This is a genomic window from Ralstonia edaphi (assembly GCF_958350185.1).
In the GTDB taxonomy this organism is placed as follows: Bacteria; Pseudomonadota; Gammaproteobacteria; order Burkholderiales; family Burkholderiaceae; genus Ralstonia; species Ralstonia edaphi.
The window spans coordinates 112,588-162,750 of record NZ_CATWHI010000009.1 but is presented as its reverse complement, the minus strand read 5'-3'; the positions used below and the strand labels follow the sequence as shown (position 1 = coordinate 162,750).

Sequence of the window (50,163 nt, the reverse complement as noted above, 5' to 3'; positions counted from 1 at the left end):
TTTTTTTTTTTTTATTTTTTTTTTTGTTTTTTTGCCCCCCCCCCCCCCCCCCCCCCCCCCCCATGATCGCCCCTAAATCACCCTCGCCGGGTACGTTGCCGGGCGCTTGCAGCTGCCCTCGACCCGATTTCTATTTTTGCGCCCTGAAAAGAGAGCATCCATGTTTTCCCTCTACCAGCTTGTGCTCGTGAATACGGAGCGGCAACGGAAAAAGGTAATTTCCGTAATCCCGCCCCAAAAAGCAACGTATCTATTTGATCTAACACCACTTTTCGGATTACCCCTACAAGGTAATGTTGAGTAATCGAAAAGGTAATCCCCTCGTAAGTCCTTGATTCTTATAGGCCTACGCAACGCGAGAGGTGACTCTCTACAAAGGTAATGAGATTACCTATAGGTTACCAAGAAATTACCTTTGTTCGATGACCTGGGAAGTCTTGTCCCACAAAGGTTTGCGGCCGAAACGGTGTGAGGGATTACCGAGATTACCTTTTCCCGATGGCGTCCTGAAAATCTGTGCGGCGCCTACCTTGCCGCTGGACGGGCCGCTTCGAGCTCATCCAAGTAGTCCGCCCAGCGCTGCATCATTTCCTTGCGTTGAGGGAGAAACGTCGTCCGGTTGTATGCCCGCCCCAGTGGATCTCGAACCTTGTGCGCGAGCTGCGCCTCGATGACGGCCACGGGGATTCCCAGCTCTTCGTCGAGCAGGGTTCTGGCCATCGCACGGAAGCCGTGCACGGTCATGGTTTGCCCGTCGTAGCCGAGACGGCGCAGGGCTCCAGTGAGGGAGTTGATGCTCATCGGACGCGTCGACGTGCGGATCGAGGGGAAAAGATATCGGCCGTGGCCCGTGAGGCGGTGCAGCTCCTGGAGCAGTTCGACGGCCTGACGTGACAGCGGGACAATATGGTCGGCCCGCGCTGCCTTCTGCGCCTTGCGGCCCTTCATCCGCTCTGCGGGGATCTCCCACGTGGCACCGTCGAGGTCGAACTCCTCCCATTCGGCCTCGCGGACTTCCCCAGGCCGCTGAAACACCAGGGGCGAAAAGCGCAGTGCGCAAAGCACCGCGAAGCTGCCGGTGTAGCCGCGTATCGCGCGGAGCAGTTGGCCGATCTCGTCTTTGTTGGTAACGGCCGCGAAGTGGCTGATCGGCGCCGGCGCCAATGCACCCCGGAGGTCTGCGGTGGGATCGCGTTTGGCTCGCGCCGTTAGCACTGCATACCGCATGACCTGGCCAACGGCGCCTTTGACGCGGTGAGCCGTCTCTACCGTGCCGCGCGCTTCGATGCGTTGGAGCACATGTAGGATTTCCGGCGGCTCGATCTGGGCAATCGGGCGTTTGCCAATAATGGGGAATACGAAGCGTTCAAGCCTGCTCAGAACGTTCTCCGCATGCTTCGCGTTCCAGCTCGGCAGAAACTTGAGATGCCACTCGCGTGCCACTGCCTCAAACGTATTTTGGGCAGCACTGCGAGCCATGATCTTGATGGTCTTGCGTGTGAGAGCGGGATCGATGCCGGCAGAAATTTGCTTGCGCAGCGTCCAGCTCTTTTCGCGTGCATCGCGGAGGCCGACGTCTGGGTAGACGCCGATCGACAAGCGCTTTTCTTTCCCGTCGATCCGATATTTGAGGCGCCACCATTTGCCGCCGGACGGCGACACTTCTAGGTAGAGTCCGTTGCCGTCGAACAGGCGTTGCAGTTTGTCGGCCGGCCTGGCGTTTCGGATCGCGATATCAGTTAGTGACATTTGGGGGCAACTCATTTTCGGGGACCAAAGTTGCCCCCAATGTTGCCCCCAGAGTTGTCGCGCTGCCAACGAATGGCAATGCACGACAGCAGACGACAATCGCCCGCAAAGCCTTGTAATACTGCGATTATTGAGTTTTGTTGTTCCTCAATAAATCATGAGATGGTGGGACGTACAGGATTTGAACCTGCCTGCCTGCGTCGGTAAACCGTCGCCGCTCGACCCATGAGCTACCGTCCCGCCTTCACTATATCGACCCATCCTGAGGAAACCCGAGTCGGGACATCCCCCTAGCCGGATCGGCCAGGGCGTCCTCATCGTGGGGGCATCCGGATGCTCTACCCCGGAATGATCCTGCGCTTGCGCAAGTCGTCGAAGATGCGCATGAACATCGCTTCCGTCTCCACGTATTCGTGAAAGCCGAAGCGGCGTGCCTTGGAGCCGTCGCCGAACATGTCGTAATCCCACGAGAAGACGAAGTCGGCAAAGCGCCACGAAGACACATCGCGGTAGGGCGTGTCTGCCAGACCGTGCCTGGCGATCATGCTCTGCCAGAGCGGCGCCTTGTCGGCCATGACGGTGTCGAGCGACAACGGCAGCGGCGGGGCGACTTCCAGGTCAAAGTACCGCGCGATCCGGGGCCACATTTCGCTCCAGCGGAACAGGTCGCCGTTGTTGATGTTGAAGGCCTGGTTGGCGCAGCGCGGGTCGGTGGCGGCCCACACGGTGGCGCGGGCAAGCAGGTCGGCGTCGGTCATTTCCAGCAGGTGGTCGTACGCGCCGGGTTTGCCGGGAAACCGCAGCGGCAAGCCCAGCTCTTTCGAGATCGACGCATACACGGCGATGGCCACGGCAAGGTTCATCGGGTTGCCCAGCGCGAAGCCGCCCACCACCGACGGGCGGATGGCCGACCACGTCCACGCTTTGCCCTGCTGGCGCGCTTCCAGGAAGGTCTGCTGATCGAACATGAATTCAGGCGGCATGAAGTGCGCATCGGTTTCGCGCGCCGGCGTTTTGAATGGCCCAAGGTGACCGCCGTAGACCTTGTAGCCCTGCATCAGGCTGATGTGCGCGAGGTTGGGCGATGCGGCTTCGATGGCGTCGACCACGTTGGTCAGCATGGCGAGGTTGGGCGGCACCAGCTCGGCCCAGCTCGGACGGTCTTGGTATGCGGCGTAGAAGATATGGGTGACGTTGCCCAGCGCGCCGAGCTTGATGCGCGTGGCGGCCGCGTCGAGCAGGTCGACGGCGATGTGCCGGACGCGCTGTGTCGATTCACCGCCGCGACGCGACAGGCCCACGATGCGCCAGTCGTCCAATGTGGCGAGGTGTTCGATCAGGTTGCGGCCGATCACGCCCTGCGCGCCCACGACGAGCGCGACTTTGTCCTGTGTAGTCATGTTGGTGTTGGATGGAGCCTCGAATCAGCAATGGCTACCAGTATGAAAGGGGTCCGATCTGTGCGATAGACTGCCGATAAGCACAACATCTATGAATTGAAATCACAATGGCGCGGCTCGATGTCAATCGTTTTGGCGAGATGGAAGTCTTCGTGCGGGTGGTGGAAGAAGGCGGTTTCTCGGCGGCGGCGCGGGCGTGCCGGATGACGCCGTCGGCGGTGAGCAAGCTGGTGGCACGGTTGGAAGGCCGGCTGGGCGCGCGGCTAGTGAACCGCTCCACGCGGCGCTTCCAGCTCACGCCGGAGGGCACGGCCTTCTATGAGCGCAGCGTGACGGTGCTGGCCGATCTGGACGAGGCCGAGCGTGAGGCTTCTGCCGGGGCGCAGCCTTCAGGGCGATTGCGCATCAATTCGAATGTGCCGGTCGGCACGCATTTGCTGCTGCCGATCGTGCCGGCGTTTCTGGCGTGTCACCCGGAAGTGTCGCTCGACATTGCGCTCACGGATCGTGTGGTCGATCTGCTGGAAGACCGCACCGATGTTGCACTGCGCAGCGGACCGCTGAAGAGTTCCCGGCTGGTGGCGCGCAAGCTGGGACAGACGCGGTTGATGGTGGTGGCCTCGCCGGCCTATCTGGCGCGCGCCGGCACGCCGCGCACGCCGGCTGATTTGGAGGGCCACAACTGCCTGACGTTCAGCTACGTGCGCGCCGCAAACGCCTGGCCTTTTATCAAGCGCGGTCGCCGCACCGAATTCACCCCGCACGGCAACGCCCAGATCAGCGATGGCGAAGCGTTGCGCGCCGTGGCGGTCGCGGGCCTGGGTTTGGCGCGCTTGGCGGAGTTTCAGGTGCGTGCCGATCTGGAGGCCGGCCGCCTCGTCCCCGTGCTGGAGGATTACAACCCCGGCGAGACCGAAGACATCCATGCCGTCTACGTTGGGCAGGGCGCGCATCTGCCCGCGCGTGTTCGGGCGTTTCTGGATTTCCTCGTCGCGCACGTAAAGGTTGCCTAGGCTTTTGTTTCCCCACGCTGGAAGGGCGCGGCGTTCACATTCGCAAAACGCCTTCAAGTTGCCAAAGGCCGTGCCGTTTACCGCCACATAACGTGTGCTTGAACGGGGGAAGACAATGTCGCAGCACGAAGTCGATGAACGGACCAATCTGACGAACAACAACCGCTTTGAGCTGTTGCTGTTCCGCCTGGGCGAATCTGCGCGTTCCAATCAGCGCGAAATGTTCGGCATTAACGTCTTCAAGGTGCGCGAGATCATGGTCATGCCGCCTGTGACGCATGTGGCGGATGCCGGCGCCCATATCCTGGGTGCGGTCAATGTGCGCGGCCAGATCATTCCCGTGATCGACCTTGCCAGCGTGATCGGCACCAAGAACGGCAATGCCAACATCCTCCTGATTACCGAATACGCGCGCTCGACCCAAGGCTTTGCGGTGGAGGAAGTGGACGAGATCGTGCGCCTGGAGTGGAGCCAGATCTTCCCGGCCGAGGCGAGCGTGGGCAGCAGCAATATCACGAGCCTGGCGCGCCTGGATGGCAATGCAGACAACTCGCGCCTGGCGCAGGTGATCGACGTCGAGCAGATCCTGGTGGATGTGTTCCCGACCCGCCGCACCGATCTGGCGCCGGACAATGACGAGCGGCCGATCAAGCTGCCGCCGGGCGCAAAGCTGCTTGTGGCGGATGACTCGGGCCTCGCGCGATCGCTGATCGCAAACGGTCTGGAGGCGATGGGCACCCCATACGTGATGACCAAGAGCGGCCAGGAAGCGTGGGATACGCTGCAGAACATCGCGCGCGATGCCGCCCGCGAAGGCAAGACGGTGCGTGACAAGATCGCGCTGGTGCTGACCGATCTGGAAATGCCCGAGATGGACGGCTTCACGCTCACGCGCAAGATCAAGACCGAGCCGGCGTTCCAGTCGATTCCGGTGGTGATCCACTCGTCGCTGTCGGGCTCGGCCAATGAAGACCACGTGCGCCGCGTTGGCGCCAATGGCTACGTCGCCAAGTTCGAAGCCAACGAACTCGCGCAGGCCATCGCTTCTGCGCTGGGTTAAGCGCGGCGCCAGCATCGAAACCCGCGCGGCGTGCAATGCGCCGCCGGGCGCTGTCTCTGGATTACTTGCGGCTCTGGTGGTCCCCGCCGAGCGGGTCGACGACGATCATGGTGCGATCGAGCACGCCATTGTCGTCGAAGAGGGCGTTGAAGTGCGCCTGCTGATACCCGAGCACGTACATCCGATATGACCACGCCTCCCGCTTCATCAGCGGGTAGTACTGCGTCGGCTCCTTTGGTGTGCCGAAGCGCTCGAGCACATCGCGTTTGGTCCACACACCAGGGCGCGCCTCGTAGATTTCCTTTTCCGTCAGCATCTGCCGATAGTTGGTGAGCTTGCCGCTTGCATCAAAGTCGGCGGCATAGACTTCGTGGCCCATCGGCTGCTTGGAGTAGATCCAGCGGTGCGTGCCGTTTGCCAGTTGATACGTCTCGGTGGGCGCGCCGAAGGTCTCGCGCACGGCGCTTTCGGGCTGGCCGATCATCTTCTGCCCCGTCTGGATCGGCGTGAGCGACGCGCACGCGCTCAACACCAGCGCGGCGGCGCTGATCCATGTGCCAAGTCGCATCTGCATGGTGGTTCTCCGGTGGGTGGCTTTTGCCTTGATGGTAAACACTTCGAGCGCAAGCCATATTCCATTGACGCACCGGTTCAGTCGTCTCTACAGGCCGTTCTCCACCATTTCCACCACGCGCAAGGCAATGGCGCCGGTTTGCTCCGGCGGGCGCCCGCGCAGCGGCCCATCGATGATGAGCAGCGCCAGCCCGTGCACCGCCGACCATGCGAGGTATTCGGCACCCGGGCGACGTTCGGGCGGCAACACGCCGGCAGCGGTCATGCGGTCCAGCGCCAGGCCCAATAACTGGAACGGGTTCAGGCCGCTATTGCCGGCTTTGGCCGGGTCCGCATCGTTTTCCACTTCGTCGGGCACAGCAAAGGCCGTACGGAAGAGGCCGGTCTCCATCTGCGCAAACCGCAGATAACCCACGCCGATGGCGCGCAGCGACGCACGTGCGCGCACATCCTCGGGCCACGTCGGGTCGATGGCGTCCAACTCGGCCTCCATGGCGCGCGCCAACGCGGCCAACGCCTCTGCCCGCACAGCTTGCAGCAAGTCCTGTCGCCCCGCGAAGTGCCGGTAGGCGGCGTTCGGCACCACGCCAGCGCGGCGCGTAGCTTCGCGCAGCACGATGGCGTCGGGCCCGCCGGCGCGCGCCAGTTCAATGCCGGCGTCGAGCAGCGCACGTCGCAAGTCGCCATGGCGATACGTGCTCCGCACGGGCGGTCGGGGTGGTTCCTGGGTCATGCAATGCGTCTCCGCAAGTTCTATGTGGACACCGTCCATTATGTCTGCTATCGTTTGTGGACAGTGTTCACAATTGAACCCTAGGCGCTGCTTCGCAAATTTCCAAGCGTTTATTGCGACAGACCTTTCGGAGACCGACATGACCCTAGCCACAGCCGCAGCGGACGATGCAGCGGAACTCCGCACGTTGACCAACGCATGGGCCGCCGCCGTCCGCGCCAAGGATGTCGACGCCGTCATGCGGCATTACGCGCCCGATGTTGTCGTGTTCGACGTGATGCCGCCGCTGTTCGTCAAAGGTGTCGATGCATACCGCCGCAACTGGCAAAGCTGGTTCGACGCGCTGGAAGGTCAGGCCGATTTCCAGTTCACCGAATTGCACCTTGAGGTGAGTGGCGATCTGGCCTATTGCTTCAGCGTGAATCGGTTGCGCGCGCGCTACCGCGACGGCGCAAAGCACGATGCACAGACGCGCGCCACCGTGTGTTTTCGCAAGCGCGATGGCCGTTGGCAAGTCGTACACGAGCATGCCTCGGTGCCGATGCCGGTGCCCGAACCTGCGTGCAGCTGATCGAGTTTTTTCCCCGACCGCGTGGCGCAACGCGCGGCTTTGCAGTCCCCCAAGTCCACCCCAAGGAGTTGTGATGCTAGTTCAACCGTATCTGTTCTTCGAAGGTCGTTGTGAAGAAGCGCTGGAGTTCTACAAGAAAACGCTCAGCGCCAAGGTCGATGTCGTGATGCGCTACAAGGATGCGCCCAAGGATGCGCAGCCCACGGCCGAGCAATGCGGCGGCGTGGCGCCTCCGCTCGATAAGGTCATGCATGCTGCATTCCGCGTCGGAGAAACGCAGATTCTGGCGTCCGACGGTATGGCCGCCGGCAAGACGGATTTCAAGGGTTTCGGGTTGTCCGTGAACGTGGCTGACAACGCCACTGCGGAGCGCACCTTCAAGGCACTCGGCGAAGGTGGCCAAGTCACGATGCCGATGTCCGAAACGTTTTTCGCCAACGCATTCGGCATGGTGACCGATCGCTTTGGCATCACCTGGATGGTCATCGCACCCAAGCCGATGTAACTGCACGGCGTGTGCGGACGGCCGCCGCCCGGTGGCCGTTCTACGCAAAATCGTAGGCGGTCTGTCTTGGCTCACGGCGGCGGTCCGGTGCTAGACTGCGCGATCACCGGGGCTTTACCAATATCAACGAAACCACCCCCTTGGTGACGACCGGCTGTTCTGGCCGCGACCCTTTGCATGGCCCGTGCAAATGTGTCCTTTTCACCTGCTGCCCTCATCCGTCGGAGCGCTCTTCATGCTGAAGATCATTGCGATTGCATCGTTGTCGCGATGACCGCTGTGCCGGGCACATTTTCAAGCTGACGGGCCTTTTTCTGTACGGATGCGATAACCGGCAAGGACGTTGAAGCCGGTCTCGCCAACCCCAAATCGGCTGCGCAATCCTGAGCGACATTCAGGCACGGCGGCCAAGCATAGGAGTGATTCCATGACGCATGGCATCGACGAACGCAAGCGCTGGCTTGCCCTCATCGTGCTCTGCCTGGGCGTGCTGATGATCGTGCTGGATACGACCATCGTGAACGTTGCGCTGCCGTCCATCCAGGCAGACCTGGGCTTTACCGAAACCTCGCTCGTATGGGTGGTCAACGCCTACATGCTCACGTTTGGCGGCTGTCTGTTGCTCGGCGGGCGATTGGGTGATCTGTTCGGGCATCGCAAGCTGTTCCTGCTGGGGCTGACGCTGTTCACGCTGGCATCGGCCGCATGCGGGCTGGCGAATTCGCAAGGGCTGCTGATTACGGCGCGCGCCGTGCAGGGGCTGGGCGGCGCGGTGGTGTCGGCGGTGTCGCTGTCGCTGATCATGAATCTGTTCACCTCGCCGGCGGACCGCGCCAAGGCAATGGGCATCTACGGCTTTGTCTGTGCGGGCGGCGGCAGCATCGGGGTGTTGCTCGGTGGCCTCCTGACGAGCACGTTGAGCTGGCACTGGATCTTCCTGGTCAATCTGCCGATTGGCGTGGCGGTGTACGCCGCCTGCGTGGCGTTGCTGCCGGTGGGCAAGCCGTTGGCCGATCGCACAAAACTGGACGTGGCAGGCGCGATTGCCGTCACCGCATCGCTGATGCTCGCGGTGTACGCCGTCGTGCACGGCAACGAAGCCGGTTGGACATCGACGCAGACGCTCACGCAGCTGGGCATTGCCATTGCGTTGATGATCGCGTTCCTGGTCATTGAATCGCGTGTGTCGCATCCGCTGATGCCGCTGCGTATGTTCGCGCTGCGCAACGTCGCCACGGCAAACGTGGTCGGCGTGCTGTGGGCGGCGGCGATGTTTGCGTGGTTCTTCATCTCGGCGCTGTACATGCAGCGCGTGCTCGACTACAGCGCGATGCAGGTGGGGCTGGCCTTCCTGCCCGCCAACATCATCATGGCGGTGTTCTCGCTGGGGTTGTCGGCCAAGCTGGTGATGCGCTTCGGCATTCGCGCGCCGCTGTCGGTGGGTTTGCTGGTGGCGGGCATTGGGCTGGTGTTGTTTGCACGCGCGCCCGCCGGCGGCAGCTTTGTGCTCGACGTGCTGCCCGGCATGCTTTTGTTGGGCTTGGGCGCCGGTGTGGCGTTCAACCCCGTGCTGCTGGCCGCCATGAGCGATGTGGCGCCCGATGAATCCGGCCTGGCGTCCGGCGTGGTCAACACGTCGTTCATGATGGGCGGTGCGTTGGGCCTAGCCATCCTGGCAAGTCTGGCTGCCGCGCGCACCGAAGGTCTCGCTGCGGCAGGAGCCGACGCCACGACGGCACTCAATGGTGGCTATCACCTCGCGTTTCTGCTGGGGGCAGTTGCCGCCGTGCTGGGTTCGGTGCTGGCGGGCGTGTTTGTGCGCACGCGCACGCAAGGGGCCGGGCAGGGCGAAGCCTCGTCGGCAGCGCCAATTTAAGTCACAGAGAAGGAACCCGCGGAAGGGAGCGCACCGCATGTCTCACACGAGACCTGCGGTGAAAACCGTTATTGACCGACCGGTCGGACGGTTTATAATCGATCCACCCAAAACACGATGCGCATGACGTGCCGTGCACATGCCGCGCCAGCGGCCGGAGGATCGCATGTACACCCAAAGCCTCGACCAACCCGGCGGTCTGCCCACGGAGCAGGAACTGGCCGCCGCCTCTCAAGGCGAAGCCGATTTGCAGGCGCGCTTCGATGCGCGCATCGGGGCCGACCACAAGATCGAGCCGCAGGACTGGATGCCGGCGCCGTACCGCAAGACGTTGCTGCGGCAGATTTCGCAGCACGCGCATTCCGAGGTGGTCGGCATGCTGCCCGAGGGCAACTGGATCAGCCGCGCGCCGTCGCTCAAGCGCAAGGCCATCCTCCTGGCCAAGGTGCAGGACGAAGCGGGCCACGGCCTCTATCTCTATTCCGCCGCAGAAACACTCGGCAGCTCACGCGACGAGATGATCGACGCCCTGCACGAAGGCCGCGCGAAGTATTCGTCGATCTTCAATTACCCGACGCTCTCCTGGGCAGACGTGGGCGTGATCGGCTGGCTGGTCGATGGCGCGGCCATCATGAACCAGGTGCCGCTGTGCCGTTGCTCATACGGCCCGTATGCGCGCGCCATGATCCGCATCTGCAAGGAAGAGTCGTTCCACCAGCGTCAGGGCTATGAATCGTTGCTGACGATGATGGGCGGCACGCAGGCGCAGCGCGACATGGTGCAGGAAGCCGTCAACCGCTGGTGGTTTCCGGTGCTGATGATGTTCGGGCCGCCCGACACCGCATCGCCCAACAGCGCGCAGACCATGGCCTGGGGCATCAAGCGCATTTCGAACGACGATCTGCGGCAGCGTTTTGTCGATGCCACGGTCGAGCAGGCGCGCGTGCTCGGCGTGACGCTGCCCGACCCCGGCCTTACGTGGAACGAAGCGCGCGGCCATTACGATTTCTCGCCGCTCGATTGGTCCGAATTCAAGCGCGTGCTCGATGGTCACGGCCCGTGCAACCGCGAGCGCCTTGCCACCCGCAAGCGCGCACACGAAGAAGGCGAGTGGGTGCGCGAAGCCGCGCTCGCCTACGCACGCAAGCAGGCCGAACGCGCCGCCGCCAATCAACAAGCTGCCTGAACCGGAAGGAGCCCGCCATGCATCAACACGAATGGCCGCTGTGGGAAGTGTTCATCCGCAGCAAGCAGGGCCTGGAGCACAAGCATTGCGGCAGCCTGCACGCCGTGGACGCCAAGCAGGCGCTGCAGATGGCGCGCGATGTCTACACGCGCCGGCAGGAAGGCGTCTCCATCTGGGTGGTGCCCTCGGCCGCCATCACCGCGAGCGAACCTGACGACAAGCCGATGCTCTTCGACCCGATGGCCGACAAGATCTATCGCCACCCGACGTTCTATCGGCTGCCCGATGAAGTCAACCACATGTGAGCCGCGGTGATGACTTCCGACGCGCATCTGCAATACATCCTTCGCCTGGCTGACAACGCGCTGATCCTTGGGCAGCGCAACGCGGAATGGACCGGCCACGGCCCCGTGCTGGAAGAAGACATCGCGCTGTCCAATCTCAGTCTTGATCTGATCGGCCAGGCGCGATTGCTCTACACGCACGCGGGGCAGATCGAAGGCGAGATCACCGGCACACCGCGCACGGAAGACGACTACGCCTACTGGCGCGCCGAGCCGGCTTTCCGCAACTACACGCTGCTCGAGCTGCCCCATGCCGGGCCGCTGGTCGCGACATCCGCGGCGACGCGCGACTACGCCGTCACCATCGTCCGCCACTTCCTGTACGCCGCGTTGATGGTGCCGCTGTGGGAAGCGTTGACGCGTTCGACCGACACCGAGCTGGCCGCCATTGCCGCCAAATCCGTGAAGGAGATGCGTTACCACCTCGCCCATACGCGCGACTGGCTGGTGCGCTTCGGTGATGGCACCGACGAATCGCATGCACGTGCGCAGGCCGCGCTCGACTGGCTGATGCCGTACACGAACGAATTTTTTGCCACAGACGACCTTGAAGCGGCAGCGGCCGAAGCCGGCATCGGCGTGCGTCCGGCAGACCTGCGCGACGCATGGGAGGCGACGGTGCGTGACGCGCTGGACGAGGCCACGCTGCGCTGGCCCGAGCCCGGTCCCTATGTCAGCACCGGCAAGCACGGCGTGCATTCCGAGCATATGGGCTACCTGCTGGCCGAGATGCAGGGATTGGCGCGCCAGTTCCCGGGGGCATCGTGGTAAGCGAGCGATTGCATCGCGCGCGCATCGCGCTGGAGGCCGTCACCGACCCGGAGATTCCCGTGGTGACGATTGCCGAACTGGGCATCCTGCGCAATCTCCAGCTCGACGAGGCCGGCACACTGGTCGCGACGATCACGCCCACGTATTCCGGCTGCCCCGCCATGGAGCAGATTTCCGATGACGTGAGCCGGGCGTTGCAGGCAGCGGACGTGGGTGCGTATCGCGTGCGTTCGGTGCTGTCGCCGGCATGGACGACGGATTGGATTACCGCTGAAGGGCGGCGCAAGCTGCGCGACTTTGGCATTGCCCCGCCGGCGCAGGTGGCGGACGAGGGCGGGGTGCGCCCGATTCGTCTCACGCGTCCCGCGCAGGCCGAGCAGATTGCCTGCCCGCAATGCGGGTCGCACGATACGGCGCTCATTTCCGCCTTCGGCTCCACTGCCTGCAAAGCGCTGTACCGCTGCCGCGCGTGCCGCGAGCCGTTCGACTACTTCAAGCCTTACTGAGCCCACCGGGCACGACCGCCATGACCCCGCAATTCCACCCCTTGCGTGTTGCCGAAGTGCGCGGCGAGACGGCCGATACGATTTCCGTGCGCTTTGACGTGCCGAATGACCTGCGCGATGCGTACCGCTTTACCCAGGGGCAGTTCCTGACGCTGCGCGTGCCGCCGGGCCAATTGCCTGGACATGAAGAACTGCGGCGTTCGTATTCGATCTGCTGCGCCGTGCAGGACTACGACGCGCACGGCGAGTTGCGTGTCGCGGTCAAGCGCGTCGATGCGGGAGTCTTCTCCAACCACTTGCACGATCGCATCCGCGTGGGCCAGACGCTCGATGTGCTGCCGCCGGATGGCCGCTTCTACGTGCCGCTCGCGGCCGAAAGCGCGCGCCACTACGTCGCCTTCGCGGCCGGCAGCGGCATCACGCCGATCCTGTCGCTCATCAAGACGACGCTGGCTGCGGAGCCGCAGAGCCGCTTCACGCTGGTCTACGGCAATCGCAGCGTCGACAGCATCATCTTTGGCGAGGCACTCGAAGACCTGAAGGACCGCTATCTCGATCGCTTCGCGCTGTATCACGTGCTGTCGCGCCAGGCGCAGGAGATTGCGCTGTTCAACGGCCGGCTCGACGGCGCGAAGGTGCATGCGTTTCTGGATGCGCTGATTCCGCCGGACGATATCGATGCCGCTTTCATCTGCGGCCCGTCGACGATGATCGATGCCGTGGAAGCCGCGCTGCTTGAGCGCGGTGTGCCGCGCGAGCGCGTGCATGCCGAACGCTTTGGCGTACCGGTGGGCGATGCGACGGCAGCGGCCAAACCACGCAAGCATGCCGCCGTCGCGGGCGATGTGGCGCTGACCGTTGTACTCGACGGCAAATCGCACGAGGTGCCGATGGCGGGTGACGCCAAGGTGCTGGACAGTGCGCTGAGTGCGGGGCTGGATCTGCCCTATGCGTGCAAGGGCGGCGTGTGCTGCACGTGCCGCGCCAAGGTGCTGGAAGGCCGTGTGGAGATGGAGAAGAACTTCACGCTGGAAGACTGGGAGATCCAGCAGGGGTTTGTGCTGACCTGCCAGGCGAGGCCGCTCACGCAGCGCGTGGTGGTCAGCTACGACGAGCGCTGAACGTCAGCCCTTCTTGTCGTCCGGGCCGCTCAGCCCCCCGAGCCCGCCCAGCCCGTTCTCCAGCATGTCGATCACCATTTCCGCATAGCCTTCATACGAAAGCGGCCCGTCGGGTTTGAGCCAGGTGAAGGTCCAGTTCATCATGCCGAACAGCATCATCGTGATGGGCGTGCGGTTGGCCTCGTCCACCTTGCTCGGATAAGCCGCCCCGAGCTGTCGGCCCACCGCGGCCACCACGTCGCGTTCACGCGCGAGCACGATGTCGCGCTGCTCCGGCGCCAGGTATTTCACATCATTGAGCAAGGCCACATGCCGCGTGCGCGACGTGGCGTATTCGGCCAGGAACGTGCGGATCAGCAGATGCAGCGTGGCGCGTGCCGAGAGCTTGGCGTGGCGCGCGTCGCTCTCGGCGCGTTCTACCAGATCGGCCAGCCGGCGCGTGTAGCGGTCGAGCAGGTCGAAGAGGATGGCTTCCTTGCCTTCGTAGTAGTGATACAGGCGCGATTTCGAGCCGCCGCACGCAGCGGCAAGCTGGTTCATCGACACGCTCGGGTAGCTGTCGGCCGCAAAGGCTTCGGCGGCGGTGTCGAGCACGCTTTCGCGGCGCAACTCGAATTCGTCTTCGTTCTTGACGCGGGACATGGCGGGCGGCACATCGGTTGGATGGCCGCCATGTTAACCGGCTGCGTCGCGGTGTGTCGATGCTGCGTCGAGGCGTCAGACGGTTTCGAGCACGCCCAGGAAATCCAGCACGGCTTCGACAAACGCGTCCGGCAGCTCCACGTTGGCGAGATGCACGGTATCGAGGAGGCGCAATTGCGCGCCCGGAATGGCAGCGGCAATCTCCTCGCCATGGCGGGCAGACGTCACGGTGTCGTGCCGGCCGGCAATGACGAGCGTCGGATGCGTGATCAGCGTGATCGTGCGGCGCAGGTCGGCATCGCGCACGGCTGCCCAGCTGCCGATGATGCCCTCGCGCGGCGTTGCCAGCAGCGTGCGGCGGAACGGCGCAACGGCCGGGTCATTGGCCTCCAGCATGCGCGCCGGAAACCAGTTGCGTAGAAACGTCTCCGTTGTTGCCTGCATGTCGGGCGCTTGCTGAAGCTCGGCGATGGCCTGATCGAAATACTGCGTCGGGCCGATGTGCGCGGCCGTATTGGAGAGGGTCAACCGGTCGATGCGTTCCGGCACATGGATCGCCAGCCACTGCGCCACGATGCCGCCGAGCGACAGCCCCAGCATATGCACGCGCTGGATGCCCAGCGCATCGAGCAGTTCGACCACGTCACGACCGAGCCGATCGATCGAATAGGCGCCGGCTGGTGCATCCGAAGCGCCGTGGCCGCGCGCGTCGTAGCGCAGCACGTGAAAGTGTTCGGCCAGGCGCGGCACGGTCACGTCCCACATGTGCAGGTCGGTGCCGATGGAATTGGACAGCAGCAGGACGGGCTTGCCGGCGGTGCCGTCAAAGCGATAGGCGAGGCGCGTACCGTCACCGGCGGTGATGAAGGAGAGGTCGTTGCGGGTGGTCATGTTGAGCTCCTGGGAAAGACGGGGGAAATGATTGGGATGCCGTCATCCTAGAAGCCGACGCGGTTGGCGGATACTATGAAGTTTTGACGAACTTTGTAGGTTTTGCAGACAATGCAGAACTTCACGCTTCATGAGCTGCAGTGCTTCGATGCGGTGGTCACCGGTGGCAGTTTCCAGGCGGCGGCCGAGCGGTTGCATCGCTCGCATCCGTCTGTGTTTGCGGCGGTCGCCAAGCTGGAAGGACAGTTGGGTCTAAACCTGCTGGACCGCAGCGGTTATCGCGTGCGCTTGACGGAAGCGGGGCGATCGTTCCACCGCAAGGTGCAGTCGTTGCTGCGTGAGAGCGATGAACTGCGGACGCACGCAAAACAGCTCGCGATGGGCGAGGAGGCCGAGTTGCGCGTGGTGCTGGGTGACCTGTGTCCGCTGCAGCCCGTGCTGGCACTGCTGAGTCAATTTTTCGGCCAGTGTCCGCAAACGCGGCTGCAATTGCAGTTCGAAGCCGTCACCGGGCCGTGGGAGCGCTTGCTGGAAGACGATGCGGACCTGATCGTCCACCGCGTGCCGAAAGGCGACGTGCGCATGGAGTGGATCGGCTTGGGCAAGATCGCCATGGTGCCGGTGGTGGCGCCGGGGTTTTTGCCGTTCGCCATCACGTCGGCCATCACGCCTCAGCAGATGCAGCGCTTCATGCAGTGCGTCATCAACGATTCCGCGCGGAACCCGCCTGAGCAATCCCATTACGTCATCGACGGTGCGCCGCAGTGCGCCGTGCCTGACCAATTGATGAAGAAAGAGCTGATCCTCCACGGCATGGCATGGGGGCATCTGCCGCGTTTCCTGATCGAGACGGAGCTGCGCGAGCGGACGTTGCTGTCGATTGCGGGGCGCCATTTTCCCGGCATGGTGCAGGAGCTGGTGGTCGCGCGCAGGCGCGATCAGCCGCATGGTCCGGTCGCCAACCGGCTGTGGGATTTTCTCGGCCACCATGCGCCGGTCCTGAAGCCGGCGTTGGGCCGCATGCCGCGTCAAGCGGGCGCGGCCGGGCGAAAGCGCGCGTAATGTGCTGGCACGTTCGTGCCTGGGCAAGCTCGTCGTCTAGTCGACTTGGCGGAGTGCTTGCTGTGCGGTTCCGGACTATAACCATTCATGCCCGACCCTTTCACGGGCAAAGGTGGTGAATGATGAGCGCACATGGCACCGATCAGGTTTTCTCGGGTTCCATTCCCGAGCTGTACGACACGCTGCTGGTGCCACTGATCTTCGCACCGTATGCGCAGGACATGGCCGCGCGGGCGGCGGCATGCCAGCCGCAGCGCGTGCTGGAGGTCGCCGCCGGTACCGGCGCGGTGACGCGCGCGTTGGCGGAAGCACTGCCGGCCACCACCGAGATTGTGGCGACCGACCTGAACCCCCCAATGCTAGAGCGTGCGGCTGCCGTGGGCACATGCCGGCCTGTCACGTGGCAGCCGGCGGATGCGCAGCAACTTCCGTTTGCCGACGGCAGTTTCGATTTGGTGATCTGCCAGTTTGGCGTGATGTTCTTTCCGGACCGGCCCAAGGCCTTTGCCGAAGCGCGACGTGTGCTGACGCCGGGCGGCAAGCTGCTCTTCAGCGTGTGGGACCGGATCGAGAACAACGATTTTGCGAATGCGGTGACGAAGGCACTGGCGAAACGCTTTCCCGAAAACCCGCCGATGTTTCTCGCGCGCACGCCGCATGGTCATTACGATCCGGCGCCAATTCAGGCCGACGCCCGCGCGGGCGGCTTCACCGCAGAGGTCACGTACGACGTTGTCTCCGCACGCAGCCGGACAGACACCGCGCGCACCGTCGCCACCGCCTATTGCCAAGGCACGCCGGTGCGCGCCGAGCTGGAGGCGATCGGTGGCAATGCACTGGCCGACGCCACCGACGTGTGTACCGATGCGTTGACTGCCCGGTTCGGCGTAGGGCCGGTCGAAGGCAGGATCCAGGCGGTGATGTTCAGCGTGACAGCCTGAAGCGGGCGATCAAGCGGCTTGCTTGGTCGCGCTCATGTAGTTGTGGTTGTAGTTGAGCACCCGGCCCGTGGCCAGGTCATAGCCGACGCGCCCCGTCAGGGTTTCCAGCGCTCGGCCATACAGGTGGAAATGGCGGGTGGGTGCGTTGCCCAGCACGTGGATGCTGTGGATGTCGTCGTCGAGGAACGTGATGGGCGTGCCGGGCTGTACCACGACTTCGCGCGACAGGGCCAGTGTGGCGCGCTCGGGGTCGCGGCCGTCGTCGGTGCGTGTGTAGACGCGGTTCAACTCTTCGCCTTCGAGCGCCACGATGACGGCCCACGTGGTGTGGTTGTGCGGCGGCGTGGTCTTGCCCGGGTTGATGGAGTTCAGGTACAGCGCGAAGGTCTGGTCGGGCTCCACGTGCAGCAGGTAACGGCTGGAGGCATCGGCATCGCCCGCAGCGGGCGGCGGGAAAGCGTCCAGCGGGAACAGCGCTTCCTGCGCGGCAAGTTCATGCAGGCGATCGGCAATGCGCGCAAGCGATGCCTGCGTAATGCCATCTTGCGCGGCAATGGCGCGGATGGCGACGAGGGTCTGGCGGACGGCGTGGTCGCGTTGCTGGGCGAGGCTCATGGCAGCTCAAAGCAGATAGGTGAAGCACCCAGTGTAGGGCGCCGGCAGCGCACGACCAACGCAGCATCCTGCATATGGTTAGACGCATCGGTTCGTTCTCGGGCGCGGGGTAGCGTGCCTAACATGGGCCCCTTCAGAAACGCGCGAGGCCTGCATGACACGCTCTTCCATCGACGCTCATTCCAACGCGCCGGATGCCTCGGGTTCTCTTGCAACACGCCTCGTCCACGCAGGCAGCCCGCGGTTTGTGGAGGGCACTGCGCCGGTCAACGTGCCGGTGGAGCGCACCAGCACCGTCCGCCATGCCAGCACCGCCGCGCAGCATGACGTCCACGCGCGCCGCAAGGCCGGCGAGAACATCGCCAGCTACGGCCGCCACGGTTCACAAACGCATCGCGCGCTGGAAGATGCGCTGCTGGCCCTTGAGGGCGGCGTGCGCGCGTTCCTTGTGCCGTCTGGCTTGTCGGCGATTTCGCTGACGTTCCTGGCGCTGTTGTCACCCGGCGACCACGTGGTCGTGACAGACAGCGTGTATGCGCCCGTGCGCCGGCTCGACACCGGTCTGCTGCAACGCCTGGGCATTGAACTGACCTATGTGGACCCGCGCGACGGGCAGCTCGAAGCGGCTATCCGGCCGCACACGCGGCTCATCTATACGGAATCGCCGGGGTCGCTGCTCTATGAAATCTATGACTTGTGTGCCATCGCCCGAGTAGCGCAACGGCACGGCATCGCGCTGGCCACAGACAACACCTGGGCGTCTGGCATTCTCTTCCGGCCGCTCGATGCAGGGGCAGACATTTCAATCCTGGCCGCCACCAAGTACGTGGCCGGGCATTCCGATGTGATGCTGGGCGCCGTCATTGCCCGCACCGATGCCGTGGCCGCGCGTATTGCCGCCGCACACGATGTGCTCGGCCTCACGATCGGCGCCGATGATGCTTATCTGGCGCTGCGCGGCGTGCGCACGTTGCCGGTGCGCATGGCCCAGCACCAGCGCAATGCCACGCGCGTGGCGCAGTGGCTGCAGGCGCAGCCGGGTGTGGGGCGCGTGTTTTATCCGGCATTGCCGGGTGACCCGGGTTACGCGCTGTGGCAGCGGGATTTCTCGGGCGCCAACGGGCTCGTTTCATTCGTGCTGGAAGGCGCGGATCAGCACGCCGCAGAACGGGTCGCCGATGCGTTGCGGTTGTTTGCGATTGGCGCCTCGTGGGGCGGGTACGAAAGCCTCGTCACCGTGGTTGCGCCCGAAAGGCTGACGGACCACGCGCAATGGGATCAAGCCGGTGCCGTGCTGCGTCTGCATGTCGGCCTGGAAGATGCAGATGACCTCATTGCCGATCTGGAGCAGGCGCTGCAGCACGCGCCCGTGGTCGCGCTGCACGCGATTGGCGGTTGAAGGTCACAGGTCAAACATCAGACGGCAAACGTCGCGCTGGCGAAGGCAGCGTGCCATGGTGCATGCGCGGTCGGCCGCGCACCTGCATGACCCGATAGCGCGCGCGATAGGAATGCACGCGTGCGGTCGCTCGTCGGGGAGGAGAAAACCTGTTCTGCCGAGCCGCGTTCCACCACGACACCGTGTTCGGTGAATACCACCTCGTCGCTGATCGCCCGCGCGAAGGCCATTTCATGCGTGACCAGCACGCAGGTCAGGCCATCGTCGACCAATTCGCCGATGACGTTGAGCACTTCCCCAACCGTTTCCGGATCGAGCGCGGACGTCACTTCATCGAACAGGATCAGTTCCGGTTCCATGGCCAGCGCGCGGGCAATGGCCACGCGCTGTTGCTGCCCGCCGGACAGCTGCCCCGGGTATGCGCGCGCCTTGTCTGCCAGGCCCACTTTCTTGAGCAGCGCATGCGCGGTGGCTTCAGCCTCCGACCGCGCTTTGCCCAGCACGCGCACGGGTGCGGCGACCAGGTTGTCGAGCACGCTCAGGTGCGGAAACAGGTTGTATTGCTGGAACACAAAGCCGATGCGCTTGCGCAGGGCAATGGTGTCTTCTTCGGTGTTGAGCTGGTCGACGCGGATGCCGCCCACGGTGATGCTGCCGCGCTGCGGCCGAAGCAAGCCGCTGATGCAGCGCAGCAGCGTCGACTTGCCCGAGCCCGACGGCCCGATGATCGACACGGCCTGGCCACGCTGCACGTCGAGGTCGATGCCCGACAGCACCGGCGTGATGCCGAAACTCAGATGCACGTCGCGGAGTGAGACAAGCGGTGGGGCAACCGGCGTAGATGCATCGAGAGGAAGAAGATCAGGCAGCGACATGCGCGCGCTCCATGCGCCGGGTCAGGCGCGAAATCGGGTAGCAGTAAACGAAGAACAGGGCGAGCACGGTGAAGTAGGTCAGCACCGTAAACGGCGTGCGATTGACCGTGTTGCTGGCGATCTGGGCGGTGTCGAGCAGATCGTGCACGCCCACCAGCGACGCCAGTGCCGTGCCCATGGTGATGACGGCGTACAGGTTCATCCACGAAGGCAGCATGCGCCGTACGCACTGCGGCAGCACGATGCGCCAGAGGATGTCGCGCCGTGTAAACGCCAGCGACGCTGCGGCTTCCCACTGCGTATGCGGGATCGACTGCACCGCGCCACGGAAGATTTCCGCCACGTGCGCACTTGCCGGCAATGCCAGCGCGAACGTCACCTTGAGCCAATCCGGAAACGGGATCACGTGGCCACGCACGACAATTTCGAAGGGCACCGCGTATGCAATGCCGTAAACCAGTACAAGCCACGGTGCATTGCGAAACGCAACGACATAGCCGCTGGCGAGCTGCCTTAGCCCGCGCACCGACGACAAATGCAGTGCGCCGATCGCCAGCCCCACCAAGGTGCCGAGCCCGACGGCCAGCAAGCTGATGCCGACGTTGATGCCCAGCCCCCGAAGCAAAGCTGGCGACCAATGCAGAAGCGTGGCGAGAAGGGTGTCAGGCATGCGCGGCGCTCCCCAATGCGGCGTGGCCCGTGGCACCGTAACCGGGCATCTGCAACCGGCGTTCGATCCATACGCCCAGCGCATGCACGGCATAGGTCACCACGCCGTAGAACAGCAGCAACAGCACCATGCATTCGAGCACGTTGTCGCGCTGTGTCCAGATCATCAGCGCGCTATACGTGAGGTCGCCCACCGCAATGGCGGATGCCAGCGACGATGCCTTTACCAGCTCGACGGTGTTGTTCATCAGCGAGGGCCATGCCGCGCGAAGTGCGAGCGGCAGTTGTACGCGCCACAGGCGCTCGCGTGCGCTGAAGCCGAGCGAAGTTGCGGCTTCCAGCATGGCGGGCGGCACGGCTTCAATGCCGGCACGCAGGGCTTCCGCATGAAACGCCGCCTTGTGTAGCGAGAGCAACGTCACCGCCCAGAAGAACGGCGTGAGCGGATTGGTCAACTGCCACCGCGCCAGCGTTTGCGTGATCAGCGTGTTGACGACGAGAAACGCGCAGCACAACTGCACGAGCGTGGGCGTGTTGCGCGTCAGTTCGATAAAGCCCTGCGCCAGCCATCTCACGCGCTTGTGCGGCGACACCAGCAGCCGCGCGAGCCCCACACCAAAGACGAGGCTCAGCACCACGGTGCTCAGCATCACCAGCAGCGAAACTTTCGCGCCTTGCAGCAGCGCATTGCGCTCGTACGCCTCGGCCAGAAAGCCGTAGTCGAGGCCGGTGTGGCGGACCAGCGCAATCGCCCGTGCGAGCAGATCGTCAGTCAACTGCAGCCTCTCGATCAGCCGCGCGTGGCCTTCAGCTTGTCATGCCATTCGACCAGCGCGGGCGACGGCGGCAGGATGCCGTTCTTCTTCTCCGTTTCGATCAGCCAGCCGGTGCGGTGCCAGCCCTGGACGATGCGGTCGAGGGCGGCCACAGTGTCGTTCTCGCCCTTGCGCGCCCAGATGACCGTGGGCGAAGGGATGAGGTCCGGGCCGACGATGCGGTAGTCCTTCCATTCGGGGTTGCTGCGGGGCAGCGGCTGCAGCAGCGTGGCGTCGTGCACGGCAGCAGCGCAGTTGTTGCCGCGCAGGGCCAGCAAGGACTCGGCCGGGCTCTTGAACCCCTTTGGCGTGGCACCAATGTCGGCGGCCAGCGGCTTGGCGTAGCTGCTGCCTTGCGAAAGGCAAACGTCCTTGTCTTTCAGGTCGCTCCACTGGTGCACCGGGCTGTCTTTCGGGACCAACGCCACGCCGCCCACGCGGTAGTACGGTGTCGGCACGTGGGCGAGCAAGTCTGCGCGCTCGGGGTTCAACTCCATCGCCGCAACCAGGACGTCAACACGCCCCTGCTGCAGAAATTGCACGCGGTTGGAAGGTTGCACCTGCACCGTCTCCACTTCCACGCCAAGCCCGCGCCCGAGTGCCTGTGCGAGGTCGATGTTGAAGCCCGTACCGCGCTGTGTGACGGGGTCGATGGAGCCGAATGGCCCGCCCGACAGCACCACGCCCACGACAAGCTTCTTGCGCTGCTGGATCTTGTCGAGCGTGGCATCAGCATGTGCCGCTGTTGCACTGAACGCGGCGGCCGCTGCCAACGCGACGGAAGCGAAGACGGATCGGCGGAACGAGGAAGAAGGGGCGGACATGGCACGCGACAGATTGTTTCTGAAGCAGCCATTGTCCGAGATGCTCGTCGCGCAACGAACGAATAAAAACCGGAAACGTTATGCGCCGCTCAGGGCTTTTGCGGCCCGAGGCGGGTCCGCAAGGCCCGCCGGCGGTTGCGCATCCAGTCGATGGCGCGCCGGCCGAGGGCGATGGATGGCAGTTCGACATAGCGATGCAGCAGCACGGCCAGCGCCAGCGTGAGCGCGAGGTTGAGGGCAAACAGCATCAACTGCGTGCCGAGCCACTCCGGCGCGAGCCGGCCCACCACGCGGTGCGTGGCTTCAATCACGCTCGGGTGCACGAGGTACAGCGCATACGACAACTCGCCCAGCCAGACGGCGACGCGCGGCACGCGAAGCTCGCCGCAGTGCTCCATGGCCACCATGCCGATCAACAACGCGCCGGCGGGCAAGCCCCGCGCGAGCAGATCGAATTTCGGGACCGGTCCGACGACCGACATCACGAACGTTGCCACGCCAATCGCCATCAGGACACGCGCAACGGCCGGTGTCAGGCGATGCCGATGTGCCGCATATAGCCATGCCAGCCCGGCGCCCAACAGGAACTCCAGCACCAGCGGGTTGGCTGCCATGGCCTGCAATGGCGTGGCCCAGTCGTACAACGCTTCCGGGTTGCGCTGCACGACGCCGTTGTGCCAGAACGGCACGATGATCGTTGTCGTGAACAGCGCCAACGCCACCAGCCCAAGCGCACGCTGTCCGAACAGCGCCAATCCCACCGCGCACAACGCGTAGAAAAACACTTCGTAGTTGAGCGACCAGCCGACATACAGCGCCGGATAGCCGAAGTACGGCGCATCCACATTGGCCTGCGGCAAAAACGCCAGCGAAGTGAGCAATACGCCCGACGAGACGGGATTGAGCCACGTCGAATGCAGCACCGACATCAGCCAGTAGGGCGGCGCCAGGCGGAACGCCCGCTTGACGAGAAATTCGTCGGCCGGTTCGGGCCCCTTGGGGCCAAGGACGGCAACCCACGCAATGATGAAGCCGCTGATGACGAAGAACACGTCCACACCGACATGCCCGCGCTTGATCACATGCGACGTCAGCCACGCAAGCGCAGGGATGTCGGCATGGGCCAGGGCGAGCCCGGAGTGGTACACCACGACATACAGCGCAGCGAAACCCCGCAGCGCCTGGATGCTGAGTAGAGAAGACGAAGAACGGTTCACGCGCAAGGGCTATCGATAACGCAGAAAGCAACCCACGCTGGCAAGCAAGCTACGTGCCCATCACGTCTTCGTGTGCCGGTGTTGCGGGCGTTGAGGCAAAGGGTGATGTGCGCGGCGCGCCAACCTCGCCCAGGCGAATCAGCCGGGCCCGCACCACGTTGCGGCTGACCCCGAGCACGCGCGCGGCGTCGCTTTGGCTGTAGTGGCAGTACCGGAATACCTCGCGGAACAGCGCGTCTTCCACCACCTGATAGACATTCCCGACGCTGTCGTTGCAGAGGTGCTGGATCGCCTGGCATAGCAGGGCAGCTTCGTCTGCACTGGACGTGTCGGGCGGCTGCGCGGTCGGCGGGGCGGTGGAGGCCGTTGGCGGCTCGGTCTCGGGCCGGGCCTGTGCCACCGCCTGGGCCGGGGAACTGGCAGGGCGGCTGGACAGCCGCAGGTCGGACGCGTCGATGGTGTTTCCATCGCAGAGCAGGAGCGTCCGATGAATGACGTTTTCAAGCTCGCGCACGTTGCCGTGCCAGGGGCTCTGCGTCAGCAGGCGTTCGGCCGCCGGTGTGAGGGTCGCGCGCGCGTGGCCGAGTCGCTTGCTGTAGGTGTTGATGAAGTAGCGTGCCAGCGGAACGATGTCGCCCGGACGCTCCTTCAGCGTGAGGACGTTGAGGTTGACGACATTCAGCCGGTAGTAGAGATCCTTGCGAAAGCGCTTCTCCTGGACCAGCGTTTCCAGGTCGACGGTCGTGGCCGCGACGATCCGGAGATCGACTGGAATGGGCGTGCGCCCGCCCAGGCGCACGATTTCACGCTCCTGCAGCACGCGCAGCAGCTTGTTCTGCACAGGCAAGGGCAGGTCGTTGACCTCGTCGAGGAAGATCGTCCCGCCGTTCGCCTGCTCGAACCACCCCACCTGCGTGCCGAATGCACCGGCGAACGCACCGTTTTCGTGGCCGAAGAGTTCTGCATCGACCAGCGTGTCGGAGAAGGCGCCGCAGCTCACCACCACGAAAGGACCACCCTGCCGCGCGCTGCGGTTGTGCAGGTAGCGGGCAATCAGCTCTTTGCCCGTGCCGGTTTCGCCAGAGATCAGCACCGCCGCGTCGCTGGGCGCGACCTGTTCGACTTCATCGAGCAGGGCACGGGAGCGCGGGTCTTCGAAGATCCATTCTGGCGTGCTGGCCGCCGGCTCCTGGCCAGGCGGCGGAGGCCATACAGGGAACGTCGCCATGATTTTCCATTCAGCGCGTGGGATCAGGAATAGAAAGAAGGTTCGGGCAGCGTGCCGTTCAGCGCCCAGTCGCCCAACTCGTGCAGCTTGTAGTCGACAGGGTCGTGCAGCGTCTGCGTGCGCAGGTTGCGCCAGAAGCGGTCCAGCGCGAGCGCGCCGTGGGTGGCGCGTGCGCCGGTGGTCTCGAACATTCGGCTGGTCAGATCGAGCCCGACCCGCGTGGCTGCGACCTTGGCGGTGGCGATGGCAACACCCACGTGGCCGCGCGCGCGAGCCGTCAACGTGGGGCCTTGCACCCACGCTTCGTCAAACCGTGTGGCCGCTTGCCGCGCCAGCAGGCGCACGCTCTCCAGGCCGACAAAGAACTCACCGTAGTGGGCCAGCGTGTACGGGTCTTCGCTCGCCCGCTTTGCTGCAGAGCGGTGCCACGGTCGCGCCTCGTGCAGCGTGTAGTGCCGGGCCTGCTCGAACGCACCTTCTGCCAGACCCAGGAACAGATGCACGAACACCAGCTGCGCCAGCAACGGGCGCAACGACGAAAAAGGCGTGGTGAGCGGCCCCGGATCGCGGAGCAGTTCGTTTTCTTCCACACGGACCTTCTCGAACAGCGCGCTGCCGCTGTCGGTCTGGCGCTGCCCGAAGGCGTTCCAGTCGTGGTTGAGCGTGATGCCGGCGCGTGCAGTCGGCACCGCTGCAACCAGCAGCTTGCGACTGTGTTCATCGATGCCCGAGGCAATCAGCATTTGCGAATCCAAAGCGCCGGAGCAGAAGCTCTTCTTGCCGGAGAACTCGTACCAGCCGTCGAACCGGCGCACGACGGTGCGATCGTCCAGCGGGTTGAGTGCGTTACCCCAGAACCAGTGCTTGCGCGCGGTCTGCTCGTACCACGGCTCCCACTGGTCTGGCCGCGCAAACAGGCGCACGGTCGCCAAGAGCAGATGGTGGAAGCCGTAAACGTGGGCGATGGAGCTGTCCACCTGTGCCAACTCGCGCACGGTGTCCAACGTCTCGGCCCAACTGGCGCCGTGCCCGCCATAGCGCTTGGGAATCGCCAGGGAGAGCAGGCCGCTGCGCCGCAACGCGTCGCGTTCGGCCAAGGGCGTGCCGCCCGCGGCATCGCGCTCCACCGCCGTCCGGGCGAACTCGGCAGCCAGTGTTTTGGCGGATGGCGGCGCCGGCACTGCAAGGGTTTCGGTGTCAGGAAAGATTGCCGTTTCTGTTGTCATGAACACTCGGGAAAGACGAATGGACGCCACTCACGCCAAGGCTGGTGCTTGGTGCGCAACATCGCGGCCGAAATAGAAATGCTGGATGTCCTCACGCTGGCGCAACGCCTTAGCCGTGTCATTGAGCACGGTGACGCCTGCCTCCAGCACCGTGGCGCGATCGGCGTATTGCAGGGCCACCGTGGAGTTCTGTTCGGCCACCAGGATCGACAGCCCGTCTTCACGATTGAGCTGCCGCAGCCTCGCAAAGATGTCCTGCACGACCAGGGGCGCGAGGCCCATCGACGGCTCGTCCAGCACCAGCAGGCGCGGGCGTGACATCAGCGCGCGCCCAATGGCGGCCATCTGCTGCTCACCGCCCGACGTGAGGCCGGCGGCAACCCGGCGCCGTGCTTTCAGGCGCGGAAAGATCGCGTACACGCGTTCCAGGTCGACGGCCGTCTCCGCGCGCGAAGCGCTGCGCCCGAGCGCACCGGTAACCAGGTTCGCTTCGATGGACAGGTTCGGAAAGCAGCGCCGGCCCTCCAGCACCTGAACGAGCCCCAGGCGCACCAGCTGCGCAGGCGTGGTGCGGGCGACGTCATGCCCGTCGAAACGGATGGTGCCCGCAGTGACCTGTCCGCGTTCGAGCACCAGCAGGTTCGAGATCGCCTTGAGCGTGCTCGACTTGCCCGCGCCGTTTGCGCCCAGCAGTGCGTGCACCTCACCGCGTTGCACGGTGAGGTTCACGTTGTGCAGGGCGACGATGGCATTCTGGTACGTCGCTTCGACACCGTTGACGTGCAGGAGCACAGCAGGATCGCGCATCGTCATCACGCTCAGGCCGCTTTGGCGATGGGCGGTGTCGCCGTGGTACCGGGCCCCGCACCGATCTGCCAGACATACGGCGGTTCGGTGCCGTTGATGTGCCAGTCGCCGATGATGCGCGCCTTGTAGATCAGCGGATTGTGCGAGGCCACCGTGCGCGCGTTGCGCCAGTGGCGGTCCAGCGCCTTGCCCGAGGCCGTGGCGGATGCGCTGAGCGCATTGAAGAACTGCGTGGACGCGCGCAACACGAGATCGGAAATCGCCACCTGCCCTTGCGCGGATTCGAGTTCGGCGTCGATGTTGGCCCGGCGCTCCTGCGCAGCGTCGCCGGCCCAGCGGGCGTCATAGGCACGTTGCGCGGCGAAGGTGGCGCGAATGGCCGTGGCCTCCGCCGCGTAGGCCAATGCCGACACCTCGCCAACCACCTGCTGCACCTGCACGTCTTGCGCCACCGCCGAGGCGTTGCCGGTGCTGAAGATGCGTTTGCGCTCGCGCACCTGCTGCGCAACCTCGCGCGTGATGGCGCGCGCAATGCCGGCCAGCGTGGCCAGGTGGAACAGCTGGTAGAACGCGGTCTGATACTTGAACCGGCTGCTGAACGGGAAGATGTTCTCGTCTTCCACGGCGGCGTTCTCATACACCGAGGTGCCGCTGCCGGTGGTGCGCTGGCCGAAGCCGTTCCAGTCGTCGTGGTGCGTCACGCCGGGCTGGTGCGAGCTGACGGCGGCGATCACGTCGGTGCCGTCTTCCAGGCGCGCATACAGGTCGACCCAATCGGCAAAGATGCTTCCGGTGCTGTAGTACTTGCGCCCGTTGGCAACCCAGCGGCCGTCCCGTTTGGAGATGCGAGTGATGACATCGCCAATGGCCACGTCGCCGACTTCCGTCCACGCGTTGCCGACCAGGTCGCCGGCCACGAAGCGCCGCAGCCAGACTTCGTTGCCGGCATCGCGCGGTGCGTTCAGGCGATCTTCCACGAAGGCGAAATGCCCGCGCAGCGCTTGCACGATGTTGGAGTCGGCGTCGGCCAGCTCAATCAGCAGCTGGAACAGTTGGGGCAGCGTGGCGCCGTCGCCGCCATATTCCACCGGCACGCGCACCGCGCCGAAGCCCGCCTGCTTGAGCCATTGGATGGCGTCGACGCCGAGCTGGCGGTTGTGCTCGCGCTGCAAGGCGGTATCGCGGATGCGCTGGAAGACGGGGCGGTACTTCTGCGCAAGGGTTTCGTAGGGAGCGCCGAACAGGGTCTCGGCGTGCGGCTGCGTCATGGCGAACCTCCGGGTGGGTCGGGCAGGGTGGAGAGACAGCGGAATTCAATCGTTGATGCTCGTGCGCACCTTGATGTTTTTCTCTTTGGCATACGCCAGCGACGATTTCTCGATGATGGGCCGCAGCAGCTTCCAGTCCGGTGCGATCCAGTCGGAGATCACATTCCATTTCGTGCCATCCCACTGCTGGAAGGCGACGCGGCCGTCTCCTTCATGGTTGTCCCACGTGACGTTGATGGAATGGAACAGGCCCTTGGCGCCCAGCGCAGCGGCGCGGGCTTCGTCAATCTTCAGGTTCTCCAGGCCCCAGCGGACTTCGTCGCCGGTCAGCGTGCGCTTGCCGAACTTGGCCTGCGCGATGCGGATGGCTTCCACGTTCAGGATGCCGTTGAGCACGCCCAGGTTGTGGTACACGCTGCCGATGCGCTTCTTGTCTTGCAGGTTGCCCTTGCCGTGGTCGTACAGCGTCTTGGTGATCTGCTGAACCACCGGGTATTGCGCACCCGCAGCCACCGTCGTGATGGCGACGTAGCCCTTGGCGGCATCGCCGGCCGGGATCACGTCTTCTTCGGAGTTGGACCACACGTTGCCGATGATGTGGTCGGCCGGAAAGCCTGTTTTCTGTGCCGTCTTGAGCGCCACCGGGTTCATCACGCCCCAGCCGCGCAGCACGACGTAATCGGGTTTGGCGCGGCGGATGGCCAGCCATTGCGACTGCTGCTCATTGCCCGGGTGCGGCACTTCGATCTGCTGCACCGTGAAGCCGTATTTCTTCGCCAGCAGTTCATAGATGGGGATCGTCTCTTTGCCGTACGGCGAGCCGTGATACAGCACGACGATCTTCTTGCCCTTGAGCTTGTCGACGCCGCCTTCCTTGGTGCCGATGTAGTTGACGATGCCCGAGGTCTCGCTGTACGGGTTGAGCAGCAGCGGGAAGATGTACTTGAACACGCGGCCGTCCGTCGTGTCGGTGCGGCCGTGGTTGATGGTGATCAGCGGCACCTTGTCGGCGGTTACCCGGTCGAGCAGCGCATACGCAATGCCGACCGACAGCGGATTCCATGTGGCGATGCCGGGGTGGGTCTTCAGGCGTTCGTACACCTCCACGCCGCGTTCCACTTCGTACTGCGTTTCGCCTTCTTCCCAGGTGAGCTTGACGCCGCCCACGCCGCCGTCTCGCGTGTTGACGAGGTTCAGGTAATCGATGAAGCCGCCAAAGAACCCCGTGCCGCCGGCTGCATATGGGCCGACGCGGTAGCTTTGCAGCGGAAAGAACTGCTCATCCGCATGGGCGGCTTGTATGCCCAGACCGGTCAGGCCAGAAAGGGCCAGCGCGCCGGTCAGCAACGCCATCTTGATGGTGCGGGGGAGGGACATGGTGCAGATGCTCCTGGTATCGATGCGACGTAGGTTGAGTGGAGACAGAGGGCGGAATCAGCGTCGGGAAGCGGGGCGCACGACATGACTTATCCGGCGCAGCACCCGCTGCCACAGGGCGGCAAGGCCCTGCGGCTCGGCAATCAGAAAGGCCACGATGAGCGCACCGATCACGATGCGCTGGCTGAGGTCCAGCACGCCGGAGTCGAACCGGCTGCCGAACACGAACGCGCCAAAGCGGGACAGCAGCAGCGGAAACACCACCACCAGCGCCGCGCCCAGGAACGCGCCCCGGATGGTCGCCAGGCCGCCGATGATGACGATGAACAGGATCTGGAACGATCGATCGAGATTGAAGCCCGCGGGCTCCACCGTGCGCAGATAGACGAAGCCCCACAGCACACCCGCCACGCCAATGACGAACGATGAGATGGCAAAGGCGAGCAGCTTGGTCCGCAGTACCGGCACGCCGGTGACGCGTGCCGCCATTTCGTTGTCGCGCACGGCAATGAAATGGTGGCCAGTGGGCGTTTGCACGAGTCGCCAGACGAGTGCCGTGAGGATCGCCACGACCGTGAGCGCGAACACGTAGCGCAGCGCTGGCGTGTCGAACGCGAAGCCCGCCACCACGATGGGCGGCGCGTCGATCACGCCCGATGCGTTGTTGTTGCTGAACCAGCCGTACTTGGTCAGTGCCCACTGCACGAAGAATTGCGCGGCGAGGGTCGATACGGCCAGGTAGAAGCCGCGCAGGCGCAGGCTCGGCAACCCGAAGGCGACGCCGATGGCGGTGGCGGCTAGCCCGGCCAGCACGATGCTGACAGGCAGCGGCAGACCGTCGACGCGCAGGTTGAAGTTGTACGCGGCGAACGCGCCCACTGCCATGAAGGCGGCCGAGCCCACCGACAATTGCCCCGCGTAGCCGGTCAACAGGTTCAGGCCCACCGCCGCAAGCGACAGCGCGAGGAACGGAATGAGGATGGCATCCAGCCAATAGTCCGATGCCACCAGCGGCACGACGACGTAGGCCAGCAGCAGCGTTGCCGCGGGCGTTGCCCACGCTGGCCAGGGCAGGTGCGTCCGCGCAGTGGAGGGGCGCGTGGTGTGCCCGGATGGGGCGTCCAATGCAGTCGACATGGCTCAGGCTCTCTCGACAGGGCGCAGGCCGAACAGCCCGCCCGGTTTGACCAGCAGGAAGGCCAGCGCGGCCACATAGGCGATCCAGCTCTCGATGCCGCCGCCGACAAATGGCCCCAGGTACACCTCGGCGAGCTTCTCCAGCGCGCCGATGATCAAGCCACCGACCACCGCGCCCAGGATCGAATCGAAGCCGCCCAGCACCAGCACCGGCAGCGCCTTGAGCACCACCAGCGACAGCGAGAACTGCACCCCCAGGCGCGCGCCCCACAGCAGCCCCGCCACGAGGGCGATGACGCCGGCTGTGGCCCAGACCGTTGCCCAGATGCGCGGTAGCCGCAAGCCCACGGCAATGGCGGCGAATGTGTCGTCCGCCACGGCACGAAACGCCAGCCCCACGCGTGTGTAGCGGAAGAACACCGACAGCGCCGTCACCATGACGGCTGCAGTGGCGGCGGCAAACAGGTCAAAGCTGGAGACGAGGATGCCGCCGATCTGCAGCGGCGCATCGGAAATGCCGAGGTTCAACTCGTGTACCTGCGTGCCCCACACCAGCTGCGCCACGCCCTCGATCACGTACGACAAGCCGAGCGTCGCCATGAACAGCGTGATGGGCGGCTGATTGACCAGCGGCCTCAGCACCGCGCGCTCGATCCCGAGCCCCAGCAGCAACATCAACGTGAAGGTGAGCAGCAACGCGAGCGGGAACGGCACGCCGCGCTCGAGCAGGCTGACAAATGTGAGCGCAGCAAACAGCAGCTGCGCGCCCTGCGCGAAATTGAGCACGCCCGAGGTCTTGTAGATCAGCACAAAGCCAATCGCCACCAGCGAATACATCACGCCGGACAGCAGGCCGCCCACCAACACCTCGGCAAAGAACGCCAGGTCGAAGTCGCCCATCATTGGGCCTCCGCCGCGCTTGGCGCGTCGTGTGCGACGCCGAGGTAAGCATCGATGACGGCCGGGTCGTCGCGCACGGCTTGCGGCGTGCCGTCGGCGATCTTGCGGCCGTAGTCGAGCACCGCCACGCGATCGGACAGGCCCAGCACGATGCCGATGTCGTGTTCGATCAGCACGATGGTGGTGCCCCACTGGTCGCGCGCCGCGCGGATCAGGTCGGCCATCTGAACCTTCTCCGTCACCGTCATGCCGGCGAGCGGCTCATCGAGCAGCAACAGGCGTGGCCGCGCGACCAGCGCACGCGCCAGTTCAACGCGCTTTTGCAGCCCATAGGAAAGCGTGCCCGCGAGCTGGTCCTGCACGTCGCCCAGGCCGACAAAGTGGATTACCTGTTCCGCACGCTCGCGCGCATCGGCCAGCTCGCGGCGCGCTCGGCCCAGCCCGATCAACTGCTCGACGAAGACGGAGCGGGTGTGCTGTACGCGGCCGAGCGCAATGTTGTCGCGCACGCTCAGGCCCTTGAACAACGCCAGGTTCTGGAACGTGCGCGCAATGCCAAGACCGGCCAATCGTGCCGGCGACACCTTGCGCATGGCGCGGCCATTGAGCCAGATGCCGCCGCGGTCCGGTTGGTACAGGCCGCTGATGATGTTGACCAGCGAGCTTTTGCCCGCACCGTTGGGACCGATGATGGCGCGGATCTCGCCCCGGGCCACCGTGAGCTCGACGCCCTTGAGCGCCTGAATGCCGCCGAACGACAGGTCGATGTCGGCCAGCCGCAACGCGGGTGCCGCGGCCGGCACGGCATGGGTGTCAACGCTGCGTGCAGGCGATGGCGCATCGGCGTTACGCGTGTCGGCGTAGCGTGCGAGCGGCGGTGGCGGGGCAGCAAGTTCAGCGGACGTGTGAGACATGGCGGTCTCCGCAAAGCGACAGGCAACAGAATTCCCCCGCGCCCACTCAACTGAGCGGGCGCGTGCGGGAAACGCGGGTATCAGGTCAGGCGGCGGACGGGGCGGCCTCGGCCTCGCGCGTGTCGGCGCTTGAGGCAGCGCTTGTGGCAGCGCGTTGGGCTTCCAGCTCGCGCACCAGCGGCAGCACCTTGCGACCGAAGTACTCGACTTCTTCGATGAAGTGCAGGAAGCCGGCCAGGATCAGGTCAACGCCGATCGACTTCAGGTGCACGATGCGCTCCGCAATCTGCTGCGGCGTGCCGATCAGGTTGGTGCGGAAACCGTCGTTGTATTGAACGAGATCTTCAAACGTGGATTTCGCCCAGTTGCCTTCACCTTCGGGCGATGCCTTGCCGGCTTGCTTCACCGCATCGCCAAAGGCATGCACGGCTTCCACGTGCGCATGCTTGATGATGTCGTCCAGCACCGCCTTGGCTTCTTCTTCGGTATCGCGCGCGATGATGAAGGCGTTCACCCCGATGCGGACCTTGTGGCCGTTCTCGCGGGCCTTCGCCTGGATATCGTCGATCTGCGCCTTGATGCCTTCCGGCGTATTGCCGTTGGTGAAGTACCAGTCCGATACGCTGGCCGCGTTGTCGCGTGCGGCACGCGAGCTGCCGCCCTGGAAGATCTCCGGGTGCGGCTTCTGCAGCGGCTTTGGGCTCAGCGTGTAGTCGTTGATGCGGTAGAAGTCGCCCTTGAAGGTGAACTTGTCCTGCGTCCAGATGCCCTTGAGCACACGGATGAATTCGTTGGAGCGGCGATAGCGCTCGTCGTGTTCGAGCCAAGGCTCCCCGAGTGCCTGGAACTCGCCCTTGAACCAGCCGCTGACGACGTTGATGGCGATGCGGCCGTTGGAGATGTGGTCGATCGTGGCCAACTGCTTGGCCACCACCGCCGGATGCCAGGGGCCCGGCAGGATGGCGGCCAGCACCTTCAGCTTGGTGGTGGCGTGCAGGATGGCCTGGCTGAACGACACTGATTCGTGCTGATGCTCGGCGCCGTAGCCGGCGGTAAAACGGATCTGGCTGAGCGCGTAGTCAAAGCCGGCTTTCTCTGCCGTCTGCGCCAGCTTCTGGTTGTATTCGAGGCTCCAATCGGTGCGCTGCGGGATGGTGCTGACGACCAGGCCGCCGCTGACGTTCGGCACCCAGTAGGCAAACTTGATAGTGGCGCTGGAAGAAGATTGGCTCATCGCGATGGTCCTTTGCTCAGTGCGGGATGGGAACGAACGAAGCGGCGCTTCAGGCGGCTTGCGCCACCCGAACGGTGCGAAGGTCTGCGGCCGACGCTGTGCTCAGCAGCGGCAACGCACGCGTGACGGTCAGGGCGATCCGGTCACGCAGGGCCTGACTGGTGATGTCGTAGCCGCTGAAATCCTGCTCCGATGCATACACGCCCAGCGGCAATGTGCGCGCCTGGAAGAAGCTGAAAAGCGGCCGCAGCTGGTGATCGATCACCAGCGCGTGACGGTCGCTGCCGCCCGTGGCTGCCAGCAGGACAGGCACGTCGATGAGCGCTTCGTGGTGGACCAGATCAAAAAGATGCTTGAACAGACCCGTGTATGAGCCGCGATACACGGGGCTCGCGACCACGAGCACATCGGCCGATTCAATGGCGGCAAGTTCCGCCTGAACCCGGCCCGGCAGCTGGTCTCGATACGACGTGCCACCAATGGCTGGCGCCAGCTCTTCGAGCGTGATCAGGTGGACATCGATGGGAAGAACCTCGGCGAGGGCGGCCAGCAGTTGCTCGACCAGAACGAGTGTCCGCGAGGGGCGCTGCACGCTGCCCGAGACGGCCACGACCTTGAACTTGCGACTCATTGTGAGTACCTCTGCGCTTGCGCGATCGACGGAACGATGTGAATGCATGAGCGCGGCCGGCCTTGAGCCATGTCCTGCGCCTGCAAATCATTCTGCGTCGCACCATGCGCAGCGGCATACGTAGAAATCGGAGCATCTATATTTCAATGCTCGCGTTTCACGCTAAGTCTCTGAGCTGTAAAGAGAATTGAATTCAGTCTTTGGCGTTGGCGCGGTGTTGCCAATCCGCAATCGCGCGATGTCATATCGAAAGACGAATTCCGGATGCGTGCACGCGCGCAATCTGCTGGAGGCTTGCTTCCAAAGCATCACGATCAACGTGCAGGTCGGTGTGATGGTCGACAGCGTCAACTGCGCGTATGGTGCCGCAGCCGATCAATGGCGCGGTCTATGGCGAGCGCCTCCTGTGTCGTACTGCGACGTGGCCGCGGCAACGCCGCGCTTTTGACGGGCTTCTTTTTTGGAGGCCCTTGTGTGACTTCAAGTCGCTATCGCTTCGCTACGCGCGCACTCCGGCGCTACGGCCGCCTCGCGAGACATCTCGTTCGTGCGATACGACTCGCCCCACTCGCGCAGGCTGATGAGCACCGGCGCCAGCGATTCGCCAAGCGGGGTGAGCGCATATTCGACCTTGGGCGGCACCTGCGGATAGACATGCCGCGCGATGACGCCGTCCGCCTCGAGTTCGCGCAATTGCAACGTCAGCATGCGCTGCGTCGCATTGGGAATCAGCCGCGTCAGTTCCATGAAGCGCTTCTTCCCGGGCAGTAGATGGAACAGGATCACGGGCTTCCAGACGCCGCCGATCACGGAAAGCGTGACTTCGACCGCACAGCCGCTTTTGCTGTCCAGACGTTTCAGACGCATGGTTTTATACCTACAAAATTGATAGTACCTGTGAAAATTGTACGTTCTTGCGAAGCAGGAGGTACGCCGTGACAATGCCTGCAATGCGGTATCGCTGCAAGTTTTGCAGCGCTGCCTTTGCAACCTTCTCACTGAGGACATCGTCTTTATGAAAGCCATTACCCTGCGCCAGCCCGCTGGCCTCGACAAACTTCACCTCGTCGATCTGCCCGACCCCGGCCAGCCGCGCGCCGGAGAAATCCGCGTGCGTGTGCATGCCAGCTCGCTCAACTTTCACGATCTGGGCGTGGTCAGTGGCCGCATGCCGAGTGCCGACGGCCGCATCCCCATGTCAGATGGAGCCGGGGTGGTGGAAGCAGTGGGCGAAGGCGTGGATGAGTTTGCCGTGGGCGATTCGGTCGTCTCGACGTTTTTTCCGACCTGGCTGGATGGCGGGCCGACCCTCGCCGATTTTGCGACCGTGCCCGGCGACGGCGTCGACGGCTATGCACGCGAATACGTCGTGCGCCCGGCGCATTGGTTCACGCATGCGCCGCGCGGTTACAGCCATGCCGAAGCGGCCACGCTGACGACGGCAGGCCTCACTGCATGGCGTGCGCTGGTGGTCGACGCGCGCTTGAAGGCCGGTGACACCGTGCTGGTGCTCGGCACGGGCGGCGTGTCGATCTTTGCGCTGCAATTTGCCAAGAGCATGGGCGCAACGGTGATCGCAACTTCATCCTCCGACGAGAAGCTGGCACGGGCCCAGGCGCTCGGCGCTGATTTCACGATCAACTATCGGCGCGATACCGACTGGGCGGCTAAGGTGCTCGAGTACACGAACGGCCGGGGCGTGGACAACGTGATCGAAGTGGGCGGCCCCGACACGCTCGGCCAATCCATTCAGGCGTGCCGCACGGGCGGGCATATCGCCCTGATCGGGGTGCTGACCGGCGTTGCCGGCCCGGTGCCGACGGTTGAGCTGATGCGACGGCATCAGACGCTGCAGGGTTTGATTGTCGGCAGCCGAAGCCACCAGCGCGACATGGTGCGCGCCATCGAGGCGACCGGCATCAAGCCGGTGATTGATCGGACGTTCGCGCTGGAAGACATTGCCGACGCGTTTGCGCATCAGGCGGCGGGCAAGCACTTCGGCAAGCTTTGCCTGTCGATTTGAGTTGCGCGGGCGGCGCGAAACACCCTCGGCTTGGGTGGGACGCCGCCCGAATCTGCCGGCCAATGCACCGGCGTGAAGGCGAGGGTTATACGGTGAAGTATTCGGGCCGCAGCCGGCGCGTGATTTCCAGCACCGGCAGCACGTGGTCCAGATGCTCGCGCATGGCGCGCACGGCGCGTTTCGGGTTGTTGGAAGCCAGGGCGTCGATCACCGCGCGGTGCTCGGCCAGCACCTCGGTCATGCGGCCCTCCAGGGGCAGCGTCAGCAGCCGGTAGCGGTCGATTTGCGTTTTGACTTCGAGGATGATCTGCCAGACGCCGGGGTAGCCCGACAGCTCGGCCAGCGTGGCGTGAAAGGCTTCATCGGTGCGGAAGAAGCCGCGCCGGTTGCTCTCGCGCACGCATTGGGCTTGCCGCTCCAGCACGACGTTGAGCTTGTGGATGCCTTCGGGCGTCATGCGCTCGGCAGCCTTCTCGATGATGGCGACCTCCAGCGCGCCGCGCACGAGCATGGCTTCTTCCAGCGTATTGAGCGGAATGCGCGACACGAACGTCCCGACGCGGGCCTGGACGTCGATCAGTCCTTCCTCGGCCAACCGCTGGACCGCCTCGTGAACGGGGGTGCGGCTGGTGCCGAATTCTTCTGCGAGATCCTTCTCGACGATGCGCGTTCCGGGCAGCAGTTCCATCTCGACAATCCGCTCACGCAGGCTCAGGTACACGCGTCGAGAGGCGGTCATGGTGGCCTCGTCCTCACGCGACGAGGGGAAAGGGCGCGAAGTCATACAGCTCGCAACGAGTTCGGGGGGAAGTGGAAGGGATCGCAACGGCGCAGCCTGAGGTTTCGATGCGGTCAGAGACCAAGGGCGGCGCGGGCACCATGATAGCGGCAAACTCCGCGCGCTTGAACAGAGGTGAACCCGGGCACGGCGTCCGAAGTGGATGCTGTGCCCGGCGCTCAAACCGGTCAGAACCGGTGAATCATGCCGACAGCCACGGTCAGCTGCGACCCGGTTGCCGAGGGTGCGCCGTTCTGGCCGTCGCCGATGGACGCCGTGGCATCGATGATGCTGCCCGTGGGCGAGATCGTCTTGCCCTTGGCCTTCTGGTACGCCTCCAGCAAGTACAGGCCCGTGCGCTTCGAAAAGCTGTAGTACTGCGACAGGTTGAACTGGTGATACGTCGCCGCATCGGCAATGCCGTTGGCCTTGGTGGCGCGCGTGTACGAATAGCCGGCTGCCAAGTCAAGCGTCGGGGTGGCTTTGTAGTGCAGCACGGCGCCGCCGGTATTGAAGATCGCCTCGCTGGCGAACTTGGAGTTCAGGCCTGGGATGTACTGCACATTGGAGTACGACACCGACACGTCCCATGCCGGCGAGAACGTGTACGAACCCAGCACCGCAAAGCGCTGCTGTGCGGCCGCCAGCTGGTAGCCGGCGTTGATGGCGGACACGGCCGGCTGGCTGCCGTTGTTGGATAGCGCCGAGTTCGCGCCCCAGGCGCCTCCGCCCACCGTGGAGTTGTTCACGCGCATGAAGCCGGCCCCCACGCCGACCGGCCCGTTGGCATAGCGCGCGGCAAAGCTCCAGGTGGACCCATTGCCCGCGCTGCCCGGTGTTTCGCCCATGCCGTACGAGCCGCTGAACGTCACGCCGCCCAGCGTGGGCGACATGTACACCACGGAGTTGTTGACGCGGTAGTTGGTGTCGAGCGAATCGATATCGCCGGGGTGCGCGCCGTAGAAGCCGGTCAGCCAGTTGATCGGGCTGTACGGGGCGAGGATCGAGAAATACGCCGTGTACTGACGGCCCAGCGTGACGGTGCCCAGGTCGCGGTTGGCAATGCCGACGAACGCCTGGCGATTGAACATCAGCCCCGAGACCGATTGCGAGCCCGTGTCGCCGTTAAAGCCTTCTTCGAGCACGAACTGCGCGCTGTTGCCGCCGCCCAGGTCTTCGTTGCCCTTGAAGCCGAAGCGGCTGCCCGACCAGATGCCGCTGTTCTGCTTCACGACCGAATGGCCGTTCGAGGTGGAGCCGACCGAGGTCTGGTTGCTCTGATACCCGACCGACACGTCGATGTTGCCGTACAGCGTGACGCTGCTCTGCGCGTACGCCGATTCGGCGATGCCTCCTGTGAGTGCAATCGCTGCCGCGATGGCTACCTGGCTCTTCATGATGACTCCTTCCTTGATGTCGCAGCCGTGGCCGCATGTTGGTTATTCGTGGGGATTGCGTTTGTGCTCAGAACACCGGATGCCCGTTGATCACGCTCGGCAGCCAGGTCGAGAAGAACGGCACGTAGGTCACCACGTTGATGGCGGTGAAGATGGCGAGGTAGTAGGGCCAGGCGATCTTGGTGGTCTCACCGATGGAGACCTCCCCGATGGCGCAGCCGACAAACTGCACCGAGCCGATGGGCGGATGCACGAGGCCGAGCGAACAGTTCAGCAGCAGCATGATCCCGAACTGCACCGGGCCGACGCCGCAGTGCATGGCCATCGGCAGGAACAGCGGCGTGGTGATCAGGATGTGCGCCGCCATGTCGACGAACGTACCCAGGAAGACCTGCAGGATGTTGATGTAGAGCAGCATCAGCCAGGGTGCGGCGCTGGTCTGCGTGAGCATCTGCTCGATGGCGTCCGGGATCTCCAGGTAGGCCATCTGGAAGCGCAGCATGTTCGACACGGCAATCAGCAGCAGCACCACGCCCGTGGTCTTGGCGGCGTGGGCGAGCGCGCGGCGGAACTTGCTCCACGTCATGGAGCGATAGACGAGCACCGTCAGGCACAGCGAATACGCGACGGCGATGGCGGCGGCTTCGGTGGCCGTGGCAATGCCCATGGCCACGCATACCAGGATCAGCGCGATCACCATCAGGCCCGGTACCGCGCCCACAAAGGCGCGTGCCACGGCAAACCAGCCGGGGAAGGCCGGCAGCTCGGTCGAGCCGTCGGCGCGGCGCGGGAAGCCGTAGCGCTTGGCTTGCCAGTAGGCGGCGATCAGCACGAAGCCCATGACCCACAGCACGGGCAGCAGCCCCGAGAACAGCAGGTCGCCAATCGACACGCCGCTCACCTGCTGACCGTTGAGCGAACCCACGATGCCCTGCGCCGCAAAGGCGTAGATGATCATGTTGGTTGAGGTCGGCATGAGCGCCCCGGCCAGCGAGGCATGCGTGGTCACGTTCACGGCGTAGGCCGCGCTGTAACCTTCGCGCTTCATCAGCGGGATCACCACGCCGCCCATGGCCGACGTGTCGGCGGTGGGCGAACCCGACACGCCGCCGAACAGCGTGCAGGCCACCACGTTGGCCATGCCGAGGCCACCGCGGAAGTGCCCCACGAGGGATTGCGCGAAGCGCAGGATGCGGTCTGCGATGCCGCCGTGCAGCATCAGCTCGCCCGACAGAATGAAGAACGGCACGGCCAGGAACGAGAACGCGTTCATGCCCGAGATCATCGACTGCATGGCGGTGGCCGCCGGCAGACCTTCGTGCAGATACGTCAGCACGCATGACAGGCCGAGCGCGAACGAAACCGGTACGCCCAGCAGAAGAAACGCCAGAAAACTGACGGAGAGAATGGCGAGATCCATGGTGACTTAACTTGCGTCTTGCGCGAACAGCCCGATCAGGCGTTCGAGAGCGAATAGGGCGATGGCGACACTGGCCACGATCGGAATCCAGTAGCGGACGGCTTCAGGCAGGCCGAGGATGGGAATGCGATCACCGAACGTGGTTTCGGCCATGTCGAAGCAGCCGATGAAGATCACCACGGCAAAGGCGATCAGACACAGCTTCTGCAGCACGTGCGCGGCGCGCTTGCCACCAGCAGGCAGGCGCTCCACAAAGGAATCCAGGCCGATATGGCCGCCTTCGCGCACCTTGAGCGCGGCCCCGAACATGGCAATGGCCACCACCATGAGCAGGGCGATGGGCTCAACAAAATCCGGCGCGTTGTTGAAGACGTAGCGCATGACCACGCCGTAGAAGACGAGTACGGTCAGCGTGGCCAGGCATGACGCCGCCACAAGCGTGAGCACAAGCGCAAACGCATCGTTGATGCGTTTGAGTAAAGACATCGATTGCATGCTGAACCTGGAGGGGGAGCGCGGTATCGGAGGCGGGCAGGCGTGGCCGGTGTACCAACGGCGCACATCGGCAGCCTGCCCGGCGCGGGGCCCGCGGGAAAGACGCCGGCCCTGCGCTTGAGCGGTGAGGCAGGCTTACTTGGTGGCGACGATCGCGTTGACGATGTCCTTCATCTGCGGCGTGGTTTCGTACTTCGTCCAGAGCGGCTGCATGGCCTTGACGAAGGCGGCGCGGTCGACCTGCGACGCCGGCACGATGGTGGCGTTGCCCTTGGTCACGGTGGCCGTGGCGGCCTGCTCGCGCGCGGTCCAGAGCTTCACGTAGTACGGCACCGAATCTGCAGCGGCCTTGCGAATGGCGGCTTGCTCCTGCGGCGTGAGCGTGTCCCAGATCTTCTTGGAGAACACCAGCACTTCCGGCGTCATCGCATGCTGCGTTTCGGAGTAGATCTGCGCGACTTCAAAGTGCTTGGTTTCCTCATACGACGGGATGTTGTTTTCCGCCGCATCCACCAGGCCCGTCTTCAGGCCGGTGTAGACCTCGCTGAAGGGCATCGGCGTGGGCGTGCCGCCCATGGCCTTGATCTCATCCACCATCAGGTCCGACGGCTGCACGCGGATTTTCACGCCCTTCATGTCGGCCGGCGTGTGGATCGCCTTCTTGGCGTAGATCGACCGCGCGCCGCTCTCATAGAACGTCAGCGCGACGAAACCCTTGGCAGCAAACGCATCGAGAATCTTCTGGCCGACCGGGCCGTACATCACCTTGCGGAAGTGCTCGATATCGCGGAACAGGAAGGGCAGCGAGGGGATGACCGATTCCGGGACGATCTCGTTGAAGGCCGCGCCGTTGGCACGCACCATGTCGATCGCGCCGATGCGCACCTGGTCGATGGTGTCTTTCTCCGAGCCCAGCGCGCTGTTGCCGAACACCTTGACGGAGTCCTTGCCGTCGGTGGCCTTTTTGATTTCCTCTCCCATGAACTTGACGGCCATGTTGGTCGGATAGGTGTCGCCGTGCACGTCGGCCACACGGAAGGTGCGTGCTTGCGCGGCGCCGCTTGCGAAGGCGGCCAGCAGTGCGGCGAACAGCAGGGACGAACGGGCGATTGCGATAGGGCGTTTCATGATGGATGGTGGGCACCAGGGTCGGAATAAAAAGGCGCCGGCCGGTGGATCCAGCCGAGCGCGAAGGAGGCGGGTTGCTCAGCGAGCGTCGGTCACGGTGGTGTTGAAGGTCTGTCCACCGATCACGACGTTCTGCAGCGTGATGTCGTGCACGTTGTAGGCGTAGATCGGTCCCGGCGTGGTGGCGCTTGCCGGGCCCGCCGCCGTGGGCGTGCCGAAGTTGCAGTTCGAGATCGTGACGCCGGTGATGGGCGGAACGGTGGGCACAGGCAGCGGGCCGTTGTAGTCGAACGCCACGGGGCCCTGCGCAACGATGGCCTGGAAACACGAGCCCGTGAGGCCGCCCGTGGTGACGTTGCCCGCAGTCACGTTGGAGATGTTCACGTTCTGTACCAGGGCCGGCCGCGTGCGGATGGCATCTGCAGCAGGCTGGTAATCGCAGTCGAACGTGATCAGGCCGCCTTGCGACGCCGAGGGGTTTGCCGCAGCCGCCGTCACCACGCCCAGCGGCACCGTGCTGTTGATCGGGCTGCCAGCCAGCATCTTGCTGCCATAGCCGGCGCCGGTGAGGTTCACGCCGTTGGGCAGGCTGACGTTGGTCACATAGAAGTTCTTCACGAACCCGCCACGGTTCATGTTCGTCTTGATGCGGATGGCGATGTTCAGCGAGTTCGTTGCCCAGAACTGGTTCAGCATCGCCAGGTTGCGTGCATAGATGTTCTGCACGCCGCCACCCATTTCGCTGCCCAGCGTGATGCCGCCGTGGCCGCTGTTCATCGTGCAGTTCTGGATGACGTGGTCTTGCGCCGGGCCGTAGCCGGTGTCGAGGTTCTTGCCCGACTTGATGGCGATGCAGTCGTCGCCCGTGTTGAACGTGACGTTTTCGCACAGCACGTTGCTGCAGGCATCGGGGTCGAAGCCGTCGTTGTTGGGGCCGATGCTGTCGACCGTTACGCCACGGATGGCCACGTTCGTACAGTGCACCGGATGGTGCTGCCAGAACGGCGTGTTGATCGTGCGGTAGTTCTCCATCAGCACGTTGGTGCAGCCGATGAACTCCACCATGCTGGGGCGCAGGTAGTGCCCAAGCCCGAAGATGCGCTTCTCCACCGGGACGCCGGCTTCGGACAGTGCGGGCAGGTAGTTCTGGTCTTGCTGCCAGGGCGTCGCCGGATTGGTCAGCAGCGTGTACAGCGCGCTCGGAATGCCCGGCACTGCGGTCTGCAAGTCGACGTTGTTCGGGTTGCTGTAAGCCTGCGACGGCGTGCTCGAGCTGGCACAGCCATAGGCGCCGTTGGTGCCCTTGAAGGTCCACCAGCACGTGCTGGTGTTGCCCGTGCCGGCAAACGGCGTCATGGCCTGGCCGTTGAGCACCGAGGTCGTCCCCTCGCCCGTCAGCGCGATGTTGCTGGCGTTGCGTGCGTAGATGGGCGAGCCGTAATTCAGGCAGTCGTCGGCTTGCCAGCGGCTGTAGTACAGCTTGCCGTTGGCACCGCAATCGATCGGGCCATCCTTGGCGTAATCCGCCGGATTGGCGCTGAAGTAGATCGTGCAGTTGGCGCTCAGGTGAAAGTTGACGTTGCTCTGCAGCACGATCGGCCCCGCGCAGTACCACGTGCCCGAAGGCACGACCACGCGCCCGCCCCCGGCTGCGTTGCATGCCGCAATGGCGGCCAGGAAGGCGGGGCGCGAGTCGAATGCACCTGCTGCTTGCGTTGCGCCGGCGCCGGAACTCACGGGGGACTTGGTCGGATCGGTGTACGGGCTTGTTTGTGCGACCACGCTGCAGGGCTGCGCGCCAAACGCCTCAACCTGGAAATCGACTGCCGGGAAGGCACTCTGCGCCACGCCCTTCAGCGACGAGATGATGTTGGTGGCCAGGCCGTTAGCACCCCAGATCGGGTCTGCCTGCACGGGCGCCGTGGGCGTGGTGGCAACTGGTGCAGCCGCGTCGTCGGAACCGCCGCCGCAGGCGCTCACCAGCGCCCCGCCGACCACGGCCCCGCCATAGCTCAGAAAGGCACGTCTCGACGGGTTGTGCGGGGCGCGGGCATCAGATGCCTGCCGCCGCCGGTTGCGGAAGGGCGCTGTCATTGGGTCTCCTCGTTTTGGTTTTGTTTGACGTGCCGACCCGGCAGGAGGCTGCGGAAGCCCAGCACGTCTTTTGATATATCAGAATTTATGGATTGATATATTAGAGGTCAAGGGCGGGTTTTCCCGGTCCCTACCAGCGGGGGACGGAGGGCGGCGATGGCCTTGTGGCGGCCCGGCGGATCGCCGTATGAGCCTACTGTCGCTGCCTGCAAACGGTGTTGATGCACCCGCAGGATTGCAGTGTCATCAATCCCTGAAGATGCCGCTGCGTGCCGGCGAAGCGCATGGCGCCGGGCATCCGGCATTCGCACGCAGCGTCCAAATAGACGCTTGGGTTCTATGCGTTGAATCGCGTTTCAAACCGGTCGCGATTGGATGTGCATGGCTTAAAGAAATGCCTTTGTCACACGCGATTCCTACCATGCGGATGCCAATCGATGCGACCGATTCAATCCATGAATCGCAGGCAATAAAAACAGCATCGAACGCATTCGCTATCTGAGGTTTTTTGAGAATGTTGTTTCTCAAAGGCTCAGCGCGGTTGATCTGTGTCGATGAGAATTGCGCTTTTCCGGCATCACTTCCATTTCCCTTCGAGCGTTGGACCAACCCTGCGAATTGCGACGGCAATCGCTTTGCCTTCTGGGTAGCCAAAAACGTAACGGAGAGAACCATGTCAATGAAAAGTCGGGTCGATCAACTGGAGGTGACGCTGGATGATCTGGCCGCTGTTCCTGAACTGAAGCGCAGGCAACTGCTGCGCATGATGCTGGCCTCGTCGGCGGTTGGCCTGTCGGGCCTGCTGAGCGGATGCGGTGGTGGAGATTCAGCGGATGCCTCAACGGGCTCCGGCTCAACGGGCACGGGCACGTCACCTGGCTCGGGGGATCCGGGCACCGGCACGGCCACGCCGAAGCTGGTGTCGTCATTTACGTTGGCGGCGTTGCCGGATACGCAGTTCTATCCGCGCTATGCATCCGCAAAAATGGGCGAGTTGTATCAAAAGAATTATCCGACCATCAATCCGCAATTCGACAATCCATTCAAAGCGCAAACGCAATGGATTGCCCAGAATGCAAAAGCGCTGAAACTGGCCTTTACCACCCATCTTGGCGATATTGTCGATCAGTCCTGGTATTACACGTCTGAAGGTTCGGCGCCGTGGAGCGCGAGTACCGATTTGCTGAGCAACAGCCAACTCAGCAACGGCACCGTCACCAAAGAATGGGAACTGGCGAGCCAGGCAATGCAGGTGCTGGAAAAAGCCAACTGCAATTATTCGATTTGCGCCGGCAACCACGATGTCGGCGCCATCGGTTCGTCAATGCAATGGGGGCCTGACTGGGGCGTCGGCGTTTCCGGCTTCGACAACACCGACGGATACCAGGACGGCGGCAGCCACCGCCAAGGCTTGCTGGAGCCGTATCTGAAAGTGTTCCCGACCGCGCGCGCCCAACAGCAGTCAACCTTTGGTGGCCGCCACGGCTCGGGCTTTCACGAGTACCACGTCTTCAAGGCGGAGGGGAATCAGTTTCTCGTGCTGTCGATGTCGTGGCGCGCTTCCGACGATGCGATTGCATGGGCCAATTCGGTCATCGCAAAGAACCCCGGCATTCCGGTCATCCTGATTTGCCACCAGCTTGCGGGCATTGGCCCGGATGCAGTGACGGCGGTCGATACGGCGTATTCGAACTACCTGTGGGACAAGCTGATCAAGAATAACGACCAGATTTTCATGGCCGTGTCGGGTCACTATCACGGCTCCTGCAAGATGACGAAGAAGAATGCCGCCGGCAACGACGTCATCTTCATGGTCGTCGATTATCAGATGGCGTATATGGGCGGCAATGGCCTGATGCGCCTGTTCGAATTCGATCTGACGAACAACAGGATCGTCGCCAGTTCGTTCTCGCCGTGGGTGCCGGTCAAGCCGGAGGCGAGCCTGAACCAGTTCGATTCGGCGTGGCTGACGGCGGACAACCAGAACTTCTCGATCGACATCGATTTTGCCAAGCGCTTTGCCGGTTTCAATCCCGGCTTCAAGGCGGCGGCCGGCTCGGTGTCGGGCAGTCTGACCGACGTCGCCAAGGGCCTGATCCTGGCGAACTATCACAACCCGCCGCAGGACGCGGGCAAGCCGGCCTCCGGCCCGAACGACTACCCGGTGGTGCCGAACACCTTGGCGCACTGGCGCTTCTACAACACGGCTGCGGCCGAAGGCGAAGCGCTGTCGCCGTATCAGCCCGGATTCCAGATCAAGGATGCCTCCGTGCCGGGCGATACCACGGCCGGCGCGAACCCCATTTCGCTCAACACGTGGATGGGAGGTCAGCCGGGCGACCTTGTCTGGTCGAAGGATCATCACCCGCTGTCTTCCGCGCCCGGCAGTCTGCAGTTCAAGAACGCCAACCAGACGAGGTCTTCGTATTTCACGACCGATACCGCTTCGCCGCTGAACGTACAAACGTTTGCCAACGGCTACACGATCGAGGCGTTCCTGAAGATCGATTCGGCCTGGACCGCGCAGAACAACGCGTGGATGGGCATCCTGTATCGACTTGGCGCGCGCAGCGCAGCCACCGGCGTGTCATGGCCGGGCGATGTCGACCAGGGCGACACGATGGCGATGTTCGCGTTTTCCAACCTGATGGAGTTCCAGTGGGAGGTGATCCCGACCGACAACACCGAGAACCTGGCGTGCTGGTCCGGTGGTGTGTCGGCTGGGCAGTGGCTGCACGTTGCCATCGTCAACGACGGCAAGGGCAGCACGACGATGTACGTGGAAGGCGCGCCCATCCTGCGCAACAACAGCGGGATGAACGGCATCCGCTACGTGGCCAGCAACCAGCAGATGGCCATCGGCTGCGCGCAGTACGGCGGCAGCATGGGCAATGGCTTTTTCGGCAGTCTTGGGGAGATGCGGATTGTCGGCGCGCCGCTGCCACCCAGCCAGTGGCTGACGGCACGCGCCTCGTAATGTGAGGATGGCTCCCGCCGCTGCGGTCGGCGGGAGCGCGGCGCGGAATATCGACTCAAATCCGACTCATGCGTGTGCAAAAAGCGCGTTACGCGCTTCATTTCATTGACGATGTTGGCCGTACAGCGTTTCATGTCAGCAAAGCAGCTCTTGCATGGAGACGCACGTGCCACAAGAAGACAACGCGGCCCCGATGTACCGAAGCGGAACGGCCGCCCGCATGGCCAAGATGCCTGTATCCACCCTGCGCGTGTGGGAGCAGCGCTATGGCGTGATTTCACCGACCAAGTCGGAGTCCGGCCAACGGTTGTATTCGAGCGAGGACGTCCGGCGCCTCGCACTGCTGCGCGCGCTCGTCAACCAGGGCCACGCGATCGGCGCCATTGCGCATGCCGACAGCACTGAACTCGAACAACTGCTGGAAAACGCCCGCGCCGCTGAGGCCCCGGGGCCCGCGCCGTCCACCGCTGCAATTTCACTTGTGGTCTGTGGCGCCGTGCTCGCAGAACGCGTGCGGCGCAGAAAAAGCACGCTTGCCTCACTGGGCATCGAGCCCGTCATCGAGTTGCCCGCGCTCGACGGCGAGACACACCTGGAGCCTCCGCCACGCACAGACGCCTTGATCGTCGAGGCCGCGTCCCTGCATCCGGAAACGGCCGAAGCCGTCTTGGCCGCGGCACGCCGGTGCGGTGCCAGTGCCGTCGGCGTGATCTACAGCTTTGGCACGGTGCGCGCCACCGACATGCTGCGCGCGGCTGGCGTGCGGCTGTATCGGGAGCCCAACGCGCAAGCTGAACTCGACCAAGTCCTGCAGGAGCTGGCGCAGCTCGTGCGCGTGGATGCCGTCTACGGAAAGCTCGAACCGTTGCGGCGCAATGCGCGCAGGTTTACGGACCGCCAGCTCGAGATCTTCGCCAACGCATCGCAGACGATTGCCTGCGAGTGCCCACGGCACCTCGTCGGGCTGATACGCCAGCTCGACGCGTTCGAGCGTTTCAGCGACGGCTGCGCGGTGCGGTCTGCGCTCGATGAACAGCTCCACCGCCACCTTGGGGACGTCGCGAACCGTGCCCGCTTGATGCTCGAAGACGCGATGGAATTCGCCATTCGGGCCGAGACGCTGAATCCACCAGCGAGTTAGCTGCGTATAGGGGCGCATACGCCCCATTCACCTCGCTCGTAGGCGCCTCTGAGGCGGCATGAGCGGTGAGTGCACCGCCGATTTTCGGAGGCAACTTCAATGAAACTGACTTTGGATCCGCCCGGATTTGCCGGGGCGGCTGGCAGCGTGCCGCTTTCTGTCCGGATTCGGGAGCGGTTGATGAGCGCCGGCCACCGCTTTCACGCCAATGACAACATCGCCGCCTACCTGCGCGAAGGCGAACTCGATCTGCTCCAGGCAGAGGTTGAGGAGCGCCTGCAGGCCGTGCTGCGCGCGCTCGTCATCGATGTGGAGCAAGACCACAACAGCCGGGAAACCGCGCGCCGCGTGGCCAAGATGTTCGTGCGCGAGGTGTTTGCCGGCCGCTACGTCGAAGCCCCCGAAGTGACGGCGTTTCCGAACGCGGAGCGGCTCAACGAGCTGATGGTGGTCGGGCCGCTGCGGGTGCGCAGCGCCTGCTCGCACCACCTGTGTCCGGTGATGGGGCGCGCGTGGGTTGGCGTCATGCCGCGCCAGGACTCCCAATTGATCGGGCTATCCAAGTACGCCCGGCTGATCGACTGGGTCATGAGCCGTCCGCAGATCCAGGAAGAAGCCATCAAGCAGATCGCCGATCTGCTGGAAGACCGCATGGCGCCCGACGGCCTGGCCGTTGTGCTGGAAGCCGAGCACTACTGCATGCACTGGCGCGGCACGAAAGACGACGGGTCGCGCATGGTGAGCAGCGTGATGCGCGGCGTGTTCCTGACCGATCCCAGCTTGCGGCGCGAGTTTCTTGCGCTGCTGCCCGGCCGCCACGGCGGATGAGCGCCCAGCCACCCCAAGAGGCATCGCCTTGAACATTCTTCAGTTTCCTGCAAAGCGCATTGCCGTGGTCGGCTCGGGCATCTCGGGGCTGGCGGCCGCGCATTTCCTTGCGAAGCGGCACGACGTGACGCTGTTCGAGGCGGCCCCTCGGCTTGGCGGACATACCAATACGGTCGACATCGAAGAAGGTGGGCGGGTCTTTGGCGTCGATACCGGTTTTCTCGTGTTCAACGCGCGCACGTATCCGAACCTGATTGCGTTGTTCGACGAGCTGGGCGTGGCGCATTGCGAGAGCGACATGTCGTTCAGCGTATCCGTCGACGGCGGGGCGCTGGAATGGGCCGGCACCAGCCTCAGCACGGTCTTCGCGCAACCGCGCAATCTGGTCTCGGCGCGGTTCCTGTCGATGCTGAGCGACATCCTGCGCTTCAACCGCCAGGCGCACGCCAACCTGGCCGTGGCGCGCAATGAACGCCACAGCCTCGGCACGCTGCTGGCAGCCGGCCGCTATGGCGAGCCGTTCTGCGCGCACTATCTGCTGCCGATGGCCGCCGCCATCTGGTCGACGCCGAGCCGCGAGATCCTGGCGTTTCCGGCCGAAACGTTCCTTCGGTTCTGTCTGAACCACGGCTTGCTGCAGGTCTTCAACCGGCCGCGTTGGCGGACCGTCAAGGGCGGTGCGCGCAGCTATGTGCAGGCGATTGCCGGCCGGCTGGCCGATGTGCGTGTCGCCACGCCCGTGCGAGGCATCCGCCGGGCAGAGGCCCATGTCGATGTCCGTACGGATGCGGGAAGCGAGCGCTACGACGCCGTGGTGCTCGCCACGCATGCGCCGCAGACGCTGCAGCTGCTCGACGATGCCACCGACGACGAACGCGCCGTGTTGGGCGCTTTCCGGTATCAGCCCAACACCGCATTCCTGCATCGGGATACCCGCCTGTTGCCGCGTCGGCGGCGCGTGTGGTCGGCGTGGAACTATCTGGATGCGCCCCACGCCGGTACAACGGCGAGCGCGCCGTGCGTCAGCTACCTGCTGAACCAGCTGCAGCCGTTGCCGGTGTCGACGCCCGTGGTGGTCACACTCAATCCATCCGCGCCGCCCGCGCCCGAGCTTGAGTATCGGCGCTTCGAATACGAGCATCCGGTGTTTGATCAGCCGGCCATTGACGCGCAGGCCCGCCTGCCGGCATTGCAAGGCCGTGACCGCACCTGGTTTGCGGGTGCCTGGACCGGCTACGGATTCCACGAAGATGGCCTGAAGTCCGCCCTGCGCGTGGTGTCGGATTTCGGCTGCGCGCCAGCCTGGGCACAGGTGGCGCCATGAACGGCGACGCCCAGCTTCTCGTCGGCCAGGTCATGCACCGTCGCCTGCGGCCGGTCGCCAATCGCTTCGTCTATCCGGTGTTTGCCGTGCGCGTGAAGCTCTCCGCGCTGGGTCGCCTGACGGGGGCGTGGTTCGGCGTCGACTGCCTCCGCCCGTTGTCCTTGCGCGTGCGTGACTACGGCCCGCGCGACGGCACGGACCTGCTCACGTGGATACGCGGCGTACTGCGCAGCGCGGGTTTGCCTGCCGATGGCGAGGTCTGGCTGCAGACCTTTCCGCGCATTGCCGGCTGGATGTTCAACCCCGTCTCGTTCTGGTATTGCCACGACGCGGCCGGCACGCTGCGCGCGGTCTTGGCCGAGGTCAACAACACCTTTGGGCAGCACCATCGATACCTGCTGTGCGCGCACGACGGCGGAGCCATCGACGCGTACACCGTGCTGACGTGCCGCAAGCAGCTGCATGTCTCGCCGTTCTG

General features: G+C 64.2%; 50 protein-coding genes (1 of these 50 only partly in view). 21 read left to right on the top strand and 29 right to left on the bottom strand.

What is annotated here, in order from left to right:
• Positions 1–525: 525 nt before the first annotated feature.
• Both R2669_RS23915 and R2669_RS23910 read right to left on the bottom strand, forming a co-directional pair.
• Positions 526–1,749, bottom strand: coding sequence for a tyrosine-type recombinase/integrase (locus R2669_RS23915; RefSeq protein WP_316902345.1), 1,224 nt, complete (start codon positions 1,747–1,749; stop codon positions 526–528).
• 338 nt (positions 1,750–2,087) lie between these two features.
• The gene (locus tag R2669_RS23910) at positions 2,088–3,149 is read right to left on the bottom strand and encodes an SDR family oxidoreductase (protein ID WP_316902344.1); all 1,062 of its coding nucleotides are present in this window, start codon (positions 3,147–3,149) and stop codon (positions 2,088–2,090) included.
• 107 nt (positions 3,150–3,256) lie between these two features.
• Here R2669_RS23910 and R2669_RS23905 point away from each other — a divergent pair, with 107 nt between their 5' ends.
• Together R2669_RS23905 and R2669_RS23900 are read left to right on the top strand one after the other, a co-directional pair.
• The gene (locus R2669_RS23905; RefSeq protein ID WP_316902343.1) at positions 3,257–4,162 is read left to right on the top strand and encodes a LysR family transcriptional regulator; all 906 of its coding nucleotides are present in this window, start codon (positions 3,257–3,259) and stop codon (positions 4,160–4,162) included.
• 115 nt (positions 4,163–4,277) lie between these two features.
• Positions 4,278–5,222: a chemotaxis protein gene (locus tag R2669_RS23900; RefSeq protein WP_092971204.1), complete on the top strand. Its 945-nt coding sequence runs from the start codon at positions 4,278–4,280 to the stop codon at positions 5,220–5,222.
• 61 nt (positions 5,223–5,283) lie between these two features.
• On the opposite strand, the gene R2669_RS23895 is transcribed toward R2669_RS23900, so the two are convergent.
• Together R2669_RS23895 and R2669_RS23890 are read right to left on the bottom strand one after the other, a co-directional pair.
• On the bottom strand, positions 5,284–5,796 hold the full coding sequence (locus R2669_RS23895) for a hypothetical protein (RefSeq protein WP_147213904.1): 513 nt from the start codon (positions 5,794–5,796) through the stop codon (positions 5,284–5,286).
• A gap of 87 nt (positions 5,797–5,883) precedes the next feature.
• Positions 5,884–6,528, bottom strand: a complete 645-nt coding sequence (locus R2669_RS23890) for a TetR/AcrR family transcriptional regulator (protein ID WP_147213905.1) — start codon at positions 6,526–6,528, stop codon at positions 5,884–5,886.
• 139 nt (positions 6,529–6,667) lie between these two features.
• On the opposite strand from R2669_RS23890, the gene R2669_RS23885 reads away from it, so the two are divergent.
• The 8 genes from R2669_RS23885 (at position 6,668) to paaE (ending at position 13,408) form a co-directional block, all read left to right on the top strand.
• A complete protein-coding gene (locus R2669_RS23885; protein ID WP_316902340.1) occupies positions 6,668–7,099 on the top strand; it encodes a YybH family protein in 432 nt (143 codons plus the stop codon).
• 73 nt (positions 7,100–7,172) lie between these two features.
• A complete protein-coding gene (locus R2669_RS23880; RefSeq protein ID WP_147213907.1) occupies positions 7,173–7,604 on the top strand; it encodes a VOC family protein in 432 nt (143 codons plus the stop codon).
• Between the two features lie 427 nt (positions 7,605–8,031).
• Entirely contained in the window at positions 8,032–9,480 is a 1,449-nt protein-coding gene (locus tag R2669_RS23875) for a DHA2 family efflux MFS transporter permease subunit (RefSeq protein WP_147213908.1), read from the top strand.
• Positions 9,481–9,646: 166 nt separating this feature from the next.
• Entirely contained in the window at positions 9,647–10,666 is a 1,020-nt protein-coding gene (gene paaA, locus R2669_RS23870; RefSeq protein ID WP_004635036.1) for a 1,2-phenylacetyl-CoA epoxidase subunit PaaA, read from the top strand.
• 17 nt (positions 10,667–10,683) lie between these two features.
• Positions 10,684–10,971, top strand: coding sequence for a 1,2-phenylacetyl-CoA epoxidase subunit PaaB (gene paaB, locus R2669_RS23865; RefSeq protein ID WP_004635034.1), 288 nt, complete (start codon positions 10,684–10,686; stop codon positions 10,969–10,971).
• A 9-nt stretch (positions 10,972–10,980) separates the two neighbouring features.
• Complete coding sequence (paaC, locus tag R2669_RS23860; RefSeq protein ID WP_147213958.1) at positions 10,981–11,781, top strand: 1,2-phenylacetyl-CoA epoxidase subunit PaaC; 801 nt, start codon at positions 10,981–10,983, stop codon at positions 11,779–11,781.
• Positions 11,775–12,287, top strand: a complete 513-nt coding sequence (gene paaD / locus R2669_RS23855) for a 1,2-phenylacetyl-CoA epoxidase subunit PaaD (protein WP_430708839.1) — start codon at positions 11,775–11,777, stop codon at positions 12,285–12,287. The genes paaC and paaD overlap by 7 nt, the downstream gene beginning before the upstream one ends.
• A gap of 20 nt (positions 12,288–12,307) precedes the next feature.
• Entirely contained in the window at positions 12,308–13,408 is a 1,101-nt protein-coding gene (gene paaE, locus R2669_RS23850; RefSeq protein WP_316902337.1) for a 1,2-phenylacetyl-CoA epoxidase subunit PaaE, read from the top strand.
• A 3-nt stretch (positions 13,409–13,411) separates the two neighbouring features.
• On the opposite strand, the gene R2669_RS23845 is transcribed toward paaE, so the two are convergent.
• Both R2669_RS23845 and pcaD read right to left on the bottom strand, forming a co-directional pair.
• On the bottom strand, positions 13,412–14,050 hold the full coding sequence (locus R2669_RS23845) for a TetR/AcrR family transcriptional regulator (RefSeq protein ID WP_316902335.1): 639 nt from the start codon (positions 14,048–14,050) through the stop codon (positions 13,412–13,414).
• A gap of 75 nt (positions 14,051–14,125) precedes the next feature.
• Positions 14,126–14,941, bottom strand: a complete 816-nt coding sequence (pcaD, locus tag R2669_RS23840) for a 3-oxoadipate enol-lactonase (protein ID WP_316902334.1) — start codon at positions 14,939–14,941, stop codon at positions 14,126–14,128.
• Between the two features lie 111 nt (positions 14,942–15,052).
• On the opposite strand from pcaD, the gene R2669_RS23835 reads away from it, so the two are divergent.
• Both R2669_RS23835 and R2669_RS23830 read left to right on the top strand, forming a co-directional pair.
• Complete coding sequence (locus tag R2669_RS23835) at positions 15,053–16,003, top strand: LysR family transcriptional regulator (RefSeq protein WP_316890834.1); 951 nt, start codon at positions 15,053–15,055, stop codon at positions 16,001–16,003.
• Positions 16,004–16,125: 122 nt separating this feature from the next.
• Complete coding sequence (locus R2669_RS23830; protein ID WP_316890977.1) at positions 16,126–16,944, top strand: class I SAM-dependent methyltransferase; 819 nt, start codon at positions 16,126–16,128, stop codon at positions 16,942–16,944.
• 9 nt (positions 16,945–16,953) lie between these two features.
• On the opposite strand, the gene R2669_RS23825 is transcribed toward R2669_RS23830, so the two are convergent.
• Positions 16,954–17,559: a cysteine dioxygenase family protein gene (locus tag R2669_RS23825; protein ID WP_316890835.1), complete on the bottom strand. Its 606-nt coding sequence runs from the start codon at positions 17,557–17,559 to the stop codon at positions 16,954–16,956.
• A gap of 154 nt (positions 17,560–17,713) precedes the next feature.
• Here R2669_RS23825 and metC point away from each other — a divergent pair, with 154 nt between their 5' ends.
• Entirely contained in the window at positions 17,714–18,958 is a 1,245-nt protein-coding gene (gene metC / locus R2669_RS23820; protein WP_316902333.1) for a cystathionine beta-lyase, read from the top strand.
• A gap of 17 nt (positions 18,959–18,975) precedes the next feature.
• On the opposite strand, the gene R2669_RS23815 is transcribed toward metC, so the two are convergent.
• The 15 genes from R2669_RS23815 to msuE form a co-directional block, all read right to left on the bottom strand.
• Positions 18,976–19,833, bottom strand: coding sequence for an amino acid ABC transporter ATP-binding protein (locus R2669_RS23815; protein WP_316902332.1), 858 nt, complete (start codon positions 19,831–19,833; stop codon positions 18,976–18,978).
• Positions 19,820–20,503 (bottom strand): amino acid ABC transporter permease, encoded by a 684-nt coding sequence (locus R2669_RS23810; RefSeq protein ID WP_316902330.1) that lies wholly within the window; start codon positions 20,501–20,503, stop codon positions 19,820–19,822. Before R2669_RS23810 ends, R2669_RS23815 begins: the two co-directional genes overlap by 14 nt.
• Positions 20,496–21,278, bottom strand: coding sequence for an amino acid ABC transporter permease (locus tag R2669_RS23805; RefSeq protein WP_316902328.1), 783 nt, complete (start codon positions 21,276–21,278; stop codon positions 20,496–20,498). Before R2669_RS23805 ends, R2669_RS23810 begins: the two co-directional genes overlap by 8 nt.
• Positions 21,279–21,292: 14 nt before the next feature.
• Positions 21,293–22,141: a transporter substrate-binding domain-containing protein gene (locus R2669_RS23800; RefSeq protein ID WP_316902326.1), complete on the bottom strand. Its 849-nt coding sequence runs from the start codon at positions 22,139–22,141 to the stop codon at positions 21,293–21,295.
• An 89-nt stretch (positions 22,142–22,230) separates the two neighbouring features.
• Positions 22,231–23,358 carry an acyltransferase family protein gene (locus R2669_RS23795; protein ID WP_316902324.1) on the bottom strand — a complete coding sequence of 376 codons (1,128 nt, stop codon included), beginning with the start codon at positions 23,356–23,358 and terminating at the stop codon, positions 22,231–22,233.
• 49 nt (positions 23,359–23,407) lie between these two features.
• Positions 23,408–24,586, bottom strand: coding sequence for a sigma-54 interaction domain-containing protein (locus R2669_RS23790; RefSeq protein WP_316902322.1), 1,179 nt, complete (start codon positions 24,584–24,586; stop codon positions 23,408–23,410).
• Positions 24,587–24,609: 23 nt separating this feature from the next.
• On the bottom strand, positions 24,610–25,812 hold the full coding sequence (locus R2669_RS23785) for an acyl-CoA dehydrogenase family protein (protein ID WP_316902320.1): 1,203 nt from the start codon (positions 25,810–25,812) through the stop codon (positions 24,610–24,612).
• 30 nt (positions 25,813–25,842) lie between these two features.
• Positions 25,843–26,619, bottom strand: a complete 777-nt coding sequence (locus R2669_RS23780) for an ABC transporter ATP-binding protein (protein WP_316902318.1) — start codon at positions 26,617–26,619, stop codon at positions 25,843–25,845.
• 11 nt (positions 26,620–26,630) lie between these two features.
• A complete protein-coding gene (locus R2669_RS23775; protein WP_430708842.1) occupies positions 26,631–27,926 on the bottom strand; it encodes an acyl-CoA dehydrogenase family protein in 1,296 nt (431 codons plus the stop codon).
• Positions 27,927–27,932: 6 nt separating this feature from the next.
• Positions 27,933–29,240, bottom strand: coding sequence for an ABC transporter substrate-binding protein (locus R2669_RS23770; RefSeq protein WP_430708841.1), 1,308 nt, complete (start codon positions 29,238–29,240; stop codon positions 27,933–27,935).
• An 81-nt stretch (positions 29,241–29,321) separates the two neighbouring features.
• Positions 29,322–30,401, bottom strand: coding sequence for a branched-chain amino acid ABC transporter permease (locus R2669_RS23765; protein ID WP_316902314.1), 1,080 nt, complete (start codon positions 30,399–30,401; stop codon positions 29,322–29,324).
• A gap of 3 nt (positions 30,402–30,404) precedes the next feature.
• On the bottom strand, positions 30,405–31,286 hold the full coding sequence (locus R2669_RS23760; RefSeq protein WP_316902351.1) for a branched-chain amino acid ABC transporter permease: 882 nt from the start codon (positions 31,284–31,286) through the stop codon (positions 30,405–30,407).
• A gap of 14 nt (positions 31,287–31,300) precedes the next feature.
• A complete protein-coding gene (locus R2669_RS23755; RefSeq protein WP_316902313.1) occupies positions 31,301–32,215 on the bottom strand; it encodes an ABC transporter ATP-binding protein in 915 nt (304 codons plus the stop codon).
• 85 nt (positions 32,216–32,300) lie between these two features.
• On the bottom strand, positions 32,301–33,449 hold the full coding sequence (gene sfnG / locus R2669_RS23750; protein ID WP_316902312.1) for a dimethylsulfone monooxygenase SfnG: 1,149 nt from the start codon (positions 33,447–33,449) through the stop codon (positions 32,301–32,303).
• Positions 33,450–33,498: 49 nt separating this feature from the next.
• Positions 33,499–34,080 (bottom strand): FMN reductase, encoded by a 582-nt coding sequence (msuE, locus tag R2669_RS23745; protein WP_316902311.1) that lies wholly within the window; start codon positions 34,078–34,080, stop codon positions 33,499–33,501.
• A 268-nt stretch (positions 34,081–34,348) separates the two neighbouring features.
• Here msuE and R2669_RS23740 point away from each other — a divergent pair, with 268 nt between their 5' ends.
• Positions 34,349–34,528 carry a hypothetical protein gene (locus R2669_RS23740; protein WP_316902310.1) on the top strand — a complete coding sequence of 60 codons (180 nt, stop codon included), beginning with the start codon at positions 34,349–34,351 and terminating at the stop codon, positions 34,526–34,528.
• A 32-nt stretch (positions 34,529–34,560) separates the two neighbouring features.
• On the opposite strand, the gene R2669_RS23735 is transcribed toward R2669_RS23740, so the two are convergent.
• A complete protein-coding gene (locus R2669_RS23735; RefSeq protein ID WP_316902309.1) occupies positions 34,561–34,947 on the bottom strand; it encodes a winged helix-turn-helix transcriptional regulator in 387 nt (128 codons plus the stop codon).
• A 148-nt stretch (positions 34,948–35,095) separates the two neighbouring features.
• On the opposite strand from R2669_RS23735, the gene R2669_RS23730 reads away from it, so the two are divergent.
• The gene (locus R2669_RS23730) at positions 35,096–36,103 is read left to right on the top strand and encodes a zinc-dependent alcohol dehydrogenase family protein (protein ID WP_316902306.1); all 1,008 of its coding nucleotides are present in this window, start codon (positions 35,096–35,098) and stop codon (positions 36,101–36,103) included.
• An 85-nt stretch (positions 36,104–36,188) separates the two neighbouring features.
• Here R2669_RS23730 and R2669_RS23725 read toward each other — a convergent pair whose 3' ends face one another.
• The 6 genes from R2669_RS23725 to R2669_RS23700 all read right to left on the bottom strand — a co-directional run bounded on the left by R2669_RS23725 (position 36,189) and on the right by R2669_RS23700 (position 43,415).
• The gene (locus R2669_RS23725) at positions 36,189–36,842 is read right to left on the bottom strand and encodes a GntR family transcriptional regulator (protein ID WP_024541853.1); all 654 of its coding nucleotides are present in this window, start codon (positions 36,840–36,842) and stop codon (positions 36,189–36,191) included.
• 227 nt (positions 36,843–37,069) lie between these two features.
• The gene (locus R2669_RS23720; RefSeq protein WP_316902305.1) at positions 37,070–38,278 is read right to left on the bottom strand and encodes a porin; all 1,209 of its coding nucleotides are present in this window, start codon (positions 38,276–38,278) and stop codon (positions 37,070–37,072) included.
• 67 nt (positions 38,279–38,345) lie between these two features.
• Entirely contained in the window at positions 38,346–39,698 is a 1,353-nt protein-coding gene (locus R2669_RS23715; RefSeq protein WP_316874397.1) for a TRAP transporter large permease, read from the bottom strand.
• 6 nt (positions 39,699–39,704) lie between these two features.
• Positions 39,705–40,193, bottom strand: a complete 489-nt coding sequence (locus R2669_RS23710) for a TRAP transporter small permease (RefSeq protein WP_316902304.1) — start codon at positions 40,191–40,193, stop codon at positions 39,705–39,707.
• Between the two features lie 135 nt (positions 40,194–40,328).
• Positions 40,329–41,321, bottom strand: coding sequence for a TRAP transporter substrate-binding protein (locus R2669_RS23705; RefSeq protein WP_147213931.1), 993 nt, complete (start codon positions 41,319–41,321; stop codon positions 40,329–40,331).
• A gap of 78 nt (positions 41,322–41,399) precedes the next feature.
• Positions 41,400–43,415 carry a glycoside hydrolase family 28 protein gene (locus tag R2669_RS23700; protein ID WP_316902301.1) on the bottom strand — a complete coding sequence of 672 codons (2,016 nt, stop codon included), beginning with the start codon at positions 43,413–43,415 and terminating at the stop codon, positions 41,400–41,402.
• 187 nt (positions 43,416–43,602) lie between these two features.
• Between R2669_RS23700 and R2669_RS23695 the strand changes: the two genes are divergently transcribed.
• From R2669_RS23695 to R2669_RS23670, 6 genes are all read left to right on the top strand, one after another.
• Entirely contained in the window at positions 43,603–43,917 is a 315-nt protein-coding gene (locus tag R2669_RS23695; protein WP_316902299.1) for a hypothetical protein, read from the top strand.
• Positions 43,918–44,088: 171 nt separating this feature from the next.
• Entirely contained in the window at positions 44,089–46,392 is a 2,304-nt protein-coding gene (locus R2669_RS23690; protein WP_316902297.1) for a LamG-like jellyroll fold domain-containing protein, read from the top strand.
• Positions 46,393–46,558: 166 nt separating this feature from the next.
• The gene (locus R2669_RS23685) at positions 46,559–47,533 is read left to right on the top strand and encodes a MerR family transcriptional regulator (RefSeq protein ID WP_261796961.1); all 975 of its coding nucleotides are present in this window, start codon (positions 46,559–46,561) and stop codon (positions 47,531–47,533) included.
• A gap of 99 nt (positions 47,534–47,632) precedes the next feature.
• Positions 47,633–48,361, top strand: a complete 729-nt coding sequence (gene folE, locus R2669_RS23680; protein ID WP_147213935.1) for a GTP cyclohydrolase I — start codon at positions 47,633–47,635, stop codon at positions 48,359–48,361.
• 28 nt (positions 48,362–48,389) lie between these two features.
• Positions 48,390–49,685, top strand: coding sequence for an NAD(P)/FAD-dependent oxidoreductase (locus tag R2669_RS23675; protein WP_316902296.1), 1,296 nt, complete (start codon positions 48,390–48,392; stop codon positions 49,683–49,685).
• Positions 49,682–50,163, top strand: partial view of a DUF1365 domain-containing protein gene (locus tag R2669_RS23670; protein WP_316902295.1) — the 5' portion only. The gene runs 286 nt beyond the window's last position; 482 of the gene's 768 nt are visible here — the first part of the coding sequence; its start codon is at positions 49,682–49,684; the stop codon falls past the right edge of the window. The genes R2669_RS23675 and R2669_RS23670 overlap by 4 nt, the downstream gene beginning before the upstream one ends.

Coding starts and splice junctions, on each gene's coding strand:
- R2669_RS23810 (WP_316902330.1), bottom strand. CDS start 20,503: ATGCCTGACACCCTTCTCGCCACGCTTCTGCATTGGTCGCCAGCTTTG.
- R2669_RS23815 (WP_316902332.1), bottom strand. CDS start 19,833: ATGTCGCTGCCTGATCTTCTTCCTCTCGATGCATCTACGCCGGTTGCC.
- R2669_RS23880 (WP_147213907.1), top strand. CDS start 7,173: ATGCTAGTTCAACCGTATCTGTTCTTCGAAGGTCGTTGTGAAGAAGCG.
- R2669_RS23905 (WP_316902343.1), top strand. CDS start 3,257: ATGGCGCGGCTCGATGTCAATCGTTTTGGCGAGATGGAAGTCTTCGTG.
- R2669_RS23735 (WP_316902309.1), bottom strand. CDS start 34,947: ATGCGTCTGAAACGTCTGGACAGCAAAAGCGGCTGTGCGGTCGAAGTC.
- R2669_RS23695 (WP_316902299.1), top strand. CDS start 43,603: ATGAGCCTACTGTCGCTGCCTGCAAACGGTGTTGATGCACCCGCAGGA.
- R2669_RS23895 (WP_147213904.1), bottom strand. CDS start 5,796: ATGCAGATGCGACTTGGCACATGGATCAGCGCCGCCGCGCTGGTGTTG.
- R2669_RS23700 (WP_316902301.1), bottom strand. CDS start 43,415: ATGACAGCGCCCTTCCGCAACCGGCGGCGGCAGGCATCTGATGCCCGC.
- R2669_RS23915 (WP_316902345.1), bottom strand. CDS start 1,749: ATGTCACTAACTGATATCGCGATCCGAAACGCCAGGCCGGCCGACAAA.
- R2669_RS23785 (WP_316902320.1), bottom strand. CDS start 25,812: ATGACAACAGAAACGGCAATCTTTCCTGACACCGAAACCCTTGCAGTG.
- metC (WP_316902333.1), top strand. CDS start 17,714: ATGACACGCTCTTCCATCGACGCTCATTCCAACGCGCCGGATGCCTCG.
- R2669_RS23790 (WP_316902322.1), bottom strand. CDS start 24,586: ATGGCGACGTTCCCTGTATGGCCTCCGCCGCCTGGCCAGGAGCCGGCG.
- R2669_RS23730 (WP_316902306.1), top strand. CDS start 35,096: ATGAAAGCCATTACCCTGCGCCAGCCCGCTGGCCTCGACAAACTTCAC.
- folE (WP_147213935.1), top strand. CDS start 47,633: ATGAAACTGACTTTGGATCCGCCCGGATTTGCCGGGGCGGCTGGCAGC.
- R2669_RS23830 (WP_316890977.1), top strand. CDS start 16,126: ATGAGCGCACATGGCACCGATCAGGTTTTCTCGGGTTCCATTCCCGAG.
- R2669_RS23890 (WP_147213905.1), bottom strand. CDS start 6,528: ATGACCCAGGAACCACCCCGACCGCCCGTGCGGAGCACGTATCGCCAT.
- R2669_RS23825 (WP_316890835.1), bottom strand. CDS start 17,559: ATGAGCCTCGCCCAGCAACGCGACCACGCCGTCCGCCAGACCCTCGTC.
- R2669_RS23715 (WP_316874397.1), bottom strand. CDS start 39,698: ATGGATCTCGCCATTCTCTCCGTCAGTTTTCTGGCGTTTCTTCTGCTG.
- R2669_RS23755 (WP_316902313.1), bottom strand. CDS start 32,215: ATGTCTCACACGTCCGCTGAACTTGCTGCCCCGCCACCGCCGCTCGCA.
- R2669_RS23690 (WP_316902297.1), top strand. CDS start 44,089: ATGTCAATGAAAAGTCGGGTCGATCAACTGGAGGTGACGCTGGATGAT.
- R2669_RS23885 (WP_316902340.1), top strand. CDS start 6,668: ATGACCCTAGCCACAGCCGCAGCGGACGATGCAGCGGAACTCCGCACG.
- msuE (WP_316902311.1), bottom strand. CDS start 34,080: ATGAGTCGCAAGTTCAAGGTCGTGGCCGTCTCGGGCAGCGTGCAGCGC.
- paaB (WP_004635034.1), top strand. CDS start 10,684: ATGCATCAACACGAATGGCCGCTGTGGGAAGTGTTCATCCGCAGCAAG.
- paaE (WP_316902337.1), top strand. CDS start 12,308: ATGACCCCGCAATTCCACCCCTTGCGTGTTGCCGAAGTGCGCGGCGAG.
- paaC (WP_147213958.1), top strand. CDS start 10,981: ATGACTTCCGACGCGCATCTGCAATACATCCTTCGCCTGGCTGACAAC.
- R2669_RS23845 (WP_316902335.1), bottom strand. CDS start 14,050: ATGTCCCGCGTCAAGAACGAAGACGAATTCGAGTTGCGCCGCGAAAGC.
- R2669_RS23710 (WP_316902304.1), bottom strand. CDS start 40,193: ATGCAATCGATGTCTTTACTCAAACGCATCAACGATGCGTTTGCGCTT.
- R2669_RS23875 (WP_147213908.1), top strand. CDS start 8,032: ATGACGCATGGCATCGACGAACGCAAGCGCTGGCTTGCCCTCATCGTG.
- R2669_RS23770 (WP_430708841.1), bottom strand. CDS start 29,240: ATGGCGTTGCTGACCGGCGCGCTGGCCCTTTCTGGCCTGACCGGTCTG.
- R2669_RS23725 (WP_024541853.1), bottom strand. CDS start 36,842: ATGACCGCCTCTCGACGCGTGTACCTGAGCCTGCGTGAGCGGATTGTC.
- R2669_RS23800 (WP_316902326.1), bottom strand. CDS start 22,141: ATGTCCGCCCCTTCTTCCTCGTTCCGCCGATCCGTCTTCGCTTCCGTC.
- R2669_RS23720 (WP_316902305.1), bottom strand. CDS start 38,278: ATGAAGAGCCAGGTAGCCATCGCGGCAGCGATTGCACTCACAGGAGGC.
- R2669_RS23705 (WP_147213931.1), bottom strand. CDS start 41,321: ATGAAACGCCCTATCGCAATCGCCCGTTCGTCCCTGCTGTTCGCCGCA.
- R2669_RS23780 (WP_316902318.1), bottom strand. CDS start 26,619: ATGCGCGATCCTGCTGTGCTCCTGCACGTCAACGGTGTCGAAGCGACG.
- R2669_RS23900 (WP_092971204.1), top strand. CDS start 4,278: ATGTCGCAGCACGAAGTCGATGAACGGACCAATCTGACGAACAACAAC.
- sfnG (WP_316902312.1), bottom strand. CDS start 33,449: ATGAGCCAATCTTCTTCCAGCGCCACTATCAAGTTTGCCTACTGGGTG.
- R2669_RS23835 (WP_316890834.1), top strand. CDS start 15,053: ATGCAGAACTTCACGCTTCATGAGCTGCAGTGCTTCGATGCGGTGGTC.
- paaA (WP_004635036.1), top strand. CDS start 9,647: ATGTACACCCAAAGCCTCGACCAACCCGGCGGTCTGCCCACGGAGCAG.
- pcaD (WP_316902334.1), bottom strand. CDS start 14,941: ATGACCACCCGCAACGACCTCTCCTTCATCACCGCCGGTGACGGTACG.
- R2669_RS23765 (WP_316902314.1), bottom strand. CDS start 30,401: ATGTCGACTGCATTGGACGCCCCATCCGGGCACACCACGCGCCCCTCC.
- R2669_RS23910 (WP_316902344.1), bottom strand. CDS start 3,149: ATGACTACACAGGACAAAGTCGCGCTCGTCGTGGGCGCGCAGGGCGTG.